The 41368-nt window shown below is 73.0% G+C and carries 34 protein-coding genes and 2 tRNA genes; 12 read left to right on the top strand and 24 right to left on the bottom strand.

The window, feature by feature from the left end; translation table 11 throughout:
* Positions 1 to 125: 125 nt before the first annotated feature.
* On the bottom strand, positions 126 to 1553 hold the full coding sequence (locus tag QUG92_RS14520) for a glucose-6-phosphate dehydrogenase (RefSeq protein WP_289459641.1): 1428 nt from the start codon (positions 1551 to 1553) through the stop codon (positions 126 to 128).
* 81 nt (positions 1554 to 1634) lie between these two features.
* Here QUG92_RS14520 and QUG92_RS14515 point away from each other — a divergent pair, with 81 nt between their 5' ends.
* The 3 genes from QUG92_RS14515 (at position 1635) to QUG92_RS14505 (ending at position 7160) form a co-directional block, all read left to right on the top strand.
* Complete coding sequence (locus QUG92_RS14515) at positions 1635 to 2789, top strand: Gfo/Idh/MocA family protein (RefSeq protein ID WP_289459639.1); 1155 nt, start codon at positions 1635 to 1637, stop codon at positions 2787 to 2789.
* 56 nt (positions 2790 to 2845) lie between these two features.
* On the top strand, positions 2846 to 4660 hold the full coding sequence (locus QUG92_RS14510) for a thiamine pyrophosphate-requiring protein (protein ID WP_289459637.1): 1815 nt from the start codon (positions 2846 to 2848) through the stop codon (positions 4658 to 4660).
* A 112-nt stretch (positions 4661 to 4772) separates the two neighbouring features.
* Positions 4773 to 7160 carry a bifunctional metallophosphatase/5'-nucleotidase gene (locus QUG92_RS14505; protein WP_289459636.1) on the top strand — a complete coding sequence of 796 codons (2388 nt, stop codon included), beginning with the start codon at positions 4773 to 4775 and terminating at the stop codon, positions 7158 to 7160.
* Between the two features lie 254 nt (positions 7161 to 7414).
* On the opposite strand, the gene QUG92_RS14500 is transcribed toward QUG92_RS14505, so the two are convergent.
* From QUG92_RS14500 to efeU, 3 genes are read right to left on the bottom strand one after another with little or no spacing between them, the layout of a single operon-like run.
* On the bottom strand, positions 7415 to 8695 hold the full coding sequence (locus QUG92_RS14500) for a Dyp-type peroxidase (protein ID WP_289459635.1): 1281 nt from the start codon (positions 8693 to 8695) through the stop codon (positions 7415 to 7417).
* On the bottom strand, positions 8692 to 9942 hold the full coding sequence (gene efeO, locus QUG92_RS14495; RefSeq protein WP_289459633.1) for an iron uptake system protein EfeO: 1251 nt from the start codon (positions 9940 to 9942) through the stop codon (positions 8692 to 8694). The genes QUG92_RS14500 and efeO overlap by 4 nt, the downstream gene beginning before the upstream one ends.
* Entirely contained in the window at positions 9929 to 11521 is a 1593-nt protein-coding gene (efeU, locus tag QUG92_RS14490; RefSeq protein ID WP_289459631.1) for an iron uptake transporter permease EfeU, read from the bottom strand. The genes efeO and efeU overlap by 14 nt, the downstream gene beginning before the upstream one ends.
* Before the next feature lie 69 nt (positions 11522 to 11590).
* Here efeU and QUG92_RS14485 point away from each other — a divergent pair, with 69 nt between their 5' ends.
* Together QUG92_RS14485 and QUG92_RS14480 are read left to right on the top strand one after the other, a co-directional pair.
* Positions 11591 to 12364, top strand: coding sequence for a trimeric intracellular cation channel family protein (locus QUG92_RS14485; protein WP_182047384.1), 774 nt, complete (start codon positions 11591 to 11593; stop codon positions 12362 to 12364).
* 232 nt (positions 12365 to 12596) lie between these two features.
* On the top strand, positions 12597 to 13259 hold the full coding sequence (locus QUG92_RS14480) for a TetR/AcrR family transcriptional regulator (protein ID WP_182047383.1): 663 nt from the start codon (positions 12597 to 12599) through the stop codon (positions 13257 to 13259).
* A 343-nt stretch (positions 13260 to 13602) separates the two neighbouring features.
* Here the strand turns inward: QUG92_RS14480 and QUG92_RS14475 are convergent, their stop codons facing one another.
* The 5 genes from QUG92_RS14475 to QUG92_RS14455 form a co-directional block, all read right to left on the bottom strand.
* A complete protein-coding gene (locus QUG92_RS14475; RefSeq protein WP_289459629.1) occupies positions 13603 to 15951 on the bottom strand; it encodes a transglutaminase TgpA family protein in 2349 nt (782 codons plus the stop codon).
* Complete coding sequence (locus tag QUG92_RS14470) at positions 15948 to 17279, bottom strand: DUF58 domain-containing protein (protein WP_289459628.1); 1332 nt, start codon at positions 17277 to 17279, stop codon at positions 15948 to 15950. Before QUG92_RS14470 ends, QUG92_RS14475 begins: the two co-directional genes overlap by 4 nt.
* Positions 17279 to 18271: an AAA family ATPase gene (locus QUG92_RS14465; RefSeq protein ID WP_289459627.1), complete on the bottom strand. Its 993-nt coding sequence runs from the start codon at positions 18269 to 18271 to the stop codon at positions 17279 to 17281. The genes QUG92_RS14470 and QUG92_RS14465 overlap by 1 nt, the downstream gene beginning before the upstream one ends.
* A gap of 188 nt (positions 18272 to 18459) precedes the next feature.
* Positions 18460 to 19494: a sugar phosphate isomerase/epimerase family protein gene (locus tag QUG92_RS14460; protein ID WP_289459626.1), complete on the bottom strand. Its 1035-nt coding sequence runs from the start codon at positions 19492 to 19494 to the stop codon at positions 18460 to 18462.
* Complete coding sequence (locus QUG92_RS14455; protein WP_289459624.1) at positions 19491 to 20720, bottom strand: Gfo/Idh/MocA family protein; 1230 nt, start codon at positions 20718 to 20720, stop codon at positions 19491 to 19493. Before QUG92_RS14455 ends, QUG92_RS14460 begins: the two co-directional genes overlap by 4 nt.
* A 121-nt stretch (positions 20721 to 20841) precedes the next feature.
* Between QUG92_RS14455 and QUG92_RS14450 the strand changes: the two genes are divergently transcribed.
* Entirely contained in the window at positions 20842 to 21843 is a 1002-nt protein-coding gene (locus QUG92_RS14450; RefSeq protein WP_289459622.1) for a LacI family DNA-binding transcriptional regulator, read from the top strand.
* 23 nt (positions 21844 to 21866) lie between these two features.
* Here QUG92_RS14450 and QUG92_RS14445 read toward each other — a convergent pair whose 3' ends face one another.
* The 4 genes from QUG92_RS14445 to QUG92_RS14430 all read right to left on the bottom strand — a co-directional run bounded on the left by QUG92_RS14445 (position 21867) and on the right by QUG92_RS14430 (position 25675).
* A complete protein-coding gene (locus QUG92_RS14445) occupies positions 21867 to 22877 on the bottom strand; it encodes a glycosyl hydrolase family 18 protein (RefSeq protein WP_289459621.1) in 1011 nt (336 codons plus the stop codon).
* 100 nt (positions 22878 to 22977) lie between these two features.
* Positions 22978 to 23067: transfer RNA gene (locus QUG92_RS14440), tRNA-Ser, on the bottom strand.
* A gap of 335 nt (positions 23068 to 23402) precedes the next feature.
* Positions 23403 to 24077 (bottom strand): GntR family transcriptional regulator, encoded by a 675-nt coding sequence (locus QUG92_RS14435; RefSeq protein ID WP_069713046.1) that lies wholly within the window; start codon positions 24075 to 24077, stop codon positions 23403 to 23405.
* Positions 24078 to 24226: 149 nt separating this feature from the next.
* Positions 24227 to 25675 carry an MFS transporter gene (locus QUG92_RS14430; protein ID WP_317614865.1) on the bottom strand — a complete coding sequence of 483 codons (1449 nt, stop codon included), beginning with the start codon at positions 25673 to 25675 and terminating at the stop codon, positions 24227 to 24229.
* Between the two features lie 147 nt (positions 25676 to 25822).
* On the opposite strand from QUG92_RS14430, the gene QUG92_RS14425 reads away from it, so the two are divergent.
* The 3 genes from QUG92_RS14425 to QUG92_RS14415 all read left to right on the top strand — a co-directional run bounded on the left by QUG92_RS14425 (position 25823) and on the right by QUG92_RS14415 (position 30507).
* The gene (locus QUG92_RS14425) at positions 25823 to 27022 is read left to right on the top strand and encodes a cobalamin-independent methionine synthase II family protein (protein ID WP_289459619.1); all 1200 of its coding nucleotides are present in this window, start codon (positions 25823 to 25825) and stop codon (positions 27020 to 27022) included.
* 88 nt (positions 27023 to 27110) lie between these two features.
* Entirely contained in the window at positions 27111 to 28496 is a 1386-nt protein-coding gene (locus QUG92_RS14420) for a MoxR family ATPase (RefSeq protein ID WP_289459618.1), read from the top strand.
* Positions 28489 to 30507, top strand: coding sequence for a vWA domain-containing protein (locus QUG92_RS14415; RefSeq protein ID WP_289459616.1), 2019 nt, complete (start codon positions 28489 to 28491; stop codon positions 30505 to 30507). Before QUG92_RS14420 ends, QUG92_RS14415 begins: the two co-directional genes overlap by 8 nt.
* A gap of 124 nt (positions 30508 to 30631) precedes the next feature.
* Here the strand turns inward: QUG92_RS14415 and QUG92_RS14410 are convergent, their stop codons facing one another.
* The 3 genes from QUG92_RS14410 to QUG92_RS14400 are packed head-to-tail and all read right to left on the bottom strand — an operon-like array spanning position 30632 to position 32658.
* Positions 30632 to 31390 carry an SCO1664 family protein gene (locus QUG92_RS14410; RefSeq protein ID WP_182046973.1) on the bottom strand — a complete coding sequence of 253 codons (759 nt, stop codon included), beginning with the start codon at positions 31388 to 31390 and terminating at the stop codon, positions 30632 to 30634.
* Positions 31387 to 31914 (bottom strand): DUF3090 domain-containing protein, encoded by a 528-nt coding sequence (locus QUG92_RS14405; RefSeq protein WP_069713617.1) that lies wholly within the window; start codon positions 31912 to 31914, stop codon positions 31387 to 31389. The genes QUG92_RS14410 and QUG92_RS14405 overlap by 4 nt, the downstream gene beginning before the upstream one ends.
* Positions 31915 to 31947: 33 nt before the next feature.
* The gene (locus QUG92_RS14400) at positions 31948 to 32658 is read right to left on the bottom strand and encodes an MSMEG_4193 family putative phosphomutase (protein ID WP_182046974.1); all 711 of its coding nucleotides are present in this window, start codon (positions 32656 to 32658) and stop codon (positions 31948 to 31950) included.
* 92 nt (positions 32659 to 32750) lie between these two features.
* On the opposite strand from QUG92_RS14400, the gene QUG92_RS14395 reads away from it, so the two are divergent.
* A complete protein-coding gene (locus QUG92_RS14395) occupies positions 32751 to 33179 on the top strand; it encodes a BLUF domain-containing protein (RefSeq protein WP_182046975.1) in 429 nt (142 codons plus the stop codon).
* A 66-nt stretch (positions 33180 to 33245) separates the two neighbouring features.
* Here QUG92_RS14395 and QUG92_RS14390 read toward each other — a convergent pair whose 3' ends face one another.
* Both QUG92_RS14390 and QUG92_RS14385 read right to left on the bottom strand, forming a co-directional pair.
* Positions 33246 to 33857 (bottom strand): TetR family transcriptional regulator, encoded by a 612-nt coding sequence (locus QUG92_RS14390; RefSeq protein ID WP_289459615.1) that lies wholly within the window; start codon positions 33855 to 33857, stop codon positions 33246 to 33248.
* 70 nt (positions 33858 to 33927) lie between these two features.
* Positions 33928 to 34398, bottom strand: coding sequence for a BLUF domain-containing protein (locus tag QUG92_RS14385; RefSeq protein ID WP_069713612.1), 471 nt, complete (start codon positions 34396 to 34398; stop codon positions 33928 to 33930).
* A gap of 181 nt (positions 34399 to 34579) precedes the next feature.
* On the opposite strand from QUG92_RS14385, the gene QUG92_RS14380 reads away from it, so the two are divergent.
* The gene (locus tag QUG92_RS14380; RefSeq protein ID WP_289459614.1) at positions 34580 to 35974 is read left to right on the top strand and encodes a PepSY-associated TM helix domain-containing protein; all 1395 of its coding nucleotides are present in this window, start codon (positions 34580 to 34582) and stop codon (positions 35972 to 35974) included.
* A 69-nt stretch (positions 35975 to 36043) separates the two neighbouring features.
* Here the strand turns inward: QUG92_RS14380 and hxlA are convergent, their stop codons facing one another.
* The gene (gene hxlA, locus QUG92_RS14375; RefSeq protein WP_069713622.1) at positions 36044 to 36682 is read right to left on the bottom strand and encodes a 3-hexulose-6-phosphate synthase; all 639 of its coding nucleotides are present in this window, start codon (positions 36680 to 36682) and stop codon (positions 36044 to 36046) included.
* 59 nt (positions 36683 to 36741) lie between these two features.
* Entirely contained in the window at positions 36742 to 37314 is a 573-nt protein-coding gene (hxlB, locus tag QUG92_RS14370; RefSeq protein ID WP_289459611.1) for a 6-phospho-3-hexuloisomerase, read from the bottom strand.
* 111 nt (positions 37315 to 37425) lie between these two features.
* Here hxlB and QUG92_RS14365 point away from each other — a divergent pair, with 111 nt between their 5' ends.
* The gene (locus QUG92_RS14365; RefSeq protein ID WP_289459608.1) at positions 37426 to 38253 is read left to right on the top strand and encodes a helix-turn-helix transcriptional regulator; all 828 of its coding nucleotides are present in this window, start codon (positions 37426 to 37428) and stop codon (positions 38251 to 38253) included.
* A 214-nt stretch (positions 38254 to 38467) separates the two neighbouring features.
* On the opposite strand, the gene QUG92_RS14360 is transcribed toward QUG92_RS14365, so the two are convergent.
* The 4 genes from QUG92_RS14360 to serS form a co-directional block, all read right to left on the bottom strand.
* The gene (locus tag QUG92_RS14360) at positions 38468 to 38998 is read right to left on the bottom strand and encodes a GNAT family N-acetyltransferase (RefSeq protein WP_289459606.1); all 531 of its coding nucleotides are present in this window, start codon (positions 38996 to 38998) and stop codon (positions 38468 to 38470) included.
* 4 nt (positions 38999 to 39002) lie between these two features.
* Positions 39003 to 39087, bottom strand: a tRNA-Ser gene (locus tag QUG92_RS14355).
* A 62-nt stretch (positions 39088 to 39149) separates the two neighbouring features.
* A complete protein-coding gene (locus QUG92_RS14350) occupies positions 39150 to 40073 on the bottom strand; it encodes an HAD family hydrolase (RefSeq protein ID WP_289459605.1) in 924 nt (307 codons plus the stop codon).
* Positions 40070 to 41338 carry a serine--tRNA ligase gene (serS, locus tag QUG92_RS14345; protein ID WP_289459603.1) on the bottom strand — a complete coding sequence of 423 codons (1269 nt, stop codon included), beginning with the start codon at positions 41336 to 41338 and terminating at the stop codon, positions 40070 to 40072. Before serS ends, QUG92_RS14350 begins: the two co-directional genes overlap by 4 nt.
* Positions 41339 to 41368 lie beyond the last annotated feature (30 nt).

Raw genomic sequence — 41368 nt, 5'->3', positions numbered from 1 at the left:
GGGGGGGGGCGGGGGGCCGGCCGGGGGGGGGGGGCCTCCCCCACACCGCCCCCCCCCCCCCGCCCCCCCCCCCCGGCGGGGGGGGGGGGGCCCCGCGGCCCCCGCGCCTCCCGTCCGTCACCGCATCAGCAGTCGATGTTGTCCCACGTCTCGGGACCGGCCGACCCCGCCGCGTACTCGTCGAGCGGGGTCTCCCCCGCTCGCCAGGCCTGCAGGAACGGCTCGACGACCTTCCACCCCTGCACCGCGCTGTCGCCGCGGACCGACAGGGTGGCGTCGCCCTCGAGCACCCCCGCGAGGACCTCGCCGTAGGCGCTGAGGCGTCCGGGGTTGAACGTCGTCGTCAGCGAGGTGTGGTCGATCGTGTACGGGTCGCCCGGGCCGTTGACGTTGAGCTCGAGCTGCATCTCGTCCGGGGCGATCCAGATGCGGAGCTTGTCCGGCCGTTCGGCGCCGGACAGCCCGTTCGGCACGTGCGGCGAGTCCTTGAACGTGATGACGATCTCGCGCCGCTGCTGCTCGAGCGCCTTGCCGGACCGGAGCGTGAACGGCACGCCGGCCCAGCGCCAGTTCGCGACCTCGAGGGTGAGCTGGGCGAGCGTCTCGGTGCCGAGCGAGGGGTCGACGCCGTCCTCGTCGACGTACGAGGGCAGCGAACGCTCGCCGATCGTCCCCGCGGTGTACCGGGCGCGCTTGCCGGCGGCCACGACGTCGCCGCCCCACGGGCGGACGGCGCGGAGCACGAGCTCCTTCTGCGTGCGGAGGTCGTCGGCGTCGATCGAGGCGGGTGCTTCCATCGCGACGACGGCCATCACCTGCAGCAGGTGGCTCTGGATCATGTCGACGAGCGCACCGGCCTTGTCGTAGTAGCGCGCACGGCCCTCGAGCCCGAGGGTCTCGTCGTAGACGATGTCGACGCGGGAGACGTGCTGCGACGACAGCAGCGGCTCGATGATGCGGTTCGCGAAGCGCAGGCCGAGCAGGTTGAGCACGGTCGAGCGGCCGAGGAAGTGGTCGACCCGGTGGATGCGCTCCTCGGGGAGGAACGAGTGCAGCACGTCGTTGAGCTGCTCGGCGCTCGCGGCGTCGGTGCCGAACGGCTTCTCGAGGGCCAGGCGCGTGCCCGACGGCAGGTCGAGGCCCTCGAGCACCGCGCAGCTCTTCTCGGTCACGGCCGGCGGCAGCGCGAAGTAGATCGCGGGGTCGTGCTCGCAGGCGGCGAGCAGGCTCGTCAGGTCGTCGGCGCTCGTGACGTCCGCCCGGTGGTAGCTCGAGGCCTCGATCACGGCGACGAGGCGCGGGCTGAGCCGCTCGCCGCCGTCGTCGTGCGCACCCTCGTCCTCCTCGTTCTTCGACGCCTGCGCGTTCTCGAACGACGTGCGCACCTGCGCCTTCCAGTCGGCGTCGGAGATGTCCTCGACGCCGGCACCGACGAGCTGGACGTCCCAGTCCTCCTTGACGTCGAGGAGGGTGGCGAGACCCGGCAGCAGCAGCCGCTTGGACAGGTCGCCGCTGGCACCGAGGATGAGCAGGCTGGTCTGGAGGCTCGACATGCCCCAGACGGTACTCATGCCGTCCGGCGCGTGGCCGGGTCGCGTCGCTACGGTGGGTGCAGTCCGGCGCGAGGGAGCACCATGAGCAGTGGGTACGGAGGGCGACGCCTCCGCGTCGCCGTGGTCGGGACGGGCATGATCGCCGGGGTGCACGCCCGGGCCGCCCGGGCGGCCGGGGCCGAGGTGACCGGCGTGCTGGGACGCACCCCCTCCCGTTCCGAGCGGGTCGCCGCACAGCTCGACGTGCCGCGCGGGTACGCCTCGCTCGACGAGGTCCTCGCCGACGCGCCGGACGTCGTGCACGTCTGCACCCCGAACGACCAGCACCACCCCCAGGCCCTCGCCGTGGTCCGGGCGGGCGTCCACGTGGTGTGCGAGAAGCCCCTGGCGATCGACGCCGCGCAGGCGTCCGAGCTGGTCGAGGCCGCGCGTGCGGCCGGTGTCGTCGCGACCGTCCCGTTCGTGTACCGCTACCACCCGGTCGTCCGCGAGATCCGGGCGCGGATCGCCGCCGGGGAGCTCGGGCGTCTGCTCGCCGTCCACGGGCACTACCTGCAGGACTGGATGCTCGACGAGGACGCCTCGTCGTGGCGGGTCGACGCCGGCGCCGGCGGACTGTCGCGCGCCTTCGCCGACATCGGCTCGCACTGGTGCGACCTCGTCGAGTTCGTCACGGGCGAGCCCTTCGCCTCGGTCTCCGCCGCGACCGACGTCGTCCACCGGACCCGACCGGCGGCCTCCGGGCCCTCGTTCTCGGGCTCGCCGGACGCGGACCCGCTCGCCGACGCGACCCGGCGCGCGGAGGTGACGACCGAGGACACCGCGGTTGCGACGTTCCGCACCGACGCCGGTCGCATCGGCAACGTCGTGGTCTCGCAGGTGTCCGCAGGGCGGAAGAACCGGCTGTGGTTCGAGGTGGACGGCACCCTCGGGTCCGCGGCGTTCGACCAGGAGCAGCCCGAGTCGGCCTGGTTCGGCACCGAGCGCGGCGCGCAGATCGTCGTCCGCGACCCCTCGCAGGGGTTCCCGGACCAGCGTCGTCTGGCGGTCGTGCCGGCCGGGCACCCGCAGGGCTACCTCGACGCGTTCGCGGCGTTCGTCGCCGACACGTACGCGGCGGTGCGGGGCGAGGCGCCGGATGGCCTGCCGACCTTCGCCGACGGCGCCCGCGCGGCCTGGGTGATCGACGCCGTGGTGGCCAGCGCGGTCGACGGGACGTGGCGCACCATCGGGTGACGAGCGGCCGGTCGCGGACCTGAACGCGTACAGGATCCGACGAGCACGGTGGTCGCATGAGCACCACCGTGAGCGACTTCGTCATCGACCGCATCAAGGCGTGGGGCGTCTCCCGCGTGTTCGGGTACCCCGGCGACGGCATCGGTGCCTTCGACGGCGCCCTGGGCAAGGCAGACGGCAGCGAGCGCGAGCTCGAGTACGTCCGCCCGACCCACGAGGAGATCGCGGCGCTGATGGCGACCGCCCACGCGAAGTTCACCGGCGAGGTCGGCGTCTGCGTCGCGACGTCGAGCCCCGGGGCCTTCCACCTGCTCAACGGGCTGTACGACGCGCAGATGGACAACCAGCCCGTCGTCGCGATCGTCGGGCAGCAGGGGCTCGCCTCGATCGGCACGTTCACGCAGCAGGAGTCGAACCTCGAGCGCGTGTTCGCCGACGTCGCCTGCTACGTCGAGACGGTCGCGACCCCGGACGCGGTCCAGGTCGTCGTCGACACCGCCTTCCGCACGGCGATGCTCCGCAAGCAGCCGGCCGTCGTCGTGCTCCCCCACGACGTGCAGGCCATGGCGTACGAGGCTCCCGCCGCCGAGCACTGGGTGTCGCGGTCGAGCGACGCCGCCCCGTCCACCCGGATCGTCCCGCCGCAGGACGAGATCGCCCGCTTCGCCGAGATCCTGAACGCCGGCGAACGTGTCTCGCTCATCGTCGGTGCCGGGGCCCGCGGTGCGACGGACCTGGTGCTGGCCGTCGCCGAGAAGACCGGTGCCGGCATCATCACCGCGCTGCGCGGCAAGGACGTCGTGCCCTCCGACGTGCCGTACCACACGCAGCAGGTCGGGCTCCTCGGCTCCCGTCCGAGCCTGACGCAGGTCAAGGAGTGCGACACGATCGTGCTCCTCGGGTCGAACTACCCGTACGGCGAGTACCTGCCGGCGAGCGGCCAGGCCCGCGGCGTGCAGGTGGACATCAAGCCCGAGCAGATGGGGCTGCGGTACCCGACCGAGCTCAACCTGTGGGGCGACGTCGGCGCGACGCTCGAGGCCGTGCTCCCGCTCCTCCGCGACAAGCAGGACACCGCGTGGCAGGACAAGCTCGCCGACCAGATGCGCGAGTGGGAGGCCGAGATGGACCGCCAGGCCGAGGTCGCCTACGACGACGGAGTGAACCCGCGCCGGGTCATCCGCGCCGTCAACCAGCGCCTGCCCGAGGGCGTCACGGTGACTTGCGACGCCGGCACCACGGCCGACTGGTACGGCCACCACATCCGGCTGCGCCGCGGCATGCACGGTGACATGTCCGGACGACTGGCGACGATGCTCGCCGCGATGCCCTACGCCGTCACGGCGAAGTTCGCCTTCCCGGACGCCCCGGCCGTCTGCACGATCGGCGACGGCGCGTTCCAGATGCTCGGCATGAACGAGCTCATCACGGTGAAGAAGTACATGGCTCAGTGGCCGAACCAGCAGCTCGTCATCGTCGTCATGCACAACGACGACCTCGGCCAGGTCTCGTGGGAGATGCGGACCGAGGACGGCAACCCGATGTGGTCCGGCTCGCAGGACGTCGAGACGATGGACTACGCCGGCTACGCGGAGCTGCTCGGGTTCACGGGCATCGCGGTGCACCGCGACGACGAGGTCGAGGCCGCCGTCGAGCGCGCGTTCGCGAACCCCGGGGTGACGCTCATCGACGCGTACGTCAGCCGGAACGTCCCGCCCCTGCCGCCGCACATCACCGCCGAGTACGCGGTCAACACGGCGAAGAGCCTGCTCAAGGGCGACCCCGCGGAGCTCGGCGTGATCAAGGACTCGGCGAAGGCGATGGCCGCCGAGGCCGTCGAGCGGGTGAAGGGCGCCCTCGGCCGCGACTGACCCGACGGTTGTCCCCCGATCGGGAGGATCGTCCCCCGTGGTGTGAACAACACGTGACGTGTCGGGCCGGGGCCTGGCGTGTTGTCTGTGGGACTTCGTAGGTTCATCGCCGATGAACGCTCACTCCTCCCCGCGCCGCCGGCGCCTGGCCGGGGCCTCGGCCCTGGTCGCCGCCGGCGTCCTCACCGCCCTCACCGTCCCCTCCGCGGCACTCGCCGCCGAGGGCGACACCACCATCGACCTCTACAACGTCAACGACTTCCACGGCCGGATCGCGCAGTCGATCTCCAAGGACTCGGCTGGTGCGCCGTCACCGCGCGACGGCGACGCCGCCGGTGCCGCGACCCTCGCCGGTGCGCTCGAGCAGCTCCGCGGGACCGACACCTCGACGTCCGCCTTCGTCAGCTCCGGCGACAACATCGGCGGTTCGACCTTCGAGTCCTTCATCCAGGACGACCAGCCGACGATCGACGTCCTCAACCAGATGGACCTGTCCGTCAGCGCGATCGGCAACCACGAGCTCGACAAGGGCCAGGACGACCTGCACGACCGGGTCATCGGCGGGCAGGGCGACGGCGTCCGCGCGGCGCAGTGGGACTACGTCTCGGCGAACATCCTCGACAGCGCGACGGGCGAACCGGCGTTCGACCCCTACGCCATCGAGGAGATCAGCGGCAAGCGCGTCGCCTTCATCGGCGCGACCGTCGACCTCGTCGGCCAGGGCCTCGTCGCCCCGGACGGCATCGCCGGTCTCGAGATGGGCGACATCACCACCGAGGTGAACAAGGTCGCCGAGCGGCTCACCGACGGGAACGCGGCGAACGACGAGGCAGACGTCCTCGTCCTGCTCGTGCACGACGGCGCCGAGTCCTCGACCCCGGTCAGCCCGACGTCGAACACCGACTTCTCCCGCGCGGTCTACGGCGTCACGCCGAAGGTGTCGGCGATCCTGTCCGCGCACACGCACCAGACGTACTCGTACGCGATCACGCCGACCGGCGGCACCACGCCCCGCCCGGTGATCCAGACCGGCTCGTACGGCTTCAACCTCGGCCACGTGCAGCTGCAGGTCGCAGCGGACGGCACCGTCACCGCACCGGTGGCCGAGAACCTGCGTCTCGTCGACGGCACGTACGCGAAGGACGCCGCCGTCCAGGCGACCGTCGACACCGCCGTCAAGGAGGCCGACCGCCTCGGCGCCGTCGAGCTCGGCACGATCGACCGCGACCTCAAGCGCGCCGTGCAGTCCCCGGACGCGGACGGGCTGCAGTCCGAGAACCGCGGTGGCGAGTCCACCCTCGGCAACTTCGTCGCCGAGGTCCAGCGCTCGCAGACCGAGCGCCAGGGGTCGCAGATCGCCTTCATGAACCCGGGCGGCCTCCGCGCCGACATCGGCGCCGGAACGGTCACCTACAAGGAGGCCGCGGTCGTCCAGCCGTTCGCGAACACGCTCGTCGTGCTCGACTTGACCGGTGACCAGATCCGCCAGGCGCTCGAACAGCAGTGGCAGCCGTCGACGGCGAGCCGTCCGTTCCTCAAGCTCGGTGCGTCCGCGGGCTTCTCGTACACCTACGACCCGGAGGCCACGGCCGGCGCGCGCATCACGTCGATGACGCTCGACGGCGAGCCGGTCGACGCTGACACCACCTACAAGGTGACGGTCAACTCGTTCCTCGCGACCGGTGGCGACAACTTCGCTGCGTTCAAGGGCGCCGCCGCGAAGCAGGACAGCGGCATGGTCGACCTCGAGGCACAGGTCCAGTACTTCCGGGCCAACCCGGAGGTGGCGGTCCAGGAGGACCAGCGCGCCGTCGGCGTCCGGGTCACCGACGCCCCCGAGGGCGGCTTCCAGCCCGGTGACGACGTGCGCATCGACCTGTCGTCGCTCACCTTCAGCAACGCGGCCGACCAGGGCGGCACCGTCTCGGTCAGCGCCGGTGACCAGGAACTCGCGACCGCTGACGTCGACAACACGATCGTCGACACCACGGACGAGCAGGGTCGCGCGACCCTGACCTTCACGGTCCCCGAGGGCACCGTCGCCACGCCCGCTGACGCTCGTGCCTCGGCACTCGCGGTCGCTCCGACCGCGACCGCTCCGACCGTGACCACCGACGAGCCGCTCGTCGTGACCCTGCCGAACGGTCAGACGATCACCCTCGCCGTCACCGTGCCGATCGAGACCGCCGCCGAGCCGACGGACCCGACCGACCCGACGAACCCGACCGACCCGACCGACCCGGGCACCCCGGGCGCGGGTGACCCGACCGCTCCGGGCACGGGCCTGCCGGGCGACGGTACCGGCACCGGCGACGTGGACGGCGACGGCGTCGCCGACGGCGTCCGTCCGGGCACGGCCGGTGGCGACCTCGCCTTCACCGGCGCCGACCTGGTCGTCCCGGGCATCGCCGCCGGTGTCCTGCTGCTCGCCGGCGCGCTGGGCCTGGTGCTCGCCCGCCGGAAGCGCGCCGAGCGCGAGGCGACGGTCCTGACGGACTGACACCGCGCCTCCCGGCCGACGACAGGCGACGGGCCGTCCCACCTCGGTGGGGCGGCCCGTCCCGCTGTCCGCTGCCGGAAGACACGGCCAGTTCCACCGGTCCGCGAGGTACGCTCGCCCTGTCGCATCGCGACGCGTCGCGCCGGGTCGCCCCCCAGGGCCGGACGGTGGTTCCGTCCGTCGACTCCGCGACGCGGGTGTCCTCCGTCTCCAGGGAAACGACGGAGGACACCCACCTCAGCTCCGCGGGCTGGTCAGCGGAAGAGCTGCTCCCCGACGTACGACCCCTTCCGCGGCGCCGGCGGGACGGCGAAGACGCCGGACCCGATGTGCGACACGTACTCGTTCAGGCGGTCCGACGCCCCGAGCTTCCGCTGCAGCCGCGTGAAGTGCTCCGGGTCGGTCGTGTAGGCCGCGAAGAGCAACCCGGCGTCGAGCTGGCCGTACTGGTTCAGCCCGTCCGTGTAGTTGTAGCCGCGGCGCAGGATCTTCACACCGCCGTTGTTCTCGTGCGCGGCGAGCGCGACGTGCGACCGCGGGTCGATCGCGGTCGCGCCGTCCGCACCGGCCCCGTGCGCGGCGGCGTGGAAGTCCGGCGTGGTGTGCTCGGTCCCGCCGGAGAGCGGGGCGCCCTCCACCTTCGTGCGGCCGAAGACCCGCTGCTGGTCGCGCACGACGTCGGCGTCCCACGTCTCCAGGTTCATCCGGATCTTCCGGACCACCTGGTACGTGCCTCCGGCCATCCACCCGGCGTCGTCGTCGAGCCAGACGAAGCGGTCGTACTCCTCGTCCGTCGAGACGTTGCGGGTGCCGTCCTTGAAGCCCATCAGGTTCCGCGGCGTCGACTGCGACGGACCGGCGGAGGCGCGGCCGAAGCCGATCACCGTCCACCGCACGGTCGCGGTCCCACGGGCCATCCGCGCCAGGTCGCGCACGGCGTGGTACGCCACCTGCGGGTCGTCGGCGCAGGCCTGCAGGGAGAGGTCCCCGCCGGTCAGGCCGTCCTCGAGGGCATCGCTCGGCAGGGTCGGGATCGCCGCGAGGTACGCCGGGCGCTTCGCCGCCAGCCCGAAGCGCTCGTCGAACACCCCGGGGCCGAGGCCGACGGTGACCGTGAGGGACGCGGGACCGAGGTCGAGCGCTTCCCCCGTGTCCGCGCCGACGCCCTCGCCGTGCGCGGGCTCGACGCTGCCGATCGTCCGACCGGCCTGCAGCTGCGCGATCGCCGCCGACCACCGGGCGAGCAGCACCTGCAGCTCGGTGGCGGTGGAGGCGGTCAGGTCGAACACCATGAACACGCAGTGCCGCTGCGGGGTCGTCCGGATCCCGCCCTGCGGCTGCCGTGCCGCCGACGCGTAGAACGGCACCTGCTGGGAGAGGTCGATGGACTCGTCGGCGTTGCCGGCAGCGGCGAACGGGTCGACCCCGGTCGCCACCGTGGCCCCGGCGACACCCGCGACCGCGCCGACGCCGGCACCGGCCGCGGCGAGCCCGGCGCCGAGCAGACCACGGCGCGAGAACCGTGACGCGGTCACGCCGTCGCGACCTTCTCGGCCAGGCGGGACAGCGGGTCCTGCAGCGCCTGGACCTGCTGCGAGATGCGGTTGGCGTCCTCCGCCTTCGCGGCGGCGTCCCACGTGCTGAAGCCGCCGAGGGCGTTCGCGTCGCGGAACCCGTCCATCATCGTGTTCGTCGCGTCGAACTGCGCGGCGATCTGCTTCGTGAGGGCCGGGTCGACCTTCGTCAGGCCGGGCTTGAGGTACGCGAAGGCCTGCCGAGCGCCCTCGACGTTCGCGGCGAGGTCGACGAGGTCGATGTGGCTGTACGCCTCCTCCTCCCCGGTGATCTTGTTCGACTGGACCTCCTCGAGCAGCCCGGCGGCGCCGTTCGCCAGGTCCTCCGGCTTGTAGTGCAGCGTCGGCACGAGCTTCGCGAGGAGCTGCACGTTCGCGGTCAGGTCGGCGGCGGTCTGCTTCGTCGACGCCGTGATCGCGCCGGCCTGGAACAGGTCCTTCTCGACGGCGTGGAACCCGCTCCAGCCGACGGCGGCGTCGAGGTTCGACTGCCGCATGTCGACGAGGTAGTCGAGGTTGCCGGCGTTGTCGGTGGCGCTGTGGCCCTGCTTGACGAAGCCGTCGACGTCGCTCTCGACGTGCTCGTAGAACGGCCGGGCGGCCGCGTAGTCGCGCTTCGCCGCGTCGAGGTCCCCGGCGTCGACGTCGGTCTGCAGCTGCCGGACGGCGGTCACCATGTCGGTCACCTGGCCGTCGACGTAGGTCGCGTAGCCCGTCGCGCCGTCGGCGAGCAGGGCCGCGGCGCTGCTGTCGGCGGTCGCCGCCGCCTTCCCGGTGACGGTGAAGTCGGTCAGCTCCTCGGCCGCGCCGGGGCAGTACACCTGGTACTCGCCGCCGGTCAGGGTCGCGGTGAAGCGGACGGGGTCGAGGCCCGGGGCGAGGTTCTCCTTCTCGCCGAGGATGCGCTGGTCCTGCAGGAGCTCCACCTCGGTGATGGCGGTGGACGACTCGTTGTGCACGGTGAACGTGACGGGGCCCGCGGGGACCTTCGTGGTCGACACGGCGCAGGCGTCGGAGCCGTCGTTCGTCAGCGTGATGGTGACGCGGGACACCCGGCCGGTGCCGCCGGACGCGTCGTCGGCCGGTGTGCTGCCGGCCGAGCACCCGGTCAGGGTCAGGGCAGCGGCGACACCCAGGGCGCCGAGGGCGAGCAGGGGTCGGGCGGTCGTCGTGGCGGTCGGGGTCGTGGGGGTCCTACCGAACGGCATGGTCGAGGCTCCTCGCTGGGACGTCGGCGGGCGGGCCGCGCGACGGGTCGGTTCCGGGGGTGGTGGTCGTGGGGGTCCGGACGCGGCGCCGGTCGCGGGCCGCGAGCGCGGCCTGGGCAGCCGCCGCGACGAGCAGCGCGAGCGGTAACCAGGCGTTCCAGAGGCGCAGCTCGGCCGCACGCGTCTGTGCGGCGGCGAGGTCCGTCGCCGCACGGTCCGCGTCGGCGGGCGGGACGGTCCAGACGTCGCGGTCCAGCGTGGTCGTCCGGGCGGCCGGGAGGCCCCCACCGCGCAGCGTGAGGACGTTGCGTTCCGAGCGGGTCGCCTCCAGGACGCCGCTCCGCACGGTCGTGAGGGTCACGGTGTCGCGGACGGTCCAGTCGGCGGCGAACGGGCCGGGGTTCGTCGACGGGGAGACGCCGACCGGGACCCGGCCGAACAGCCCGACGAGCTGGTCGAGCGTCAGCGAGGTCGGTCGGTCGGTGGCCGGGACGTCCTCGGTGACCTGCCACTGGTCGGCACCGGTGCCCGCGCGGGCGACGCGACGGTGGACCGACGCGGGCAGGGTGATCTGGTCCTCCCGGCCTCTGCCCGACACCCGGAGGACCGCTGCGTCTCCGTCGACCGACGCCGTCACGGAGCGCGCGTCGCCGGTGACGGCGACCGTGCGGGGCAGGTCCGCGCCGCCGCCGGAGGGCACGGCGACCGCGAGCACGACGGCTGTCGCGGCGAGGGCGGCGGCGAGGACGGCGCGCACCCGCGGGACGCGCTCCGGCGACGGCCGCCAGGCGCGCGGCCACAGCGCGACGGCGAGGACCGGGACGACGTAGAGGACCCAGCCGAGCACCTCGACGACGCGCGGGTCGGCGGGGATGCCCAGCACCCCGGTGACGAGCGCGCCGCGGACCGAGCCGTTCGGGGCGAGCCAGCCGAGGTCGACCGTGCGCTGCTGGCCGATGACGAGCCACCCGGCCTCGTGCGCGTGGCGGAGCGCGGTGAGGACGAGGCCGCCCGCGACGAACACGAGGAAGACGCCCGTGACGGTGAAGAACCGGCCGAGGTCGAGCCGCACGCCGCCGGTGTAGATGCCGTACCCGATGAGCACCGCCACGGCGATGCCGATCACGGCGCCGAGGGCCGCGGTCCCGGTGTCCGTCGATGCCTGGAAGGTCGCGAGCAGGAACACCGCGGTCTCGAAGCCCTCCTTGAGGACCGCGAGGAACGCCATGCCGGCGAGGGCCCAGGCGGTGCCACGGCCGAGGGCTGCTGACGCGCTCGCCTGCAGGTCCCGCGAGAGGGTCCGCGCGTGGGTCCGCATCCAGACCACCATCCCGGTCACGAAGGCGACCGCGACGGCGCCGATGACGGTCTCCATGCCCTCCTGCTCGGCCTGCGGCAGGGCCTGCTCGACGAGCTGCAGGCCGAAGCCGACGGCGATGCTCAGGGCGACCGCGACGCCGACGCCGGTCCACATCGGGGTCAGCGGAGCGCGGTTGCGACGGAGGAACGCGGCGATGATGCCGACGATGAGCGTCGCTTCGAGGCCTTCGCGGAGGCCGATGACGAGGGTGGCGATCATGGCGAAGGTGAGGCTAACCTAACCATCCGCCGCACCGCCACCTCCGTGACGTGGGGTTTGATTGTTCTCATGAACCTGCTGACCCCCGAGGGCCTGGCGTCGGTCACGAACGTGCTCGACCTCGCCGGCGTCTTCGCCTCGGCCCTGCTCGGCGGTTCGCTCGCCCGCACCATGGAGTTCGACCTGTTCGGGTTCCTCGTCGTCGGGTTCGTCTCCGGGCTCGGCGGCGGCATCCTCCGCGACACCCTGCTGCAGAACGGCCCACCCGTCGCGCTCGTCGACCCGCTCTACCTGCCCGTCGCGATCGCCGGGTCGCTCGTCGCCTTCTTCGTGTCGTTCTCCGAGGTGACGTGGGACCGCCTGTTCACCGTGCTCGACGCGGCGGTGATCGGCTTCTGGTCGGTGGTCGGCGTGCAGCGGACCTTCGACGCGGGTCTCGAGTGGCCGACCGCGATCATCATGGGCACGGTCACCGCGGTCGGCGGCGGGGCCATGCGCGACCTGCTGCTGCGGCGCGTCCCCGCGGTGTTCGGCGGGAACGCCCTCTACGCCACGGTCGCGGTCGCCGCGTCGGCCGTGATGGTCGTCGCCTCGCACCTCGGCTCCCCCACCATCGGCATCGTCGCCGCCATCGTGCTCTCGCTCGGGCTGCGGTACGGCGCCGTCAAGCGGGGCTGGGGCCTGCCGAACGGTCGCGAGTGGCAGCCGAAGTCGACCCTCGGGTCCCTGCTGCAGCGCGGGCGACGTCTCCGGCCGGACGCGATCCGGCTGCTCCGTCGACCCGGCAGGCGCACCGGGCGGGGCAGCGTGCGGAGCGACCGCGAGCCGTCCGACGACGCCTGAGCCTGCCCCGGGGACTGTGCTCCGGAGGTCCCACGCGCTACCATCGCTACCGCCGGGTATCCACCCGGTGACCACGTCGACGACCACACCGACACGACCCGAACGTGCCGGTCGGGCCACCGACGTGGCCGGGGGCTTCGCTGGTGCCGCGCGTGTGCGCAGCGCGCGGCGCGGCAGGTCCCCGACGGTCGCCCCATAGCCCGGAGCGCCGGAACCCCGCACGGTCACCCACGTGCGGAGATCGACAGCACGGCACACCACCGCGACGATCACGGATCAGGACCACATGGACGACGACGCCACCTCCCCCACCGCCAGGACCCCGCGCGCCGAGGTCCGGGAGCGCCTGCTCGCCGCCGGCGCCGACGTGTTCGCCGAGTCCGGCGTGCACGGCGCCCGGCTCGACGACGTCGCCGCCCGCGCCGGGTTCAGCAAGGGCGCCGTCTACTCGAACTTCTCGTCGAAACAGGACCTCGTCGCCCAGGTCATGCAGCGCTCGACGAACATGGTGCTCGCGTCGCTGCAGGAGGTGGTGCGCGTCGACATCGCGGCCACCGACATCGCCGACGTCGTCCGTGCGGCGTTCGGCGGGCACGACCAGGCCCGGCAGTTCGCGCTGCTCTGCGAGTTCCGCGCCTACGCGACCCGCACACCGGAGGCGATGCCGGAGTTCGTCCGGCAGCGCCGCGAGCTGCAGGACGGCGTGCTCGACCTCGTGCGGCTCTGGTTCGGGGCGCACCCGGAGGTCGCACCCGCGATGCCCCTGGAGGACTTCGCGATCCTGCTCGTCGGCGCGAACGTCGGCATCGTGTTCGACGCCCCCGCGCTGCCCGGCGTCCACCCGGGCGACGTCATCGCCGGCATCGTCGACGCGGTGGTGCGCCCGCGGCGCTGACGCGCGCGGCGCGCTGCGCGCCCGCGGGCCGTGGCCCGCGGCGCCGCCGCACAACGGGAGGCACGTCGCGCCACGCGATCTCGTGGCGCGAGCCGCCCCACGTTGTGCGCAGGCACGCCGCGCCACTGCGCGGCCCGGCAGCGGCGGAACGCGTCAGCGCCGGCGCTGACGCGCGCGGCGCACAACCGGAAGCACATCGCGCCACGGAATCCCGTGGTGCGAACCGCCCCGGGTTGTGCGTGGGCACGCCGCGCCAGCGACCGCGGCGCGCGGCCAGCGGGCACCGCGGCCAGCGGGCACCGCGGCCAGCGGGCACCGCGGGCGCGGGGCGCGCCCCGCGCGGCTACGCCGCGCGCCGCCGCCGGCCCTCGTGCGACCACGCGGACGAGGGCAGCAGGCTCGGCGGGAACAGCCGCGACCGCACCACGCGCGCCCGCGGGACGGACGCGTCGAGGGCGACCCGCGCCTCCAGGACGGCTCGTCGGAGCGCACTGCCGTCCACGGCTGCCGCACCGTCCGGTGCGAAGCGTTCGACGTCGACGGCGTCGACCACCGCACGCAGGTGCGGCAGCACCGCCGGCGGCAGCGTTCCCGACAGCCGGCCGAGCACCGCGCGGGCCGTCCTGGCCGCGGCGGCCGGGTCGTCCGGCGGCGCGACGCCCGGGGCGTAGCCGTGGTCGGCGACGTCGTCGAGGACCTCCCGCCAGGCCTGCACGGCCGGCGACCGGCCCGCCCGGATCGCCGCCAGCCGCTGCCGACGACGCAGGGCGCGGACCAGCCCCGGAGCGACGAGCACCGCGAGCAGGAGCACGAGCCCGACGAGGACGCCCGCGGGCCCGGAGCCCGGACGGTCGGACGCGGCCGCGGCACCGGGGGCGGCGGACGCCGAGGGCGTCGGGGTGGCCGTCGCCTGGTCGGTCTCGGTCTCACCGGGAGCGGGGAGCGGGGTCTCCGAGGGCGCGGGTGCCGGGGTCGCCGAGGACTCGGTACCGGCCTGCGCGGCTGCGTCGGAGTCCGGCGTCGGCTCGAAGGACACCCACCCCGCGCCGCGGATGTACAGCTCCGGCCACGAGTGCAGCTGCCGGTTCGACACCGTGTACTCGCCGTCCTCGGTCTGCTCGCTGCTCGCCCGGTAGCCGACGGCGATGCGCGAGGGGATGCCGAGCGAGCGCGCCATGACCGCCATCGACGAGGCGAAGTGCACGCAGTAGCCCTCGCGGACGCGCAGGAACGTGTCGATGACGTCCATGCTGTCGCCGTCGTAGCCCTGCTCCACCGGGGCGGTCTCCGAGTAGGTGAAGAGGTCGCTGCGGAACCACTGCTCGAGTGCCCGCGCCTTGCCGTAGTCGCCCTGTGCGCTCCCCGCCACCCGCTCGGCGGTCGTCCTGATGTCCCGCGGCAGGTCCTGCGGCAGGGACAGGTCGGTCCGGAGCTGCGCCGCACTCGGCTGCGAGAAACCGCGGCTGCCCGCGCGTCCGAGGATGCCGGACGCGGCGATCGCGTCCAGGTACTCACCGGAGGAGGTCGACGCGCCGAACACCTGGTAGGTGGAGCCCCGCTGGGTCGTGGGGCCGGTCGACCGGATCGTGTTCGAGTCCCCCATCCACCGCCACCGGGTCAGGTCCAGGTTCGTGGACTGCGACTCGACGGACACGGCACCCGCGGGCACCGGGAGGTAGTTGCTCGACAGGCCGGTGACCCGGACGGTCAGGTCGCCCCGGCTCGCCAGGCGCGGGTTCACCCCGACGGCCCACTGCTGCTGGTCGGCGGTGTCCGACGTGCTCGCATCCGTCACGGTCGGCACCCAGTCGCCGGTGCCGAACTCGTCGAGGTCGGCGAGCTTCAGGTACTCCGGCTGCCCGTCGGCGGTGCGGTACCGCAGCACCTCGAGCTCGTTCGGCTGCCGCAGGTCCCGCCCGAGCTCGAGCAGGGTGCCGGGACGGCCGGGCTGGATCGGCGACTGCAGCGACCCGGTGACGCCCGACAGCCAGCTCGCGTTGAGCGGCACGAGGGCGGGCAGCCCGACGGCGACGACGAGCCCGACCGCGCCGACCACCGTCGCGGGGAACGCCCGTTGGACCGGTCGCACCGACAGCCAGAGGAGTCCGAGGAACGCGGCTCCGACCAGGACCACGAGGACGACCGGGGCCGGCTGACCGGTGACGACACCGGGCACGATGAGCACCACCAGGGCGGGCACCGCGGCCAGTGCCACGGTCGGCGCCACGGCGGCGAGGAAGAGCGACACCCCGGCCACCCAGCCGATCGCGACGGTGACGACGAGTCGGACGGCGTCGGTCTGGAGCAGCGGTGCCGGGTTGAGCCGGATCGCCGCGAGTGCCTCGCCGAGCGCGCCCCCGCGGTCGAGCCAGCCGAGCGGGTGCACGTCGTTCACGACCGCCGCGACGCAGGACCCGAGCACGAGGGTGGTGACGAGGGCGATGAAGCGGACGCCGGGCGCCCGGCGGCGGACCGCGAGCACGACCCCGACGAGCACGGCGGTGAAGACCACGCCGGAGACCCACCAGAGGGTGCCCTGCACGAGCGGCCGCATGGACAGGGCGGCGATGAGCACGGGCAGCGGCGCGAGGGCCACGACCCACGGGCTCGGGACGTCCGACCGCTCGGTGGGGCGGTCGTCCGCCGGCGGCCGGGAGCCGGCACGGACCCGCTCGGTCGTCGAGGCGCTCACCGCGTGCTCCCCGGGTTCTGCGCCCCGGCGACGGGCACGACGAGCGTGCGCCACCCGGCCCGGTCGAGGATGCCGCGCACCACCGGGTCCGGCGGCACGATGGTCGCGAGGATGCCGCGGCTCGACCCGCTCGTCGCGGTGACGAGTTCGGCGGCCTGCTCGGCGGTGCAGCGGCCGGTGACGACGGCGGTCATGCCGTGCACGTCGCGTCCCCGCACCTCGGGCAGGACCTCGGTCACGGGTCGGGCGTCGGAGCGCACGCGGACGTCGGCGAGTCCGACGAGCACGTCGGTCAGGCTGCCGGCGTCGCCGGTGTGCCGGGAGGCACCCGTCGCGTCGTCGCTGACGAGCACCACACGCGAGGTCCGCGCGCTCAGCGCCCGTGCCACGCTCGCCGCCACGACGACGGCGTGCTCGAACGCGGCGTCGCCGCCGAGGTCGGACAGCTCGGCGAGGTCGTCGCGCCCGAGCGCCTGGTACGACTCCCGCCGGACGTCGATCGCGATGACGGCCTCCGGGGGTTGTGCCTGCGTGGTCTGCCGGACGTGGAGTTCGCCGCGTCGGGCGCTCTGGGCCCAGTGCACGCGGCGGATCGGGTCGCCCTGCCGGTAGGGACGGAGCTCGCTGTCGTCGGCGGAGCCGCCCTGCCCGACGCGGCCCTCGTCCGCGGACACGGCGCCGGCGAGCGCCCCCGTGTCGATGGCGGTGAGGGTCGTGGACGCCGGGACGACGACGACCTCCTCCGCGGGGACGACGGGACGGTCGATGCGCAGCAGGCCGAATGGGTCCTCGACGCGGATCGTCACCGGGCCGACGAGGGTCCGGCCGCGGTGCATGGCGAGCGCCTCGACGTCGAGGACCGCCGGGGGCTCGTGGGGTCCGACGAGCGCGTACGTCTCGGCGTCGGACACGCTCGCGAAGGCGTCCTCGAGCTGTTCGCGGACGAGCAGCGTCGTCCGCGGACCGATCGGCAGCGAGGTGCCGCGCAGCGTGATCCGTTCGCGGTACACCTCGCCGACCTGCACGACAGCGCGTGCGGTGGCTCGGGTGGCACGGAGCGGGGCGGCCACCACGAGCGCCATGACGACGCCGAGCAGCAGGAGGACGAGCAGGAGCAGCCCGGCGGAGACGGCGATGCTGGTCGTGGCGACGAGCCCGCCGCCGACCAGCGCGATCCCCGAGCCGAGCACGGTCCAGCCGCGGGCGGTCGGTCGCGGGAAGGGGGTCCGCCGCAGCAGCGCGGCGGCGCGTCGGCCGTACCGGACCGCCCACGACCGCACCGCGCCGGTCCGCAGCGCGAGCGTCGAGGGCCCTCCGCCGTCGGACATCAGGACCGGACGGCAGCCGCGGCGAACGGCACGGCGGTGTCGGAGACGATCCGGACCACCACGTCGCGCGCGGTGTCCTCCGTCCCGCCGCCGAGGCCGCGGGCGACCGGGACGAGGCGGTGGGCGAGGATCACCGGTGCGAGGCGGGCGACGTCGTCGGGGGTGACGAACGGGCGGCCGAGCAGTGCGGCGTGCGCGCGGGCGGCCTGCGCGAGGTGGAGCGTCGCACGCGGGCTCGCGCCGAGCGTGAGGTCGGGGTGGGAGCGGGTGGCGCGGACGATCGCGACGATGTACGCCTCGACGTCGGGTGCGACGTGGACGCCCCGGACGCTCTGCACGATCGCGCGCAGGGTCTGCACGTCGACGATCGGCCGCAGCGCCGACAGCGGGTCGCGGACACCACGGTCGGCGAGCATCTGGCGCTCGGCGTCGGCGCTCGGGTAGCCCATGGTGATGCGCGCCATGAAGCGGTCGCGCTGCGCCTCGGGCAGCGGGTAGGTGCCCTCCATGTCGATCGGGTTCTGCGTCGCCACGATCATGAACGGCGCCTCGAGCGGCCGGGTCACGCCGTCGACGGTGACCTGCGACTCGGCCATCGCCTCGAGCAGGGCCGACTGGGTCTTCGGGCTGGTGCGGTTGATCTCGTCGCCGATGACGACGTTGGCGAACACCGGTCCGGGCGAGAACCGGAAGGTCCCGGAGGACTGGTCGTAGATGTTCACGCCGGTCACGTCGGACGGCAGCATGTCGGACGTGAACTGGATGCGGTTGACCGAGCCGCCGACCGAGGCGCCGAGCGCCTTCGCGAGCACGGTCTTGCCGACGCCGGGCACGTCCTCGACGAGCAGGTGGCCCTCGGCGAGCATGACCGTGAAGGCGGTGCGGATCGCGTCGACCTTGCCGTCCACCACGGTGGACACGGCCGCCACGACGTCGTCGCCGACCGCTCGGACGCGCTCGATCGGGAAGGACTGGTCGGTGGGGTCCTGCACGCAGGCCTCCTCGTCTCGGGACAGGTGTCGTGCATGTTACAACGGCGCGGTGACAGGGACCGGGGGATGCGTCACCCGTCATCCGGAAGGCACACTGCGGCCTCGCCACGCGCCCGGATCGCGACCCGGCGACGGACGGGAGGCGCGGTGCGGGCCCGCACCGCGCCTCCCGTCCGGGGACCGTCACGTCAGGACGCGGGGTCGCCGACCGGGGTCGCACCGTCCGCCGCGACGCGCGCCGCCTCGGCGGCGAGCAGCACCGCCGCGGCGACCGCGACGCCCTCCTCGCGCCCGAGCTCGGTGTCCTCGTGCTCGATGTTGACGAGCATCTCCGGGTCGACCTCGTGGAGTGCCTGCAGGAACGCCGTCCAGTACTCGGTCGGGTGCCCCTTGCCGAGCGCGACGAAGTCCCACGACGACGGTGACGGCCACGCGTTCGCCCACTCGTCACCGCCGAGGTTCGTGCGCGGCTCGTCCGGCGAGAGCCGGCGGAAGGAGTTGTCGAGCACGCCGTTGAGCGCCACCGACGGGTTCACCCGCACGTCCTTCGCCGCGGCGTGGACGACCAGCGGCCCGAGCTCTCGGACCACCGCGACCGGGTCCATCTGCTGCCAGAAGAGGTGCGACGCGTCGAGTTCCACGCCGATGTTGGTCAGCCCACCGCGGTCGACGAGCTCGCGGATCGTCGCGACGTTGAACACGAGGTTCTGCGGGTGCAGCTCGAGCGCGACCCGCACCCCGTGCTCCCGGGCGAGCGCGTCGATCTCCTGCCAGAACGGCACGGCCACGTCCCACTGGTGCTCGAGGACGTCGAGGGCCGCGGAGTTCCACGCGTTCACGATCCAGTTCGGCCGCGTGCCACCCGGCTCACCGGCGGGCAGGCCTGACATGGTGACGACCCGGGTCTGGCCGAGACGTGCGGCGAGTCGGATGCTGCGCCGGACGTCCTCGGCGTGCGCCGGCCCGATCGCGGGGTCCGGGTGCAGCGGGTTGCCGTTGCAGTTGAGCCCGGCGATCGAGACGCCGGTGCCCGCGAACTGCGCGAGGAACGCGTCGCGGGCCTCGTCGTCCTCGAGGATCGCGTCGACGTCGGGCACGTGCACGGGCGGCAGGAACCCGCCGGTGTTCAGCTCGATGCCGGTGAGGCCGTTCGCCGCGACCACGGCGAGGGCGTCTGCGAGCGGACGGTCGTGGAGGATCGCGTCGTACAGTCCGAGCTTCATGCGTCCTGCTCCTGTGTGCTCGTGGGGACGGTGCTGGTGGGGACGGTGACGGCCGTGCCGCCGTCGGCGGCGGAGCGTGCCACCGCGTCGAGGACCTCCATGTTGTGGACGCCGTCGTCGAAGGTCGCGTTGCGGGGCAGCGGGTCCGCGACACCGGCGACCTCGTCGAGGAACGCGCGCGCCTGGTACTCGAACATCTGGTTCTGGCCCCAGCCGACGCCCGGGGCGTCCATCGCCATGCCACCGGCGACGTAGGGGTGGTCCGGGCCGAGCACGACCTGGCGGTACCCACCCGTCCGCGATCCGTCGGCCTGCAGCGCGAGGCCGATCTCCGACGGGCGCTCCTGGTCCCAGCGCGCGGCGCCGTGCTCGCAGAACACCTCGACCACGAGACCGTTCGGGTGGCTGGTCGCGACCCGCGAGACCTCGAGCGACCCGACGACGGAACCGTCAGCGAAGCGCGCCGAGAACGTGGCGTAGTCGTCGTTCTCCACCGCGACCCGTTCGCCGGTCAGCGGGACGTCCTGCCCGCGCAGGGCGAACCCGGCTGCGACCGGTCGCTCGGTGACGGCGGTGGTGAAGGTCCCGCCGCTGACGCTGACCACCGGACCGGCGAGGAACTCCGCGACGTACGTCAGGTGCGAGCCGACGTCCGCGAGCGCACCCGTCCCGGGGGCACCGGTGAAGCGCCAGGAGGTCGGGACGTCCGGTGAGGCGCCGTAGTCGGTCCAGTACCGGCCGGAGACGTGCAGCACCCGGCCGAGGGTGCCGTCACCGACGAGCTCGGCGATCGCGGCGAGCCCCGGTGCACGGCGGTAGGTGAACCCGGTGCGGGCGACGAGCCCGCGACCGGCGGCACGTCGGGCGGCCTCGGCCATCGCGCGGGCGTCCTCGAGCGAGTCGGACAGGGGCTTCTCGCACAGCACGTGCTTGCCCGCGTCGAGCAGCCCCTCGACGACCTCGCGGTGCAGGTGGTTGGCGACGACGACACTGACGACGTCGACGTCGTCCGCAGCGGCGACCGCCCGCCAGTCGGTGTCGTGCCGCTCGTAGCCGAAGCGTCGCGCGGACTCCTCGGCGACGGGCTCGTACGCGTCGCACACCGACACGAGCCGCACGGGCGGCAGGGTGGGTGCGAAGAGGGACGGTGCGTTGCGCCACGCTGCCGCGTGCGCCTTCCCCGCCATGCCGGCGCCGATGACGGCGACGCCGATGCTGTCGACCATGCGTGCTCTCCTTCGAGACGTGAGGTGCCGTTCTGGAACGTTCCAGAACACAGTAGACTGTAGCCGTCTCCCGCCATGTCCTGTCAAGCACCTGGCTCCCGACGTCCGATCGGAGTCGCCCGTGTCCCACCGCCCGCCGACGATCATCGACGTCGCCGCCCGTGCCGGGGTCTCGAAGTCGCTCGTCTCGATGGTGCTGCGCGACGACCCCGGTGTCTCCGCCGCACGCCGCACCGCCGTGCTCGCCGCCGTCGAGGAGCTCGGCTACCGGCCGAACCGCGCCGCCGCGATCCTGGCGGGCACGCGGACCCGCACGATCGGCGTCGTGGTCGACGACTTCCGGAACCCGTGGTTCGTCCCGATGCTCGACGGCGTCCGGACCGCACTCGCCCCGCACGGGCTCCGGCTCACCGTGGCGGACACGCAGGCGAACGCGCACCTCGGCACCTCGCCGCTCGACGACCTGCTCGCACTCCGCGTCGACGGTGTCGTCCTGGCCGCCGAGGGATCCGCCGACACCGTCGTCCCGCCGGACACCCCGGTGGTCGTCGCGGGCGAGCGGGCGACGGTCCCGCCGGGTCTCGACGTGGTCGCCTCCGACGAGGCCGCGGGCGGCCGACTGGCGACCGAGCACCTGCTGTCGCTCGGGCACCGGCGCATCGTCCACGTCACCGGGTCGGGAGGCCCGGCTGCCGCCCGGCGCGCGGCCGCCGTCGAGCGGATGGTCGCCGCGGGGGCCGTCCCGCTCGTGGTCGGCGACGGTCCGACCGCCGAGTCCACCGGGTACGAGGGGACGCGGCTCGCGCTCGCGGAGCACCCGGGGACGACCGCGGTCTTCGCCGCGAACGACGTCATGGCGATGGGCGCGATCGCCGCGGTGCGGGACGCCGGCCTCCGGGTCCCCGAGGACGTGTCGGTGATCGGGAACGACGCGACCCCGCTGGCGTCGTCACCCCTGGTCCGGCTCACGACCGTCGACCCGCACAACGACGAGGTCGGGCGGCTCGCGGTCGAGCGACTGGTGTCGCTGATCGGCGGTCCGGCGGCCGAGCCCGCACCGACGCGGACCCTCGTGCAGCCGTCGCTCGTGGTGCGGTCGACGACGGCGCCGCCGCGGGCCTGAGGCGACCCGGCACCGTGCTGCCGTCAGGCGGGCAGCGCCTGCGTGCCGAGGGACCAGTACGCGACCCCGTGCAGCCCGAGGTCCCGCGCCAGCGCCACCCGCGCCCGGTACGACCGGGCGTCCGACCAGTGCAGCTCGCGGCCGTCGTCGAGCGTCGCGGACCACTCCCCCGTCCGCTCCGACCACCGCGCAGCGTCGCCGGCGAGGTCGCGCGCCCGGGCGGGCGACACCTGGCCCGCGTCGTCGGAGCCCTCGTCGGCGCCCCACACGTACCCGTATCCGGCGATCCCCAGGTCGATGCGGTCGGCCGGGAGTCCCTCGTGCTCGGCTGCCCGGACGACCCGCTCGGCCCAGGGCAGCGCGCCGACCGTGCCCGGCTCGCTCCACGGTCCGTGCTCGTCGTACGTCATGAGGACGAACCGGTCGACGTGCTCGGCCAGGGCGCCGAGGTCGTAGCCGGTGTCCCGGAAGCCGGACGTCGACGTGGAGGCCATCACGGCCATCGAGACCTCGGCGTCGTCCCCGAGCTCGTCGTGCACGGCTGCCTCGAGTGCGGCGGCGAAGGCGACGAGTCCGGCGCGGTCCTGCGCGCGCAGGGACTCGAGGTCGATCTGCACGCCGTCGAGGTGGTGCGCCGCGGCGACGGCGGCGAGCTCGTGGGCGACGTGCTCGCGGGCGTCCGGGTCGCCGAGCAGCGCCGTGCCGGTCTCCGGGGAGAAGTCACCGAGCGACTCGGAGTAGTTGCTGACGAGCAGTTCGGTGCCGGCGCCGCCAGCGGCCGCAGCACGGGTCAGCTCGTCGGTGCCCTCGGGCAGCGGGTGCAGCGCGGCACCGTCGTCCGTCAGGGTGACACCGTCGATGCCGATCGTCGCGGCGTGCTCGGTCGCAGCGGTCACCCGGGCGGCGAGTCGGTCCCCGGGCTCGGCGTACGCCTCGACCAGGGGGCGGGACGACCCGGTCGCTCCGGCACACCCGGTGAGCGACACACTCGCCAGCACGACGACGGCGGCGGTGAGGACGGATCGGCGGAGCACCCGGCAACGGTAGCCGACGGCGAACTCGGGCGACGGGCCGGGGATCACGAGCCCGGCACAACGACGAGACCCCCGCACCGGGCGGGGGTCTCGTGCAGTGCGGAGACGGAGGGATTTGAACCCTCGGTCCCCTCAAAGGGGACTCCACCTTAGCAGGGTGGTGCACTCGGCCGAACTATGCGACGTCTCCATGCGCTCTCGCGAACGCAGGTCCCACCATACAGGAGGACCGGCCTCCGCTCGACCTCAGCCCGACTCCGAGTTCGGACTCGGGCTCCCTCGCGCAGCTCGGTCCCCTGAAGTGGGGACATCCAGGGGTTGTCGAGCCGTACCCCGACGCCTAGCATCGTCGGGACGCGGCGATCACATTCCGGGGGTCCTCCCCCGCAGTCGCGACACAGCACCAGACGTCGTCCCCCTCCTGCCGAGCCCGGCGCGCCCGATCGCGATGCGCTCGTGCGGGGACGACCAGGGGGCGCGGACCCGGTCCGCGCCCCCGCTCTGGGTCTTCAGTGCCCTGGATGCTCAGGCGGCCGAACGGAACCGGTCGGGTAGCGCGATGAGGTCGTCGGCGAGCCCCACGAGTTCCGCGGCACAGGAGTCGAGCTGCCCGAGCTCGGCAGCGGCCGCGGCACGCTCGACCTGCTGCACCCGCGCACGGCGCCCCACGACCGCATCGATGCCGTTGGCCACCGCGACGTCGTCCGTGAAGAACGCGTCGAGCACCGGACGCTGCGCGACGAGCCAGTCCGAACTCACCACCGCCCCGCGGCGCCGCAGGTACCAGGCACCGAGCTCGACGAGTGCGCCCGCCTCGGTCAGGCACGACCGCAGCCGCTGTGCGTCGAAGGGCTCCTCGACACCCGGACCACCGACGGCGGGCTCCGCGATCATGGCCCGCGCCACCCGCAGCCGTTCCACCATCTGCCCGACCGACCACGGCGCCACCACGACACCGACGTACCGCTGCACGCTCACGAGTCGGAGGGCCTCGAGCGGCACGAGCGCTTCGCGCACCGGCGTCCGCGACACCTGCATGTCCTCGGCGATGTCGTCGAGGCGCAACCGCTGCCCCCGGCGGTAGACACCGCGCAGGACGTTCTCGAGCAGCTTGAGGAAGACGGCATCGCGCAGCAGGCTGCGTCGGATGCCCTGCGGGTCAGGAACCCGGCCCGTGACCGGGGACGATGCGCGATCCATCCAGCCAGGCTCACGCATCGGTGCCACCGAGCGGTCCGTGGACGGGCGACCGGTGGACCGCTCCGGTCGGTGTCGGAGTGTGGAGGAGTGCCATGCCGACACCCTCCCAAGCGGAGGGTGCCGACCCAGAACATTTCGTGTACGAAGTGTTACTTCTTGCTGGCCTCGGTGAGCACGGACAGCGGTTGCGTGATGTCCTCGAGGCCCTTGCGTGCCGCGTCCACGCCGAAGATCAGCGCGATGACGCCGCCGACGATCATCACCCCGGAGCCGAGCAGGTACCCCCAGAACAGCGGCTCCCGCGACGAACCGTCCCCGATGAACGCTCCGTAGATGGTCGGGGCGACGGCACCGAAGATCTGCGCGAGCGCGAAGAAGTACGAGATGGCCTGCGACCGGAGCTCGAGCGGGAAGATCTCGCTGACGGTGAGGTAGGCACTCGACGCCCCGGCCGAGGCGAAGAAGAACGAGACGCACCAGAACACGACCTGGACGGTGGCGCTGATCGCGTCGGCCCGGAACAGGAACGCCGACGTCGCCAGCACCAGCCCCGACACGAGGTAGGTCAGGAAGATCATCTGCCGGCGACCCCACGTGTCGAAGAACCGCCCGAGGATGATCGGTCCGAGCAGGTTGCCGATCGCGAAGGGGAAGAAGTAGATCGACGTCTCCGAGGTCTTCAACCCGAAGAAGTTGGTGAGGACGAGGGCGTACGTGAAGAAGATCGCGTTGTAGAGGAACGCCTGCGTGATCATCATCGTCGCGCCGACCAGCGTCCGGGTCGGGTACTGCTTGAGCAGCACGCGCGCGATGGTCAGGAAGCCGACCTTGTCGAGCGGCGTGACGGTCATGGCCTTCGAGTCGTCGACGTCCGGGAGCCGGTGCCCGGTGGACTTCTCGACCGACTCCTCGATCTGCGAGACGGTGCGCTCGGCCTCGTCCTCGCGGCCGTGCGTCATGAGCCACCGGGGACTCTCCGGGATGTGTCGACGGAGGAAGATGATCGCGATGCCGAGCACCGGGCCGAGGAAGAACCCGATCCGCCACCCGATGTTCTCCGCGAAGATCGAGGTGTCGAGCAGGTAGATGTTCGCGAAGGCGCCGAGCGCGGCACCGCCCCAGTAGGTGCCGTTGATGGCGATGTCGACGTGACCGCGGTACTTCGAGGGGATCAGCTCGTCGATCGCGGAGTTGATCGCCGCGTACTCACCGCCGATGCCGAGCCCCGCGACGAAGCGGAAGGCCGCCAGGAACCAGAAGTCCTGCGCGAAGCCGGCGATGCCCGAGCCGATCAGGTAGATCGCGAGCGTGAGGATGAACAGCTTGCGTCGACCGAGGCGGTCGGACAGCCGCCCGAACACGAGCGCCCCGATGACCTGACCGAACAGGTAGATCGTGCCGAGGTACGTCACCTGCTGGGTCGAGAGCCCGAGGTCCGCCTGGAAGCCGGCGTTCGAGACGATCTGGATCTCGAGGCCGTCGAGGATCCAGGACACCCCCAACCCCACGACCACGCTCCAGTGGAACCTCGTCCACGGCATCCGGTCCATCCTGGCGGGCACCAGGCTCTTGATCGCCCCGTTCGTCGTGCTGCTCACGAGAGCGGACCGTACTCCGGGGATTCCAGGCAGGTTCCCAGTGGCGGCCCAGCTTTACGGTCTCACAGGTTCAGGAACGTGCTGTACTCGCAGACGCGAGACGTCACGACTGCGCGACCACGCGCCTCCCGTCGGTACCGTGGCGGGGTGCCGCTCCAGAACTCGACCGACCGCATCCTGACCACCCACACCGGGTCGCTCCCCCGGACGCCCGAGCTCACCGCGCTCCTGGTCGCCCGCGACCAGGGGAAGCCGTACGACGCCGATGCACTCCGCGAGGAGACCGCCGCCGTGCTCGCACGGACCGTCGACGCCCAGCTCGACGCCGGCATCGACGTGGTGAACGACGGCGAGGTGCCCCGCGTCGGCTTCTCGACCTACATCCGTGAGCGCCTGTCCGGCTTCGGCGGGACGGGCCACCGGAAGCCGACGCTCGACTCCGTGAAGTTCCCCGAGTACGCCGCGTTCCAGGCACGTCAGATCGACGAGGGCGCCGAGTCCGCACGCGTCTGGGACACCCCGGTCGCGCAGGGACTGCTCGAGTACGACCAGGAGCGCGCCGGCATCCGCGAGGACCTCGACGGCTTCGAGCGCGAGCTCGCCCGGAACGCCGCCGAGGGTCGGACCCCGGCGGGCACCTTCCTCTCCGCCGCGACCCCGGGCATCGTCGCGACGACCCTGCTGCTCGACGAGCAGAACCCGCACTACCGCGATCACCGTGAGTACGTCTTCGCGCTCGCCGAGCAGCTCCGCGTCGAGTACGAGGAGATCGTCGCCCGCGGCCACCTCCTGCAGCTCGACGCCCCCGACCTCGCGATGGAGCGCGTGATCCACTTCGGCGACGCACCCCTCGACGAGTTCCTGGCCGCCGTGGACCTGCACGTCGACGCGCTCAACCACGCGCTGCGGAACATCCCGAAGGAACGGACGCGCTTGCACGTCTGCTACGGGAACTGGCAGGGCCCGCACCAAGACGACGTGCCGGTCGACGTGCTGCTGCCGCACCTGTACCGCGCGGAGGTCGGGTCCTTCAGCATCCCGTTCGGCAACCCGCGGCACGCGCACGAGTTCCCCGCCTTCCGCGACCTGCCGCTCCCCGAGGACGCCGTGCTCGTGCCCGGGGTGATCGACGTGACGACGAACTACCTCGAGCACCCGCAGCTCGTCGCGAACCGCATCGTCGAGGCCGCCGAGGCCGTGGGCGACCCGACCCGCATCGTCGCCGGCACCGACTGCGGCCTGGCGACCTTCGCGAGCTACGAGTTCGTGGCGTCGGACGTCGCGTGGGCGAAGCTGCGCGCGCTCACCGAGGGTGCCGCGATCGCGAGCCGTCGCCTGTTCGGCTGACGCAGGTCGCGGCGGACAGGAGGCGCGTGGCGGGGCCCGCCCCGCCCCTCCCGTCCGTCTGTCGGTGCGCGGGCGTAGCCTGCACCGCGTGACCCGACCAACCATCAGAACGGTCGGCGAGCTCCGCGCTGCTGGGTACGTCCAGAAGTCGGTCCGCGCCGAGATCCGCGACAACCTCCTCCAGGCCCTCCGCGAGGGCCGCGACCCCTGGCCCGGCCTGCACGGCTTCGAGACCACCGTCATCCCGCAGCTCGAACGTGCCCTCATCGCCGGGCACGACGTCGTGCTGCTCGGTGAACGCGGACAGGGCAAGACGCGCCTGCTCCGCACCCTGCAGGGCCTGCTCGACGAGTGGACCCCGGTCATCGCCGGCTCCGAGCTCGGCGAGCACCCGCTCGAGCCGATCACCACCGCGAGCATCCGCCGTGCCGAGGAGCTCGGCGACGCGCTGCCGGTCGAGTGGCGGCACCGCGACGAGCGGTACGTCGAGAAGCTCGCGACGCCCGACACGAGCGTCGCCGACCTGATCGGCGACGTCGACCCCATGAAGGTGGCCGAGGGGCGCAGCCTCGGCGACCCGGAGACCATCCACTTCGGACTCATCCCGCGCGGCCACCGCGGCATCGTCGCGATCAACGAGCTCCCGGACCTCGCCGAGCGCATCCAGGTCGCGATGCTCAACGTGATGGAGGAACGCGACGTGCAGATCCGCGGCTACGTGCTGCGCCTGCCGCTCGACGTGCTCGTCGTCGCGAGCGCGAACCCGGAGGACTACACGAACCGCGGCCGCATCATCACGCCGCTCAAGGACCGCTTCGGCGCCGAGATCCGCACCCACTACCCGATCGAGCTCGCCGACGAGATCGCCGTCATCCGGCAGGAGGCGCACCTCACCGCCGACGTCCCCGACGCCCTGGTCGAGATCCTCGCCCGCTTCACCCGTGCGCTCCGGGAGTCCAGCGCCGTCGACCAGCGCAGTGGCGTCAGCGCACGCTTCGCGATCGCGGGGGCCGAGACCATCTCGGCCGCCGCCGTCCACCGCGCGGCGCGACAGGGCGAGGAGCACGCGGTCGCGCGGCCGATCGACCTCGAGACCGCGGTCGACGTGCTCGGCGGCAAGATCGAGTTCGAGAACGGTGAAGAGGACCGTGCCGACGAGGTCCTCGAGCACCTGCTCCGCACCGCCACCGCCGAGACCGTCCGCTCGCGGTTCCGCGGCATCGACTTCGGGGTGCTCGTCGAGGCGCTCGACGGCGGCACGATGGTGACCACCGGCGAGCAGGTCAGCGCGCGGGCCTTCCTCGAGGGCCTGCCGTCGATCGGCGAGTCCGACGTCTACGACCAGGTGTGCGAGCGCCTCGGCGCGGACGACGACGGCGAACGGGCCGGCGCGATCGAGCTCGCGCTCGAGGGACTCTTCCTGGCCCGCCGGATTAGCAAGGAGTCGGGGGGCGGCGAGGCCGTCTATGGCTAGTCGGCAGAACCGCCGCCTGAGCCGCGACGCCCGCTACGGCAGGTACGAGGGCGGGCCGGACCCGCTCGCTCCCCCGGTCGACCTGTCCGAGGCGCTCGACGCCATCGGCGAGGACGTCATGGGCGGGACCTCGCCCGAGCGCGCCCTCCGCGAGTTCCTGCGCCGTGGCGGGGAGACGCAGCGGGGCCTCGACGACCTGATGCGCCGTGTGGCCGAACGCCGACGCGAACTCACGAGCCGGAACAACCTCGACGGCACCCTGCAGCAGGTGCAGCAGCTGCTCGACGAGGCCCTGCGCGCCGAGCGCGGGGAGCTCGCCCGGAACGTCGACATGGACGACGGCGACCGCGCGTTGGCCCAGTTGCAGCTCGACAGCCTGCCGCCGTCGCCCGCGGGCGCCGTGCAGGAACTGGGCGGCTACGACTGGACGAGTCCGACCGCCCGACAGAAGTACGAGGAGATCAAGGACCTGCTCGGCCGCGAGGTCCTCGACCAGCGCTTCGCCGGCATGAAGCAGGCGCTCGAGAACGCCACGGACGACGACCGCGCCGCCGTCGCGGACATGATGCGGGACCTCAACCAGCTGCTCGAGGACCACCGCCGCGGCACGGACACACAGGAGCAGTTCGACGCGTTCATGGCGCAGCACGGGCAGCACTTCCCGTCCGACCCGCAGAACGTCGAGGAACTGCTCGACGACCTCGCCGCTCGGGCGGCCGCCGCGCAGCGGATGCGGAACTCGATGTCGCAGGAGCAGCGGGACGAGCTCGACGCCCTCGCGCAGCAGGCCTTCGGCTCCCCGGACCTGATGGGGCAGCTCGGCCAGCTCGACGACAACCTCCGTGCCCTCCGGCCCGGCGAGGACTGGGGCGGCTCGGAGCGGATGGACGGCGAGCAGGGCCTCGCGCTCGGCGACGGCACCGGTGTGTTCCAGGACATCGCCGACCTCGACGCCCTCGCCGAGCAGCTCGCGCAGTCCGGACCCGGGTCCGACCTGGCCGACCTCGACCTCGACGCCCTGCAGCGCCAGCTCGGGGACGAGGCAACCGTCGACGCCCGGACCCTGCAGCGCCTCGAGCAGGCCCTGCGGAACTCGGGCGCGGTCAAGCGCGGCGCCGACGGGCAGCTGCGGCTCACGCCGAAGGCCATGCGGCAGCTCGGGAAGAGCCTGCTCAAGGACGTCGCCGAGCGGATGTCGGGCCGGCAGGGTGCCCGTGACCTCCGCCGTGCCGGAGCGTCGGGCGAGCCGTCCGGCGCGACCCGGCCGTGGGCGTTCGGCGACACCGAGCCGTGGGACCTCCCCCGTTCGATCACGAACGCCCTCGTGCGCACCGCCGCCGACGGCCGGACCGGGCCCGGCGTCCGGCTGACGATCGACGACGTCGAGGTGCAGGAGACCGAGGCGCGGACGCAGGCGTGCGTGGCGCTCCTCGTCGACACCTCGTTCTCGATGGCGATGGAGGACCGCTGGGTCCCGATGAAGCGCACCGCCCTCGCGCTGCACACCCTCGTCAGCACCCGCTTCCGCGGCGACGACCTGCAGCTCATCTCGTTCGGTCGCGAGGCCGAGGTGATGGACGTCGAACGACTCGTCGGACTCGACGCGATGTGGGACAAGGGCACGAACCTCCACCACGCCCTGCTCCTGGCGAACCGGCACTTCCGGAAGCACCCGACGGCGCAGCCCGTGCTGCTCATCGTCACCGACGGCGAGCCGACGTCGCACCTCGAGCCGAACGGCCAGGTGTGGTTCGGCTACCCGCCCGACCCGGTGACGATCGCGGTGACGGTGCGCGAGCTCGAGAACGCCGGTCGCCTCGGTGCCCAGACGACGTTCTTCCGGCTCGGGGACGACCCGGGCCTGGCCCGGTTCATCGACGCGATGGCCCGACGGGTCGACGGCTCGGTGGTCGCGCCCGAGAACGACGACCTCGGGGTCGCCGTGGTCGGTTCCTACCTCGGTGCGCGGCGCGGCGGCGCGGCGCTGTTCGGTGACGACTGGGCGGGCTGAGCGCGACCCACTAGACGGACGGGAGGCTCCCCACCGGGCACGGCCCGGCAGCCGCTGGCGCGTCTGCCGGGAACCGGCCGGCGTGGGCCCAGGTGCCAGCTGGCACCGCGCCTCCCGTCTGCGGTCAGAAGAGCGGCCAGGGGACGGCCGGGCCGTTCCCCGGTGGCGGCGGGAACATCCCGACCGCCCGCAGGGCCGCGCAGCGCGCCCGCGTGTTGTCGATCTCCGCCGGGGTGAGGTGCTCCGCGAGCGCGTTGCCGAGGTCACCCCGGAGCGCCTCGGCGACGCGGTCGAGCCCCTCGAGCTCGTCCGGGTCGAGCGGTTCGCCGATCCATCCCCAGAGCACCGTGCGGAGCTTGTGCTCGACGTGGAAGGTCAGCCCGTGGTCGACGCCGTACCGGTGACCGTCCGGCATCGCGAGCACGTGCCCGCCCTTGCGGTCCGCGTTGTTCACCACGACGTCGAACACCGCCATGCGCCGGAGCGCCGTCGTGTCCTCGTGCACGAGCGTCACCGGACGGTCGTGCTCGTCGATCGCCTCGAGCACGGGGAGCCAGGGCGTGCCCTCGGCGTCCGCGTCGTCCGTCGGCACGAGGTCGACGGCGTCCTGGTCGGGGTCGACGTCCTGCCAGCGCTGGACCATGCCCGGACCGAACGGCCCGTCGCCGAGCCACGTCGGCGGGACCACGCCCCACCCGAACGCCTCGGAGACCAGGTGCGCCGCGACCTCGCGTCCGGCGAGCGTGCCGTCCGGGAAGTCCCACAGGGGCCGCTCGCCCTCGACCGGCTTGTAGACGACGGACTCGCCGTCGAGGTCCGCCAGGAAGGTGGCGTTCGAGGCCTCGCGGATCCGCGCCCGGATCGTCAGCGAGCCGTCGCTCATGCGTCGTCGGGGCGACGACCGGCGGCGACGACCTCACGCGTGCGCTCGACGAAGGCCCGCGCGCTGCCGACGGGGATCTTGACCTGGAACACCTCGGCCGGCTCGGGGATCTCGACGACGGACTCGACCTCGTCGCCGTCCTCGTCGGTCTCGGTGACGATCTCGAGTTCCTCCTCGATGGGGTACGCCTCGATGACCACCTGTGCGGTGGCCGGGTCGAACCCGAGGCTCAGGGCACCGGCGCGGAACTCCGGTTCCACCGGCTGGTCGAGGGGCAGGGCGTCGCGGAGCTCGGTGGGTGCCGAGGTGGGGACGCTGAAACGGTTGTCGTCGACGGTCGCGACCTCGTCGAGGAGCTCGGCGACCTTGTCCGCGAGCACCGCGGACTGCTCCTTCTCGAGGGCGACGCTGGTGACGCGGCGGCCGTCACGTGCCTGCAGGTAGAAGGCGCGCTCGCCCGGGCGGCCGACCGTCCCGACGACGAGACGTTCCGGCCAGTCGAAGCCGTGCACGATGGTGGGCATGACCCGATTGTAGGAGGGGCCGCCGACGCCCGTTCAGGGTCGGGCGGTCCCCGGCTCGTCGTGCCCCGCTCCCCCGCCGACGGCGGCGTCGCCGGACGGCGCCGGAGCCGCGGCGAGCCAGGACAGGTCGCCGGAGTCGGTGTTCGTCGCGACCACCTCGGGCCGGTGCTCGCCGTAGCGCACCACGGACACCGAGGCCGGGCCGACGGCGATGCGCTGGAACAGGTCGAGGTGCATGCCGAGTGCGTCGGCGAGGACGGACTTCACGATGTCGCCGTGGCTCACCGCCACCCAGACCGCCGACGGTCCGTGGGCTGCCTCGACCTCGGCGTCGATGCGGCGGATCGCCGCGACCGCGCGGGACTGCATGGTCTGCATGGACTCGCCGCCGGGGAAGACGACGGCGCTCGGGTTGGCCTGCACGGTCCGCCAGAGCGGCTCCTCCGCCAGGTCGGCGAGCTTGCGCCCCTGCCACTGCCCGTAGTCCGCCTCGGTGATGGCTCGCTCGACGCGGACCTCGGGGTCGCCCTGCTGTCGGGCGAGCACGGCGCGGGCGGTCTGCCGGCACCGCTCGAGGGGGCTCGTGACGAGCGCGGCGAGCGGGATCGGCGCGATGCGGTCGGCGGCACGGTCGGCCTGGTCGCGGCCGACGCGGTCGAGGGCGACCCCGGCGGTCCGGCCGGCGAGCACACCGGTCGCGTTCGCCGTGGTGCGCCCGTGCCGGAGGAGGAGGACGGTCGCCATGCGGACGATCCTACGGGCGTCGGCGCCGGCGCGCGGAGAGCGCAGATCGGACAGTGGTCGGGGTCCACCGACCGATGCACCAGGATGGTCCGGTGCTCGTCTCCATCGTCTACATGAGCCGATCCGTCGCGCCGTTCGATGACGCCGCGCTCGCCGAGCTGCTCCGCGAGTCACGCCTGCGCAACGAGGCACTCGGCGTCTCCGGACTGCTCGTGGCGAAGGGCGGGCGGTTCATGCAGCTCCTCGAGGGCCCGGCCTGGAGCGTCGACGACCGGTTCGCCGCCATCGCGCGGGACGACCGGCACAACGAGGTCAAGTCCCTGATCCGCGAGGACATCGAGCGTCGCCGGTTCGACGGCTGGTCGATGGCCTACCGCTCGCTCGACGACACCGACGTGGCGACCGAGGAGGGCTTCAGCCCGTTCCTGTCCGGCACGATGGACTTCGCACCGGAGTTCGACGGCACGAGCGCCGCGTGGCTGCTCAAGTGGTTCCGCGACCGGGAGCTCCTCGACCGCTGACCCCGGCGCGCCGTCTGCGCCGCGCCGCGCTGCGCTGCGCTGCGCTGCGGCCCAGTGTGCTGCGCCTCAGTGTGCCGTGCCGAAGGTCTCGGCCACCACCCGCAGCAGCCGCTCCCGGTGCACGGGCGCCGCGGTCGCGTGCACGACGACGCGCCACATGACGGCGACCGCGGGGTCGAGGTCGACGCGGCCGCTCCGCACCTCGGCGACGAGCTGCACGCCCGTGAAGTACGGCACGACCGACCCGCCGAGCTCCTCCGCGGTGAGGTCGGTGCGGAGTTCCCCGGACCCGAGCGCCAGCCGGAACACGTCGACGATCCCGCCGATCCACTGCTCGTAGAACGACGACGTGGCGCCGGCGAACTCGCCGCGCTCCAGGGAGAGCCGGATGCCCGCGCGCACGATCGGATCGGTGCGCAGCAGGTCCGCGATGCCCTTCGACGCACCGATGAGGGCGGCCAGCGGCGAGGCGTCGGTGTGGCTCACGACGGCGAACGTGCGGGCGTTCTGCTCGTCGATCACGCCGAGCGCGAGGGCGAGCTTGGTCGGGAAGTGGAAGTGCAGGCTCGCCGGCGCGACGCCGGCGCGACGGGCCACGGCGGCCACCGCCGTGGCGGCGTAGCCGACCCGGTCGAACTCCTCGGCCGCGGCCACCAGGATCTGTTCTCGTCGTTCCACGGGACCAGTGTGGCGGACAGAAGGGTCGGTACCCGATGGCACCGACCCTCCCGACCGACCGTGTCGGAGTCTACGCGGCGTGCCGCGCCAGGCTCATCTGCTCCTCCGGCACGTCCTGCAGGTCACGCCCGCGGAACCAGCGGAGCAGCCAGTCAGCGGGCGACCCGGCGAGCTCGGCCGGCAGCCCGGAGCGCTCGGAGAGGAACGTGTTGAAGCCGGGCTCGTCGCGGACGTCGGCGTCGGAGGGGTTGCCGAACGCCATCGACCAGCCGTCGAAGCGTCGGGCGTCGATCGTCTCGCGGGACAGCGACTTCACGTCGCGGTGCCGCGGGTCGCGCTCGATGGCGGCGTAGCGGTCCTCGACGCTCCAGGCCGGGCCCTCGAGCACCTGCATGAAGCGGCCGCCCTTGGCGAGGAGGAGTCCGGAGACCCCGAGCGCGTCGTTGCGCAGGCGGGCTTCGCGGAGCATGGCGACCAGCTGGTCGTCGGTCAGGTCGTCGACGGCGACGGACATGTACACGAGTGAGGTGAGGTTGGTCATCGGCGCCAGTCTGTGTCCTGCTCCCCGACAGGGTCAAAGGCGTCGTCCGCACACCGCACCGGGATGCGGGTAGTGGACGGACGCGCCGCTGAGGGACGAGTACCGATGCCCTCTACGTCTTGTAGAGTGGTCGACCGTGCGGCACGGTGTCGCGCTCGATCCCGACAGGACCCGCGCCCCGATGCCCAGCACCGCTCCGCCGCCGTCACGGGGCTGGTTCGCCCAGCTCCTCCTCCGCCTGCACTTCCTCGCCGGGGTGTTCGTCGGGCCCTTCGTCCTGGTCGCTGCACTGTCCGGCGCCGTCTACGCCGTGGCACCGTCGATCGAGCGGGTCGCGTACCAGCACGAGCTCACGGCGCCGTCCACGGCGGCAGCACGCCCGCTCGCCGACCAGGTCGAGGCGGCGCAGCGATGGGTGAACGACCGGCACCCAGGTGACGCCGTCGTCGAGGTCCGTCCCGCTCCCGAGCCGGGTGCGACCACCCGCGTCATGTTCCACGAGGACGGGCTGCTCGAGTCGCAGACCCGTGCGGTGTTCGTCGACCCGGGCGACGCCGCGGTCCGCGGCGACCTGCCGGTGTACGGCACCTCGGGGTCGCTGCCGTTCCGGACCTGGATCAGCACCCTCCACCGGAGCCTGTTCCTCGGGGACGTCGGTCGGCTCTACAGCGAGACGGCTGCGTCGTGGCTCGGCATCGTCTCGCTCGCGGGCATCGCGCTCTGGGCGTCCCGCTTCCGTCGTGCTCGGCGGAAGCGGAACCTCGTCCTGCCGGACAACCGGGCGACCGGGTACCGGAGGACCTTCTCGTGGCACGCGGCCACCGGTGCGTGGGTGCTCCTCGGCGCGGTGTTCCTGTCGGCGACGGGCATCACCTGGTCGCACTTCGCGGGCGACACCGTGACCGCGCTCCGCTCGTCGCTCAGCTGGCAGGCGCCCACCGTCGACACCGCGCTCGACGGCTCGTCGTCGACCTCGGGTGGCGAACACGCGGGGCACCACGGCGGCGGCTCGACGGCGATGGGTGCACCGACGACGACCCCCGAGCAGTTCGACGAGGTGCTCGCGGTCGCGCGTGACTCCGGTGTGCACGCAGCGGAGGTCCGCATCCGCCCGCCGGCGACGGCCGACACGGCGTGGACCGTCGAGGAGATCAAGCTGAGCTGGCCCGTCGCGATGGACGCCGTCGCCGTCGACCCGGGCACGATGACCGTGGTGTCGCAGGTCACGTGGGCCGAGTACCCGCTCATGGCCAAGGCCGCCAAGCTCGGCATCAACACGCACATGGGGGCCTTGTTCGGCCTGGCGAACCAGGTCGTGCTGCTGCTCGCCGCGCTGGGGATCGCGGCGATGGTCGTCTTCGGCTACGCGATGTGGTGGCAGCGTCGATCCCCGGGGGCGCGCGTGGGTCGCGCTCCCACGTCGGGTGCGCTGGCGCGCGCGCCGTGGTGGGGCACCACCGCCGTGGTCGTCGTCGCCGTCGGGATCGCGATGCTGCTGCCCGCCGTGGGCGTGACGCTGCTCGGGTTCCTGCTGGTCGACGCGGTGGTCACCACGTCCGGCCGCCGCACCCGGTGACCACGTGACGGACTGGAGGCGCGGTGCCCGCTGGCACCGCGCCTCCAGTCCGTCAGTCGGTTCCGCAGATCAGGCCGAGGCCGACTCCGAGATCGCGTCGCGGAGCGCGGACGCGGCGGCGGCCACGTCGTCGGCGCTGTAGATCGCGCTGCCGGCGACCGCGATGCGGGCGCCGGAGGCCTGCACCGACCCGATGGTGTCGGTGGTGATGCCACCGGCGACCGAGAACGGGACGCCCGAGGCTTCGCCGTCGCGGAGGAGCGTCTCGAAGGTGAAGCCCTCCTCGGCCTGCTCGTCGAGACCGGCGTGCATCTCGACGAACTCGGCGCCGAGCGCGACGACCTCCTTCGCACGGGCGGCCTTGTCCGGCACGCCGATCAGGTCGACGACGATGCCCTTGCCGTGTGCCTTGGCGGCCTTGACGGCGCCGGCGATGGTCGAGTCACCCGCGACACCGAGCACGGTGACGAGGTCGGCACCCGCCTTGAAGGCGATGTCGGCCTCGAGCTCGCCGGCGTCCATCGTCTTGAGGTCGGCGAACACGACCTTGTCCGGGTGCGCCTCCTTGATCGCGGTGATCGCGGAGAGGCCGGCGCTCTTGATGAGCGGGGTGCCGAGCTCGATCACGTCGACGTACGGTGCGGCCTTGCCGGCGAGGTCGAGGGCGGCTTCGGTGGTCAGGGTGTCCATGGCGAACTGGAGCTGCATGGTGGTGTCCTTCCGGTGGGGGTTCGTGGGGGTCGGGTCGGTGGGCGTCGTGGCCGACGTCACTCGAGGTTGGCGTGGCGGGGCCACAGGTCGTCGGCCGAGTGTCCGCTGCGCTGCCAGAGGGCGTGGAACAGGGCGTCACCGAGCAGCGCGACGCCCTGCTCGAAGAGACCGCCCGCGTACTGCGCCGAGGCGGTGCCGGAGCGGTCCGTCTTCGTGGCGGCGGGCAGGACGAGCGTGGTGTCGGCGACCTCGGACAGCGGGGACTGGTCCGTCGTGCTCACGGCGAGCACCCGTGCGCCGACGTCGGCAGCGGTGCGTGCTGCCTGCACGATGCCGCCGGTGGTGCCCGAACCACTCGCGACGAGGAGCAGGTCGCCCTGCCGGATCGCCGGGGTCGTGACCTCGCCGACGACGTGCACGTCGAGGCCGAGGTGCATGAGGCGCATCGCGGTCATCCGCAGCGCGAGTCCGGAGCGTCCGGCGCCGTGGACGAACACCCGGTCGGCGTCGGCGAGCAGGTCGAGTGCGCGCTCGGCAGGGACCTGGTCGGCTGCGCGGACCGTCGAGATCAGGTCCTGGAGCTCGCCGCCGATCAGGTCGAGGGCTTCTCCGACGGTGGTGTTGGCCATGACGACGATCGTGCTCGCCCTCGCCTGGGTGCGCCGCTGCCCGGCCAGGCGGTCCCCCCACCCGATCGGACGGGACCGTCCGTCCGGGTGGGACGGGTAGGTTCGTGCCCCGTGGGAACAGACGAGCACGCACCCGGCAGCCGGATAGCAGCGTCCGAGCACGCCCGGACCGTCGCGGAGCAGGCCGACCGGCACGCACTGACGCTCGAGTCGGTCCTCGCCGCGCTCCGCTCGACCCGCCTGTCGGACACCGCCGCACGCGCCGAGGCCGTCGAGATCGCGTCCGCGGCGCTGGTCGAACTGCGGACGGTCACCGACCGCCAGCGGAGCACCCTGCTCGAACCGGTCGCCGGCGCGTTCTCACGGCTCCGGGCCGACCTGCGCCCGCTCGTCCGGTTCGGCGACCTCGACGTGCAGTTCGTCGAGCCTCCGGCGACCGGTCGAGCGCTTCCCGGGGACGTCGCGCACAGCGCCCGTGCCATCGTCCGGACGGCCGTGCTCGCCCTGGTCGACGACGGGGTGGCCCGACGCGTCCGGATCCAGTGGGACTGCGACGGACGGAACCTGCTCATGCAGCTGCGCGACGACGGCGGCGGCACCCTCGACACCCACGACGACGCCGTGCGCCCGATCGCCGAGCGGGTCGTCGCCCTCGACGGGACCATGCACGTGGACTCCACGCCCGGGTGGGGCTCGACGCTCGACATCTCGCTCCCCCTCGACCCGGCACCCGGGGCCGTCGACGTGCCCGAGGACACCGGGCTCACCGAGCGGGAGCGCGACGTCCTCCGGCTGGTCGTGACCGGTGTCGGGAACCGGGAGATCGCCGAGGGGCTGGGGATCAGCCCGAACACGGTGAAGTACCACGTGGCGAACCTGCTCCGGAAGCACGGTGCCCGGACCCGGGCGGAGCTCGCCGCGCTCGGCGCCCGCCCCTGAGCACTGCCCGCCGGGCGCCGGCGCGCCGAGCACCCGCGCCGGCCGCGTGGGGCGCCGTCGAACCACGGATCCGACACCGAACCAGCACCGCGCCCTGGTTCGACGTCGGAATAGTGGTTCGACGCGGTCGCGCACAACGGGAAGCACGTCGCGCCACGTCGTTTCATGGCGCGACGTGCTCCCCGTTGTGCAGCGTGCAGCCGCCGCCCGCGCGTCAGGCGTCCGGCGCGAGCACCTGGAACATGACGTGGTCGCGCCACTCCCCCGCGATGCGGATGTACCGCGGCGCGAAGCCGTACCGCTCGAACCCGTTGCGCGCGAGCGCCCGCTGCGAGGCCGTGTTCTCCGGCAGGGTCTCCGCCTGCACCCGGTGCAGCCCGAGCTCCCGGAACGCGTGCCGCACGGCGAGACCGACCGCCCGCGTCGCGTGCCCCTGGCGCACCCGGTCCGCACGGACCCAGTAGCCGAGCGCGCAGGACTGCAGAGCACCGCGGGTCACACCGCTCAGGGTGATCCGGCCGAGCAGCTCGTCGTCGTCGCCGACGATCACGAACGGCACGCTCCCGCCGTTCTGTGCGGCCGCGAGCAGCGATCCGATCGTCGCGCGCTGACCGGCCTCGGTGAAGTAGGACTCCGGCCGCGTGGGCTCCCACGGCCGCAGGTGGTCGGCGCTCGCGCTGACGACCGCGGCGAGCTCGGCGGCGTCCGCGAGCTCGACCAGGCGGATGCGGGTCCCGGCGCTCATCGTGCGGAGGGTGTGGGATTCGAACCCACGAGACATCGCTGCCCACCTGTTTTCAAGACAGGCTCCATCGGCCACTCGGACAACCCTCCGTGACGCGACCACGTGGCGAGACGTGATCGCGTCCCGGGAAGTCTACCGGGCCTCCCGGCCGTCAGCGCGGGAGCGTGTCGAGGGCGGCCGCCAGGCCGTCGTCGGTGACTCCGCCGGTGAGCTCGTTGCCGGCGTCGACCACGTCGTCCGGTGCCTGCCCCATCACGACGCCGCGGCCGGAGGTCGACGCCCAGCGCAGCATGTCGATGTCGTTGCGCCCGTCACCGGCCGCGAGCACGCGGGACCGCGGGATGTCGAGCCACTCCCGGACGCGCTCCATCGCGGTGGCCTTCGTCACGCCCTCGGGAGCGATGTCGAGCCACGAGGTCCAGCCGACCGAGTACGACACCTTCGACAGGCCCATGCGCTCGACGACCTGCAGGAAGTCCTCGGTGTCGTGGCCGGGCGAGATGACGACCACGCGGGTGGCCTCGGTGCCGAGCAGCTGCTCGAACTCCACGTGCTCGCCGGCGACGGTCATGGTGTCGTCGGGGAAGTTCCCGGAGAGCAGGAAGTGCCCGGTCTCGTCCTCGACGCCGAAGGCAGCGTTCGCCAGGGCACCGTGGATGACCTGCAGGACGTCGCTCGGGTCGAAGCGCTCGACGTGGACGCGCTCGTACGACCCGTCCTCGCGGCGGGCCAGCGTGAGCGCGCCGTTCGCGCAGACGACGTACTTCGAGCGGATGCCGAGCCGCTCCAGGAGCGGGATCGTCATCGACTCGCTGCGGCCGGTGGAGAGCATGACCTCGTGCCCGGCGGCCTCGGCCTCCTGAACCGCGGCGATCACGGTGTCGGTGATGACGCCGTCCTCGCGCATGGTCGTGCCGTCGACGTCGAGCGCGACGAGCCAGCGCTTGGTGCGCGCAGGCGCAGCAGCCGTGTCGGCCGCAGCAGTGCCGGACGCAGCAGTGCCGGTCGCAGCAGTCCCGGTCGCCGACGACCCGCCCTGCGCCGACCCGTCGACGAACCGCTCGTGCGCGCTCATCGGGGCTCGATCACCTCGACGCCGCCCAGGTACGGACGGAGCACCTCGGGCACCACCACCGACCCGTCGGCCTGCTGGTGGGTCTCGAGGATCGCGACGATCCAGCGGGTGGTGGCGAGCGTGCCGTTCAGGGTGGCGACCGGCGCCGTCTTGCCGGTCTCCGTCCGGTACCGGGTGTCGAGACGGCGGGCCTGGAACGTCGTGCAGTTCGAGGTCGAGGTGAGCTCGCGGAAGGTGCCCTGCGTCGGGACCCACGCCTCGATGTCGTACTTCCGGGCGGCACTCGTGCCGAGGTCACCGCCGGCGACGTCGATGACGCGGTAGTGCAGGCCGAGGTCCTGCATCATCGACTCCTGCATCGCGACGAGGCGCTGGTGCTCCGCCTCGGCCTGCTCGGGGAGCACGTAGGCGAACATCTCGAGCTTGTTGAACTGGTGCACGCGGAGGATGCCGCGGTTGTCCTTGCCCGCGGACCCGGCCTCGCGCCGGTAGCAGGTCGACCAGCCTGCGTAGCGGATGCCCTCGCCCGACTCCGGGAACGACAGGATCTCGTCGGCGTGGAACCCGGCGAGGGCGACCTCGCTCGTGCCGGTGAGGTACAGGTCGTCGGCCTCGAGCCGGTAGACCTCGGCCGCGTGCTCGCCGAGGAACCCGGTGCCCGCCATCGTCTCCGGACGTACGAGCGTCGGGGTGATGAGCGGCTCGAAGCCGTGCTCGATCGCACGGTCGAGGCCGAGGTTCATGAGCGCGATCTCGAGCCGCGCGCCGAGACCCCGCAGGAAGTAGAAGCGCGACCCGGAGACCTTCACGCCGCGCGGGATGTCGATGATGCCGAGGTGCTCGCCGAGGTCCGCGTGGTCCTTCGGCTCGAAGTCGAACTCGGGCTTCGTGCCGACCGTGCGGAGCGTGACGAAGTCGTCCTCGCCGCCCTTCGGCACGTCGGGCAGCACCACGTTCGGGATCGAGCGGACGACACGGTCGAACGCCTCCTCCGCCGAGGTGACCTCGGCCTGGGCGTCCTTCACCTTCGCGGCGAGGGCCTGCGCCTGCTGCACGAGGGCGGCCTTCTCGTCCTTCGGGGCCTTCGCGACGGTCTTGCCGAAGGCGTTCTGCTCCGCACGGAGGGCCTCGAACGCGGTGATCGCGCCGCGCCGGGCGGTGTCCGCGGCGACCGCGTCGTCGACGACGGACACGGAGGCGCCGCGCGCCTCCTGCGAGGCCTTGATGACGTCCGGGTGGTCGCGCAGGAGCTGGAGATCGATCACCGGATCATCCTAGAGGGACCGTGTGACCAC

This window comes from Curtobacterium citri, from assembly GCF_030362955.1.
Lineage (GTDB): Bacteria > Actinomycetota > Actinomycetes > Actinomycetales > Microbacteriaceae > Curtobacterium > Curtobacterium citri.
Note: the sequence above shows the minus strand (reverse complement) of the source record. Positions and strands in the feature narration are given on the sequence as shown.

What these genes read in the sequence shown, in the direction of transcription:
- QUG92_RS14520 (WP_289459641.1), bottom strand. Translation starts at nt 1,553, where the DNA reads ATGTCGAGCCTCCAGACCAGCCTGCTCATCCTCGGTGCCAGCGGCGAC.
- QUG92_RS14515 (WP_289459639.1), top strand. Translation starts at nt 1,635, where the DNA reads ATGAGCAGTGGGTACGGAGGGCGACGCCTCCGCGTCGCCGTGGTCGGG.
- QUG92_RS14510 (WP_289459637.1), top strand. Translation starts at nt 2,846, where the DNA reads ATGAGCACCACCGTGAGCGACTTCGTCATCGACCGCATCAAGGCGTGG.
- QUG92_RS14505 (WP_289459636.1), top strand. Translation starts at nt 4,773, where the DNA reads ATGAACGCTCACTCCTCCCCGCGCCGCCGGCGCCTGGCCGGGGCCTCG.
- efeO (WP_289459633.1), bottom strand. Translation starts at nt 9,942, where the DNA reads ATGCCGTTCGGTAGGACCCCCACGACCCCGACCGCCACGACGACCGCC.
- efeU (WP_289459631.1), bottom strand. Translation starts at nt 11,521, where the DNA reads ATGATCGCCACCCTCGTCATCGGCCTCCGCGAAGGCCTCGAAGCGACG.
- QUG92_RS14485 (WP_182047384.1), top strand. Translation starts at nt 11,591, where the DNA reads ATGAACCTGCTGACCCCCGAGGGCCTGGCGTCGGTCACGAACGTGCTC.
- QUG92_RS14470 (WP_289459628.1), bottom strand. Translation starts at nt 17,279, where the DNA reads ATGTCCGACGGCGGAGGGCCCTCGACGCTCGCGCTGCGGACCGGCGCG.
- QUG92_RS14460 (WP_289459626.1), bottom strand. Translation starts at nt 19,494, where the DNA reads ATGAAGCTCGGACTGTACGACGCGATCCTCCACGACCGTCCGCTCGCA.
- QUG92_RS14455 (WP_289459624.1), bottom strand. Translation starts at nt 20,720, where the DNA reads ATGGTCGACAGCATCGGCGTCGCCGTCATCGGCGCCGGCATGGCGGGG.
- QUG92_RS14435 (WP_069713046.1), bottom strand. Translation starts at nt 24,077, where the DNA reads ATGGATCGCGCATCGTCCCCGGTCACGGGCCGGGTTCCTGACCCGCAG.
- QUG92_RS14415 (WP_289459616.1), top strand. Translation starts at nt 28,489, where the DNA reads ATGGCTAGTCGGCAGAACCGCCGCCTGAGCCGCGACGCCCGCTACGGC.
- QUG92_RS14410 (WP_182046973.1), bottom strand. Translation starts at nt 31,390, where the DNA reads ATGAGCGACGGCTCGCTGACGATCCGGGCGCGGATCCGCGAGGCCTCG.
- QUG92_RS14405 (WP_069713617.1), bottom strand. Translation starts at nt 31,914, where the DNA reads ATGCCCACCATCGTGCACGGCTTCGACTGGCCGGAACGTCTCGTCGTC.
- QUG92_RS14400 (WP_182046974.1), bottom strand. Translation starts at nt 32,658, where the DNA reads ATGGCGACCGTCCTCCTCCTCCGGCACGGGCGCACCACGGCGAACGCG.
- QUG92_RS14385 (WP_069713612.1), bottom strand. Translation starts at nt 34,398, where the DNA reads ATGACCAACCTCACCTCACTCGTGTACATGTCCGTCGCCGTCGACGAC.
- QUG92_RS14380 (WP_289459614.1), top strand. Translation starts at nt 34,580, where the DNA reads ATGCCCAGCACCGCTCCGCCGCCGTCACGGGGCTGGTTCGCCCAGCTC.
- hxlA (WP_069713622.1), bottom strand. Translation starts at nt 36,682, where the DNA reads ATGCAGCTCCAGTTCGCCATGGACACCCTGACCACCGAAGCCGCCCTC.
- hxlB (WP_289459611.1), bottom strand. Translation starts at nt 37,314, where the DNA reads ATGGCCAACACCACCGTCGGAGAAGCCCTCGACCTGATCGGCGGCGAG.
- QUG92_RS14360 (WP_289459606.1), bottom strand. Translation starts at nt 38,998, where the DNA reads ATGAGCGCCGGGACCCGCATCCGCCTGGTCGAGCTCGCGGACGCCGCC.
- QUG92_RS14350 (WP_289459605.1), bottom strand. Translation starts at nt 40,073, where the DNA reads ATGAGCGCGCACGAGCGGTTCGTCGACGGGTCGGCGCAGGGCGGGTCG.